The 57671-nt window shown below is 59.7% G+C and carries 49 protein-coding genes and 1 pseudogene (1 of these 50 cut by a window edge); 17 read left to right on the forward strand and 33 right to left on the reverse strand.

What is annotated here, in order from left to right:
• The 3 genes from FUU19_RS21675 to FUU19_RS21685 all read right to left on the reverse strand — a co-directional run.
• A partial coding sequence (locus FUU19_RS21675; protein WP_230507353.1) for a non-ribosomal peptide synthetase occupies positions 1-5667 on the reverse strand: 5667 nt, incomplete at its 3' end.
• Between the two features lie 597 nt (positions 5668-6264).
• Positions 6265-6954, reverse strand: coding sequence for an LrgB family protein (locus FUU19_RS21680; protein ID WP_004936833.1), 690 nt, complete (start codon positions 6952-6954; stop codon positions 6265-6267).
• Positions 6947-7369, reverse strand: coding sequence for a CidA/LrgA family protein (locus FUU19_RS21685; RefSeq protein ID WP_004936830.1), 423 nt, complete (start codon positions 7367-7369; stop codon positions 6947-6949). Before FUU19_RS21685 ends, FUU19_RS21680 begins: the two co-directional genes overlap by 8 nt.
• 140 nt (positions 7370-7509) lie before the next feature.
• Between FUU19_RS21685 and FUU19_RS21690 the strand changes: the two genes are divergently transcribed.
• Positions 7510-8397: a LysR family transcriptional regulator gene (locus FUU19_RS21690; RefSeq protein WP_141972318.1), complete on the forward strand. Its 888-nt coding sequence runs from the start codon at positions 7510-7512 to the stop codon at positions 8395-8397.
• A gap of 76 nt (positions 8398-8473) precedes the next feature.
• On the opposite strand, the gene FUU19_RS21695 is transcribed toward FUU19_RS21690, so the two are convergent.
• The 5 genes from FUU19_RS21695 to FUU19_RS21715 form a co-directional block, all read right to left on the reverse strand.
• Entirely contained in the window at positions 8474-10123 is a 1650-nt protein-coding gene (locus FUU19_RS21695) for a Na+/H+ antiporter (RefSeq protein WP_141972316.1), read from the reverse strand.
• A 197-nt stretch (positions 10124-10320) separates the two neighbouring features.
• On the reverse strand, positions 10321-11682 hold the full coding sequence (locus tag FUU19_RS21700) for an NCS2 family permease (RefSeq protein ID WP_025304431.1): 1362 nt from the start codon (positions 11680-11682) through the stop codon (positions 10321-10323).
• A 317-nt stretch (positions 11683-11999) separates the two neighbouring features.
• Positions 12000-12407 carry a VOC family protein gene (locus tag FUU19_RS21705; RefSeq protein WP_230489683.1) on the reverse strand — a complete coding sequence of 136 codons (408 nt, stop codon included), beginning with the start codon at positions 12405-12407 and terminating at the stop codon, positions 12000-12002.
• A 47-nt stretch (positions 12408-12454) separates the two neighbouring features.
• Entirely contained in the window at positions 12455-13123 is a 669-nt protein-coding gene (locus FUU19_RS21710; protein WP_049201475.1) for a glutathione S-transferase family protein, read from the reverse strand.
• The gene (locus tag FUU19_RS21715; RefSeq protein ID WP_230489684.1) at positions 13120-13563 is read right to left on the reverse strand and encodes a lipocalin-like domain-containing protein; all 444 of its coding nucleotides are present in this window, start codon (positions 13561-13563) and stop codon (positions 13120-13122) included. Before FUU19_RS21715 ends, FUU19_RS21710 begins: the two co-directional genes overlap by 4 nt.
• A gap of 196 nt (positions 13564-13759) precedes the next feature.
• On the opposite strand from FUU19_RS21715, the gene bhsA reads away from it, so the two are divergent.
• Entirely contained in the window at positions 13760-14020 is a 261-nt protein-coding gene (bhsA, locus tag FUU19_RS21720; protein WP_025304435.1) for a multiple stress resistance protein BhsA, read from the forward strand.
• 149 nt (positions 14021-14169) lie between these two features.
• Positions 14170-14919 (forward strand): 3-oxoacyl-ACP reductase family protein, encoded by a 750-nt coding sequence (locus tag FUU19_RS21725; protein ID WP_141972312.1) that lies wholly within the window; start codon positions 14170-14172, stop codon positions 14917-14919.
• 266 nt (positions 14920-15185) lie between these two features.
• On the opposite strand, the gene FUU19_RS21730 is transcribed toward FUU19_RS21725, so the two are convergent.
• The 3 genes from FUU19_RS21730 to ssb1 form a co-directional block, all read right to left on the reverse strand.
• The gene (locus FUU19_RS21730) at positions 15186-16796 is read right to left on the reverse strand and encodes an ORC-CDC6 family AAA ATPase (RefSeq protein ID WP_230489685.1); all 1611 of its coding nucleotides are present in this window, start codon (positions 16794-16796) and stop codon (positions 15186-15188) included.
• Between the two features lie 2 nt (positions 16797-16798).
• Positions 16799-17518: a hypothetical protein gene (locus FUU19_RS21735; protein ID WP_230489686.1), complete on the reverse strand. Its 720-nt coding sequence runs from the start codon at positions 17516-17518 to the stop codon at positions 16799-16801.
• A 337-nt stretch (positions 17519-17855) separates the two neighbouring features.
• Positions 17856-18389 (reverse strand): single-stranded DNA-binding protein SSB1, encoded by a 534-nt coding sequence (gene ssb1 / locus FUU19_RS21740; RefSeq protein WP_063988542.1) that lies wholly within the window; start codon positions 18387-18389, stop codon positions 17856-17858.
• 277 nt (positions 18390-18666) lie between these two features.
• On the opposite strand from ssb1, the gene uvrA reads away from it, so the two are divergent.
• The 3 genes from uvrA (at position 18667) to FUU19_RS21755 (ending at position 23664) form a co-directional block, all read left to right on the forward strand.
• On the forward strand, positions 18667-21495 hold the full coding sequence (gene uvrA, locus FUU19_RS21745) for an excinuclease ABC subunit UvrA (RefSeq protein WP_197834601.1): 2829 nt from the start codon (positions 18667-18669) through the stop codon (positions 21493-21495).
• Between the two features lie 328 nt (positions 21496-21823).
• A complete protein-coding gene (locus FUU19_RS21750) occupies positions 21824-22630 on the forward strand; it encodes a MipA/OmpV family protein (RefSeq protein WP_230489688.1) in 807 nt (268 codons plus the stop codon).
• A 350-nt stretch (positions 22631-22980) separates the two neighbouring features.
• Entirely contained in the window at positions 22981-23664 is a 684-nt protein-coding gene (locus FUU19_RS21755; protein WP_230489689.1) for a M48 family metallopeptidase, read from the forward strand.
• A 15-nt stretch (positions 23665-23679) separates the two neighbouring features.
• Here FUU19_RS21755 and maa read toward each other — a convergent pair whose 3' ends face one another.
• The 5 genes from maa to FUU19_RS21780 all read right to left on the reverse strand — a co-directional run bounded on the left by maa (position 23680) and on the right by FUU19_RS21780 (position 27038).
• Complete coding sequence (gene maa / locus FUU19_RS21760) at positions 23680-24237, reverse strand: maltose O-acetyltransferase (RefSeq protein ID WP_197834599.1); 558 nt, start codon at positions 24235-24237, stop codon at positions 23680-23682.
• Between the two features lie 152 nt (positions 24238-24389).
• Positions 24390-24743 carry an MmcQ/YjbR family DNA-binding protein gene (locus tag FUU19_RS21765; RefSeq protein WP_038874311.1) on the reverse strand — a complete coding sequence of 118 codons (354 nt, stop codon included), beginning with the start codon at positions 24741-24743 and terminating at the stop codon, positions 24390-24392.
• A gap of 4 nt (positions 24744-24747) precedes the next feature.
• Positions 24748-25164 carry a secondary thiamine-phosphate synthase enzyme YjbQ gene (locus tag FUU19_RS21770; RefSeq protein ID WP_004936779.1) on the reverse strand — a complete coding sequence of 139 codons (417 nt, stop codon included), beginning with the start codon at positions 25162-25164 and terminating at the stop codon, positions 24748-24750.
• A gap of 126 nt (positions 25165-25290) precedes the next feature.
• Positions 25291-26484, reverse strand: coding sequence for an amino acid aminotransferase (locus FUU19_RS21775; protein ID WP_049195296.1), 1194 nt, complete (start codon positions 26482-26484; stop codon positions 25291-25293).
• 80 nt (positions 26485-26564) lie between these two features.
• A complete protein-coding gene (locus FUU19_RS21780; RefSeq protein ID WP_049201491.1) occupies positions 26565-27038 on the reverse strand; it encodes an Lrp/AsnC family transcriptional regulator in 474 nt (157 codons plus the stop codon).
• A gap of 215 nt (positions 27039-27253) precedes the next feature.
• On the opposite strand from FUU19_RS21780, the gene FUU19_RS21785 reads away from it, so the two are divergent.
• The gene (locus FUU19_RS21785; RefSeq protein WP_038874315.1) at positions 27254-28021 is read left to right on the forward strand and encodes a transporter substrate-binding domain-containing protein; all 768 of its coding nucleotides are present in this window, start codon (positions 27254-27256) and stop codon (positions 28019-28021) included.
• A gap of 44 nt (positions 28022-28065) precedes the next feature.
• Here the strand turns inward: FUU19_RS21785 and alr are convergent, their stop codons facing one another.
• Both alr and dnaB read right to left on the reverse strand, forming a co-directional pair.
• Positions 28066-29145, reverse strand: coding sequence for an alanine racemase (gene alr / locus FUU19_RS21790; RefSeq protein ID WP_230489690.1), 1080 nt, complete (start codon positions 29143-29145; stop codon positions 28066-28068).
• A gap of 17 nt (positions 29146-29162) precedes the next feature.
• Positions 29163-30587 carry a replicative DNA helicase gene (gene dnaB / locus FUU19_RS21795; protein WP_025160134.1) on the reverse strand — a complete coding sequence of 475 codons (1425 nt, stop codon included), beginning with the start codon at positions 30585-30587 and terminating at the stop codon, positions 29163-29165.
• A gap of 167 nt (positions 30588-30754) precedes the next feature.
• Between dnaB and FUU19_RS21800 the strand changes: the two genes are divergently transcribed.
• Positions 30755-31738: a quinone oxidoreductase gene (locus FUU19_RS21800; protein ID WP_202670564.1), complete on the forward strand. Its 984-nt coding sequence runs from the start codon at positions 30755-30757 to the stop codon at positions 31736-31738.
• Between the two features lie 300 nt (positions 31739-32038).
• Here the strand turns inward: FUU19_RS21800 and pspG are convergent, their stop codons facing one another.
• From pspG to FUU19_RS21815, 3 genes are all read right to left on the reverse strand, one after another.
• Positions 32039-32257: an envelope stress response protein PspG gene (pspG, locus tag FUU19_RS21805; protein WP_230489691.1), complete on the reverse strand. Its 219-nt coding sequence runs from the start codon at positions 32255-32257 to the stop codon at positions 32039-32041.
• 157 nt (positions 32258-32414) lie between these two features.
• Complete coding sequence (gene dusA, locus FUU19_RS21810; RefSeq protein WP_141972288.1) at positions 32415-33425, reverse strand: tRNA dihydrouridine(20/20a) synthase DusA; 1011 nt, start codon at positions 33423-33425, stop codon at positions 32415-32417.
• 112 nt (positions 33426-33537) lie between these two features.
• Positions 33538-34110, reverse strand: a complete 573-nt coding sequence (locus FUU19_RS21815; protein ID WP_230489708.1) for a sugar O-acetyltransferase — start codon at positions 34108-34110, stop codon at positions 33538-33540.
• A gap of 244 nt (positions 34111-34354) precedes the next feature.
• Here FUU19_RS21815 and zur point away from each other — a divergent pair, with 244 nt between their 5' ends.
• A complete protein-coding gene (gene zur / locus FUU19_RS21820) occupies positions 34355-34867 on the forward strand; it encodes a zinc uptake transcriptional repressor Zur (RefSeq protein WP_015379223.1) in 513 nt (170 codons plus the stop codon).
• Between the two features lie 102 nt (positions 34868-34969).
• Here zur and FUU19_RS21825 read toward each other — a convergent pair whose 3' ends face one another.
• The 4 genes and pseudogenes from FUU19_RS21825 to FUU19_RS21840 form a co-directional block, all read right to left on the reverse strand.
• A complete protein-coding gene (locus tag FUU19_RS21825) occupies positions 34970-35179 on the reverse strand; it encodes a CsbD family protein (protein ID WP_004936743.1) in 210 nt (69 codons plus the stop codon).
• 315 nt (positions 35180-35494) lie between these two features.
• Positions 35495-36832 (reverse strand): annotated as a pseudogene (gene dinF / locus FUU19_RS21830) (MATE family efflux transporter DinF).
• A gap of 101 nt (positions 36833-36933) precedes the next feature.
• The gene (gene lexA / locus FUU19_RS21835; RefSeq protein ID WP_025160136.1) at positions 36934-37542 is read right to left on the reverse strand and encodes a transcriptional repressor LexA; all 609 of its coding nucleotides are present in this window, start codon (positions 37540-37542) and stop codon (positions 36934-36936) included.
• Between the two features lie 102 nt (positions 37543-37644).
• Complete coding sequence (locus tag FUU19_RS21840) at positions 37645-38013, reverse strand: diacylglycerol kinase (RefSeq protein ID WP_015379225.1); 369 nt, start codon at positions 38011-38013, stop codon at positions 37645-37647.
• 149 nt (positions 38014-38162) lie between these two features.
• Between FUU19_RS21840 and plsB the strand changes: the two genes are divergently transcribed.
• Positions 38163-40628 (forward strand): glycerol-3-phosphate 1-O-acyltransferase PlsB, encoded by a 2466-nt coding sequence (plsB, locus tag FUU19_RS21845; RefSeq protein ID WP_230489693.1) that lies wholly within the window; start codon positions 38163-38165, stop codon positions 40626-40628.
• A 66-nt stretch (positions 40629-40694) separates the two neighbouring features.
• On the opposite strand, the gene ubiA is transcribed toward plsB, so the two are convergent.
• A complete protein-coding gene (ubiA, locus tag FUU19_RS21850) occupies positions 40695-41567 on the reverse strand; it encodes a 4-hydroxybenzoate octaprenyltransferase (protein WP_047573515.1) in 873 nt (290 codons plus the stop codon).
• Between the two features lie 17 nt (positions 41568-41584).
• Positions 41585-42100 (reverse strand): chorismate lyase, encoded by a 516-nt coding sequence (ubiC, locus tag FUU19_RS21855; protein ID WP_084827467.1) that lies wholly within the window; start codon positions 42098-42100, stop codon positions 41585-41587.
• A 392-nt stretch (positions 42101-42492) separates the two neighbouring features.
• On the opposite strand from ubiC, the gene FUU19_RS21860 reads away from it, so the two are divergent.
• Genes FUU19_RS21860 through FUU19_RS21870 form a run of 3 tightly spaced genes read left to right on the forward strand, consistent with a single transcriptional unit; the run spans position 42493 to position 45906 of the window.
• Complete coding sequence (locus tag FUU19_RS21860; protein WP_230489694.1) at positions 42493-43875, forward strand: MFS transporter; 1383 nt, start codon at positions 42493-42495, stop codon at positions 43873-43875.
• 24 nt (positions 43876-43899) lie between these two features.
• Entirely contained in the window at positions 43900-44901 is a 1002-nt protein-coding gene (locus tag FUU19_RS21865; protein WP_141972280.1) for a LacI family DNA-binding transcriptional regulator, read from the forward strand.
• Between the two features lie 21 nt (positions 44902-44922).
• Positions 44923-45906, forward strand: a complete 984-nt coding sequence (locus FUU19_RS21870) for a nucleoside hydrolase (RefSeq protein ID WP_230489695.1) — start codon at positions 44923-44925, stop codon at positions 45904-45906.
• A 55-nt stretch (positions 45907-45961) separates the two neighbouring features.
• Here FUU19_RS21870 and malM read toward each other — a convergent pair whose 3' ends face one another.
• The 4 genes from malM to FUU19_RS24710 all read right to left on the reverse strand — a co-directional run bounded on the left by malM (position 45962) and on the right by FUU19_RS24710 (position 50363).
• The gene (gene malM, locus FUU19_RS21875) at positions 45962-46867 is read right to left on the reverse strand and encodes a maltose operon protein MalM (RefSeq protein WP_197811466.1); all 906 of its coding nucleotides are present in this window, start codon (positions 46865-46867) and stop codon (positions 45962-45964) included.
• Between the two features lie 100 nt (positions 46868-46967).
• Positions 46968-48260, reverse strand: coding sequence for a maltoporin (locus FUU19_RS21880; protein ID WP_049288181.1), 1293 nt, complete (start codon positions 48258-48260; stop codon positions 46968-46970).
• A gap of 29 nt (positions 48261-48289) precedes the next feature.
• Positions 48290-49399, reverse strand: coding sequence for a maltose/maltodextrin ABC transporter ATP-binding protein MalK (gene malK, locus FUU19_RS21885; protein WP_038874339.1), 1110 nt, complete (start codon positions 49397-49399; stop codon positions 48290-48292).
• Entirely contained in the window at positions 49392-50363 is a 972-nt protein-coding gene (locus tag FUU19_RS24710; protein WP_141972274.1) for an alpha-amylase family glycosyl hydrolase, read from the reverse strand. Before FUU19_RS24710 ends, malK begins: the two co-directional genes overlap by 8 nt.
• Positions 50364-50721: 358 nt before the next feature.
• Between FUU19_RS24710 and malE the strand changes: the two genes are divergently transcribed.
• From malE to malG, 3 genes are read left to right on the forward strand one after another with little or no spacing between them, the layout of a single operon-like run.
• On the forward strand, positions 50722-51915 hold the full coding sequence (malE, locus tag FUU19_RS21900; protein ID WP_019453233.1) for a maltose/maltodextrin ABC transporter substrate-binding protein MalE: 1194 nt from the start codon (positions 50722-50724) through the stop codon (positions 51913-51915).
• Between the two features lie 57 nt (positions 51916-51972).
• On the forward strand, positions 51973-53550 hold the full coding sequence (gene malF / locus FUU19_RS21905; protein ID WP_230489696.1) for a maltose ABC transporter permease MalF: 1578 nt from the start codon (positions 51973-51975) through the stop codon (positions 53548-53550).
• 11 nt (positions 53551-53561) lie between these two features.
• Entirely contained in the window at positions 53562-54452 is an 891-nt protein-coding gene (gene malG / locus FUU19_RS21910) for a maltose ABC transporter permease MalG (protein ID WP_049273304.1), read from the forward strand.
• 155 nt (positions 54453-54607) lie between these two features.
• Here the strand turns inward: malG and psiE are convergent, their stop codons facing one another.
• Positions 54608-55015, reverse strand: coding sequence for a phosphate-starvation-inducible protein PsiE (psiE, locus tag FUU19_RS21915; protein WP_202670572.1), 408 nt, complete (start codon positions 55013-55015; stop codon positions 54608-54610).
• 225 nt (positions 55016-55240) lie between these two features.
• Between psiE and FUU19_RS21920 the strand changes: the two genes are divergently transcribed.
• The gene (locus FUU19_RS21920; protein WP_141972270.1) at positions 55241-56677 is read left to right on the forward strand and encodes a capsule assembly Wzi family protein; all 1437 of its coding nucleotides are present in this window, start codon (positions 55241-55243) and stop codon (positions 56675-56677) included.
• A gap of 61 nt (positions 56678-56738) precedes the next feature.
• Here the strand turns inward: FUU19_RS21920 and pgi are convergent, their stop codons facing one another.
• On the reverse strand, positions 56739-57671 hold the 3' portion of the coding sequence (pgi, locus tag FUU19_RS21925; protein WP_033639258.1) for a glucose-6-phosphate isomerase. It continues 714 nt past the right edge of the window; only the last 933 of its 1647 coding nucleotides appear in the window; its start codon lies beyond the right edge, outside the window; its stop codon occupies positions 56739-56741.

Consider the following 57671-nt stretch of genomic DNA (forward strand, 5'->3'; position numbering starts at 1 on the left):
ATAGTCACGCTCGGTACGGTTCCAGCCATGCAGCAGATGCTCCCGTTCGGCGAGCGGCAGCAAATCGATATGGGATACCGACCGAGCGTTATTCAGCGTCATCGCCCGCAGCGCCTGAATCAGGTAAACGCCGTAGCGTTCAGCGGTGGCGCGATCGAACAACGCCGTGGCGAAGTTCAGCGTGCCGCTGATGCCTTCGCCGGTATCGGCCAAGTCGAGCGTCAGATCAAACTTCGCCGCGCTGTATTCCAGCCCGGCCAGCTCGGCCTGCAGCCCAGGCAGCGGAATATCGCGCACCGAGCCGTCCTGCCAGGCCAGCATCACCTGGAACAGCGGGGTATAGCCCAGATGGCGCGGCGGATTGACCAGCTCCACCACCTGCTCGAACGGCAGATCGCGATTTTCCTGCGCCGTCAGCACCGTGTGACGGATCCGCGCGATCAGCGTCGGCAGATCCGGATCGTCACGAAGATCGATGCGCAGCGCCAGCGTACTGACGAAGAAGCCGACCAACGATTCGGTTTCCAACCGGCCACGGTTGGCCTCCGGCGTGCCGATCACCAACTCCTGCTGCCCGGCCATGCGCGCCAGCACCAGGCTCCAGGCTGCCAGCACCGTCATGAACAGCGTGCCGCCATGCTGCCGGCTGAACTGCCGCAGCGCCTGCGTCAGCTCGGCGTCTATCGCGATCGGCACCTCCCCGCCGCTGAAAGACTGCACCGTCGGACGCGGCCGGTCGGTTGGCAGCGTCAGCAGCGCCGGCGCATCGCTCAGCGTTTCGCGCCAGTATTGCGCCTGCGCCGCCAACCGCTCTGGCGTCAGATAGCGACGCTGCCAGGCGGCGTAATCCGGGTATTGCAGCGTCAACGGCGGCAGCGGATCGCCATCGCCGCGGCGGAAAGCACCGTACAACGCCCCCAACTCACGCAGCAGAATACCGGTCGACCAACCGTCGGAGATGATGTGATGACAGGTGAGCAGGAACAGGTGCTCCTCATCAGCCAGGCGGATCAGTGCGGTACGCACCAGCGGCCCCTGCGTCAAATCGAACGCCTGAGTGGCCGCCTGGCGGCAAAGCGTTTCGGCTTGCGCGGGGTGATGTCGCAGATCGTGGAACGCGAGCGGTAAGCCGTTAGCCGGCAAAATCTGTACCTGCGGCCGATCTTCCCGGGTGATGAACCGACTACGCAGCGATTCATGGCGCGCATAGAGCGCGTCCAGGCTGTGTTGCAGCGCCTGCCGGTCCAACCGACCGCGCAGCCGCAACGCCAGGGGGATATGGTAGGTTTCGCTCATCCCCTCCAACTGGGTCAGGAACCACAGCCGTTGCTGGGCGAACGACAACGGCAATTCCCCATCGCGCGCCACCGGCAGTATCGGCAGCGGTTCCTGAGTCGGCGCAACCTCCAGCGCCTGCGCCAGCACGTGCAGTACCGGGCTGGCGAACAGCGCCTGCAACGGTAACTGCCATCCGGCTTGTTGCACGCGGTTAGCCAGGCGCACCGCCATCAGTGAATGCCCGCCCAGTTCGAAGAAGTGGTCATAGCGACCGATGCGCTCTACGCCCAACAGCTCGCGCCAGATAGCCGCCAGCAGGTTTTCCGCCTCGCCCTGCGGTGGCGCATAGGCTTCGCGCACATAGGCATCGACCTGCGGCACCGGCAGCGCCCGCTTGTCCAATTTGCCGTTGCCGGTCAGCGGCAACGCTTCCAGCCAAACGTAAGCCGCCGGCACCACATAATCCGGCAACCGCGCCTGCAGATGCTGGCGCAATCCGGTCGCCAGCGTAGCGCGTTCGGCCTCCGGCGCCGGCACCACCCACGCCACCAGTCGCTTACCCCCGTCGCCATCGTCAATCGCGTCCACGGCTACGCTGCGCACGCGCGGCTCGGTACTCAGCTGCGCTTCCACCTCGCCGCATTCGATGCGGAAACCGCGGATTTTTACCTGCTGGTCATTGCGCCCCAGATATTCGATATCGCCACCCGGCAGATAGCGCGCCAGATCGCCGGTACGGTACATGCGCGCACCCGGCGCCCGGTTGAAAGGATCATCGAGGAAACGTTCCGCCGTTAATTCGGGCCGGTTCAGATAACCCCGCGCCACCCCTTCACCGCCGACGTACAATTCGCCGATTGCCCCCATCGGCACCGGTTCACCGTCGGCACCCAGCAGATACAAGCGCAAATCCGGGATGCGGCTGCCGATCGGACTGGTGGTAATCGCCGTATCCTGCGCAGACAGCGGCCGATAAGTCACGTGCACCGTGGTCTCGGTGATGCCGTACATATTGACCAATCGGGTCTGCCGGTTCTCTGGACGAGCAAACCACGGCGCGAGATCGGACGGCTTCAGCATTTCGCCACCGAACACGATCTCGCGTAGCTGCTGGCGCGCTTCGCTGTGCGCCTGAGCCTGGATAAAGGCCTTGAAGGCGCTCGGTGTCTGGTTCAATACCGTGATGCCGCTGCGGCAGACGAAATGATAAAAATCCGGTGCCGAACGGGCGATCGCCTGCGGTACGACGAACAGCTGGCCACCATACAACCAGGCGCCCCAGATCTCCCAAACCGAGAAGTCGAAGGCGAATGAATGGAACAGGCACCATTTGTCGGCAGCGCTAAAGTTGAACCAGGCGTTCGTCGCGCTGAACAGCCGCGCGACCTGTCGGTGCTCCACCATCACCCCTTTGGGTTTGCCGGTCGAGCCGGAAGTATAAATCACATACGCCAGGTGCGACGGGCGTACCCCGACGTCCTGCAGATCGCCGTTTTCCCCCGTCAACGGCTGTTCCAGCGCCAGTACCGGCACCTCGCAGTCGCCCAGCGCTTGTCGGCCAAGTTCATCCGCCAACAGCAGCACCGGCGCTGAGTCCGCCAGGATGTACTGTAGCCGCTCGCCGCTATAGGCAGGATCCAGCGGCACATAGGCGCCGCCGGCTTTGAGGATCCCCAGCAGCCCGACCAGCATCGGCAGACCTCGTCCGGCGCACAGCGCCACCAGGCTGTCCGGCTGCACGCCAAGCGCTACCAGCCGATGGGCCCAACGGTTCGCCCGGGTATTCAATTCCGCGTAGGTCAGGCTGTCATCGCCGTACGTCACCGCGATCGCCTCCGGCGTGCGTTTGACCTGCGCTTCGAACAGCCGGTGCAGACAAGCCGCCGGCGAATGTGAAGCGACGGTGTGATTGAGGCCCTGCAGCAACTGCGCGCGTTCTTCCTCGGAAACCAGATTGAGTTCGCCGACAGTACGACGATGAGCACCCGCTCTCACTGCATCGTTGAGCAACATCAGCAAATGTTGTGTCGCACGCAACATCTGTTCGTCAGCCACGGAGGCGGCGTCGTATACGCAGCGGAAGGCACCGTCAGCCTTACAGATTTGCAACACCGCGCGCGAGCCGGAGTCTATAATGGCGGCAACGCCCTCGTCTTCCGGCTGCACCCCCTGCGCCGAGCGCCGGCTGACGATCGATACCGCCGTCGGCCAAACCTGAGACGCTCGCAGATCCGCATCGCGCGTCAGCAATGCGGGGTGATAATCGGCATGAGCGCGCAACTGGCCGTATTCCTGCTCCAGCGCGGCCAATGCCTGCTGGAAATTACCGGCGGAATCAACAGAGACCTGCAGCGGCAGCACGCGCGCGCTCAGGTGAGCCCAACGTCCCCAATCCCGATCGTCCGAGGTGATCCACCCCAGCTGAAAATCGGTTTCATTGCACATGCGCGCCAGATACAGGGTTGCTGCCGTCAGCACCTGCTCGCCGGAAATCTTCTCCAGGCGCTGCCAGGCCGTCGCCTGCCAGCGTGCGGGAAGGCCCGCCTGGCGGCCAGGTCCCGGCGGGAACGGCGCCGGATAGAAGCGCGTCAGACGTGGTTGCCAGAAAGCGGCGCTATCGGCGCTGGCGCCATACGCCGCGCCTAACCGCGAGGCTTCGGCCGCGTTAATCGTCGGCAAGACCGAGCCGACAGACAGGCCGCAGGCCTGCGCCAGCACATCGCCTGGCTGAACAGATCCGTCGGCGCGCAAGAACGGCCCGACGCGCACCACGCCGGGGTTCGCGGCGATCGCCCAGCCGTCGGCCTCGATGTGCAACAGGGTACCGGGTTCGGCCTGCCGTTCATCGCTCACCGCCTGCAGCGCCGTCACGCCCAGCACACGCTCCGCCAGCAGGATCTTCGTCGCGCATCCCGCGCCATGGCTCAGCGAGCTCACCAGGCGCTGCAGCGCCTCAGCCGGGCGATCCCAACGAATGATGCCGCCGGCAGGCGGTTGCCGACGGTTGGTGTAAAAGCTGCCGCCGGCCTCGGCATCCGCCAACGTTGCCACCTGCCGATCCAACGCTTCGATCGTTCCCGTCGTTGAAGCGTTCAGCGCCCGTAAAACAAACTGGAAACGGCGCTGTAGAACATCCAGATCGCCTAATGAATTCGCATAAGCGGCATCAGAAAAAGTGACATCCAGCTCATTGGCCTGCTGGTCTTCGTACAGCATAATCTGTAGATCGCCGGACGGAATATTCCCACCATAATACCAACGGGTGCGGCACCCCCAGAAAGGATCGCCGTGGTCGAAAGAAACAATGTTAATTGAAGGGCCAAACCAGGCGGAATCCGTCGCGCCATTATCACGCCGAATGTCCTCTCCCCGATATAACTGGTGGCGAACCACTTTCGCTATTTCAGCCGCCACTTTCTGGATAAATTCAGCCAGGCTCAGCTGGGGTTCAACCTTGATAATCAAAGGGACAACGTTGGAGGTCATACCAATACTGTTTCGTTCTCTTGTCCCGGTCACCGGCATGCTGAAATTAAGATATTCACTGCCGGTCAAACTGTAGAAACATAATGCTACGGCGGTGGCCAATATATGTGCGCGGTGTACGCCGATATTATCGGCTTGTTGTTGCAGCTGATCCAATGCGTCTTTTTCCAGCAGCTGCGTATTGCGGTGCATCGCGGCGTCCGGGGTCAATATCGCTCTGCGTGACAAACTCTGCGGTGCGGCGGCGGTATATTCCCGCCAAAAAGCCTGATCGGAAGAAAAGCGTGAGGAGTCGCGGTATTTGATGTCGTTTTCATAAAGCAGAGAGAAATTGCAGTTGGCGAACTCAGGGATGACGCCACCGGACGCCAGCGCATTATAGTAAGCCGCGATGCGCCGCATCACTTCCTCGGCGCTGCGGCCGTCGGTGATCATATGGTGGAAACGCCGATAGAGGACATAGCGCTGCGGAGCGAGCGTAATCACATAAAAACTAAAAGGTTCCTCTCCTGTGGCGCGGCGCGGCAGCGCCGCATCCGCCACCATCCAGCGTCTGGCCGCTTGCAGAGGGTCAGGTTCTTTACTGAAATCGAGTGTGAACAGCGGCTCATGTGTACGTGGCGCGCGGTATTGATAAAGCTCACCGTCTTTTTCCACAAAATGCGCTTGCAGAGCCGGCGTTTCTTCGACGATGGCATCGATGGCTTGCCGCAGGAGCTTAACGTCGAGAGGCCCGTCAACCTGCCCATAGCCCCAGATATTGAACGACAACTCTTTGGAGATGTTCTCCCCCAGCCAGAGTTCACGCTGCGCGGTCGTTATTTCGTGCAGTTCGACTTTCTCCGCCGCGGCCTGAGCACCCGTACGGAATTCCCCACTCTTCACATCAGTTTGTTTGTTCATAATATTCTCTAGCACGTTTTCATTACGTTAATGAAAGGGACCGTCCGGATTTAGGCAAAGCCTGGCCGTCCGACAGTTCAAGTCAGAATAAAAAACCGTAGAAAAGCTGGGTCTCCCCCAACTAAGAAAGAATGAAATGGTTAATCCAGAGGTTCCCCCCTGTGCCTCAATTTGTAGAGCTGTGAAGTATAGGAGAGGATATTTTTTTTGGCGAAATGTGCGAAAGGGAATAAATGACCATTTTATTTCCCCGATATTACTCAGGGATGACGAGCGAATTCCTCCTGTATTAATCCGATATAATTAGAGAGAAATTCATATTCTTTTGTATTATTCACCACAGTTAATGTGCAACAATACTTACGATAAGAGCCTCTCCATATCAATAAGTTATACTTTATTGTTTCAATAAAAATAATTTACCTATTAATTAATTCATTGCCATTTAAAATGGGCGGCGATTTTGCCTGCGGCGCATCTATCGTTTTTTGTTATAACGATGGGAAAAATTATGCTGAAAAATTTCTTCGTTTTTTCTGGCGTCCATCAACGGCACCGTTCCCAAAAATGGGGCGGCAGAGCCCGCCCCGAGAGGTCTTACCACATCAGCCGACCGATCAACGGCGCGGCCACCACCGTGATAATGCCGGCCAGCATCATCACCAGGCTCGACACCACGCCTTCCTGTGGCCCCAACTCATAAGCGCGAGCGGTGCCGGCGCCGTGCGACGATGCGCCAAACCCGGCTCCCTTGGCCAGGCGGCTACGCACCGCCAACCGCAGAAACAGAATATCGCCTACCGCCATACCGAACACCCCGGTGATCACCACGAACAGCGCCACCAGATCCGGCTGCCCGCCCATCTGTTTGGCGGCCTCCAGCGCGAACGGCGTAGTGATCGAACGCACCGCCAGGCTGCGCTGCACCTCTTCCGGCAGCGTCAGCAGGCGCGCCAGCCACACCGAACTGTACACCGCCACCAGCACCGCCGTCGTTACCCCGGCGGTCAGCGACAGCCAGTGGCGGCGGATGATATGCAGGTTCTCATACACCGGCACCGCGAAAGCGATGGTTGCCGGCCCCAGCAGCCACAGCAGCCAGTGGGTTTCACCGATATAGTCCTGATAGGAGATGTGGGTGACCACCAGCAGCAGCACCAGGATCATCGGCGTCAGTACCAACGGCATCAGCAGTAACGTGCGGCGGCGGCGATACAGCTTCTTGTTGGCGAAGTACAGCGCCAGCGTCGCCAGAAAACAGGCCAGGCTAAGGATAAAATCATTCATGGCGCTGCTTCCGTCGCTGCAGCCAAATCTCCAGCCGATACACCCTGTCCACCACCAGTCCGGTGGCGCCCAGCGTCAGCATGGTGCTGACCGCGATCACCAGAAAGATCTTCCAGCCCTCGACCATCAGCAGCTGGGCATAGTTGACCACCGCCACCACCGCCGGCACGAAGAACAGCAGCATTTCCGCCAGCAGCCAGCGGGAGCCGGCCTTGACCCAGCTCAGCGGCAGAATGCGCAGCAGGATCAGCGCCAGCAGCATCAGCATGCCGACGATATTGGCGGGGAGCGGCAGGTGGAATTGTTGCACCAGACGATCGGCGATCAGGAACAGCGCCGCATACAACGCCACCTGAATCGGCACCTGCAGGCGGGTCAGCAGGGAGGGGGCAACGCGGCGTAACGCCAGAGACATGAAAGATGACCTCAAACAATAAATTAACGGCCTACAGTATACGCAGCCGGGAAACCACGCCTGAAATGAATTAAAATTATCTACATCATGCCGTCCGGGAATAGTTTCCCGCCGGTAGCGTCCCCAAGGAGAACCCTAACGTGGATGTCCGCACCCTGCGCTACTTCGTTGAAGTGGTGCGCCAGCAAAGCTTCACCCGCGCCGCGGAAAAACTGTTCGTCACCCAGCCCACCATCAGCAAGATGCTGCGGCATCTGGAGGAGGAGCTGGAGTGCACGCTGCTGATCCGCGAAGGCCGCAAGCTGCGCCTGACCGACAGCGGCCAGGCGGTGTATCAGCGCGGCCTGACGATCCTCGACGAATTCCGGCAACTGGAGGCGGAGCTGGAAGACATCAGCTCGGTGAAAAAGGGCGTGCTGCGGCTGGGCATTCCGCCCATGGTGGGCAGACAGATCGCCGATCTGATCCGCCGCTTTCGCCAAACCTACCCCGGTATCGAATTGAAGATTTCCGAGCTGGGCGGGCTGTCGGTCGAACAGGCAGTGATGTCCGGCGAACTGGATCTGGCGATGACGGTGTTACCCTTCGATTCGGAACAGCCGCTGACCTTTCTGCCGCTGCTGGGCCATCCGATGTGCGTGGTGGCACCGCGCACGCCGCAGTGGCTCAACCGCACCAGCATCAATATCACCGAATTGGCCGACAGCCCGATCCTGATTTATAACGAAGACTTTGCGCTGTACAAGATGCTGATGAAGGCGTTTCGCCAGGCCGGTTTTGAACCGCAAATCGCGGTGCGCAGCGGCCAATGGGACTTCCTCGCCTCGATGGTACAGGCCGGCGTGGGCATCGCCATGCTGCCGGAGCCGGTCTGCCGCTGGCTGGACAAGGAAAACCTGGTCTGGCTGCCGCTGGAGCCGCGCATGGAGTGGAAAATCGGGCTGATCTGGCGCCAGGGCAGCTACCTGTCGCACAGCGCGCAGGCCTGGATCGCCTGCTGCCGCGACTACTGGCCGCCGCTCAAGTAGCCAAAAAACAAGGGCCGCACAGGCGGCCCTTCAGAACAGAAATAAAGAGGAAAAACGTTAATTCCTCCTCTGAGGTTTAGCCTTCGCGCTCGATCAACAGCGCTTCGAGCAGGTCGAGATCGTGCAGCAGTTTTTGCAGCGTCTCGTTGCTGATTTTCTGCGTGGCGCGCAGATGGTACAGCTCGCCGCGCTCGGCGCGCAGCGCCGTCAGGCGGAAACGCCGCTCGAGGTTTTCCATCGCCAACGCATTCTCGATATCGTCTTTCGACGCGATGCGCCGTCGCAGCATGCCCGTCACCCGCGAGCTGACCTCTTTCAACACCTGCGGGTCGAGGTTTTCTTCGGTATCGGCAACCAGGCGCTCTTCCATTTTATTCACGCTTTCGATCGCCACCTCGGCCGCCATGGCGATCGCCATGCGCTCTTCCTGCTTGCTGGCGCTCTTGTCGGCCACCTGCACGCCACGCAGCAGCAGCGGCAACGCCAGCACGCCGACGATCAGCGACAGCAGGATCACCCCGGCGGCGATAAACACCAGCTGATAGCGCGCCGGGAAGGCGGTGCCGTCACTCAGCAACAGCGGTATCGACAGCACACCGGCCAGGGTTATCGCCCCGCGCACCCCGGCGAACGACGCTACCCACAGCTCACGCGTGCTGTAATCGCCGAACTGCAGCGGGCGCTTTTTCATAAAGCGGTTGCTGGTCTTCTTCATTATCCACAGCCAGGTGAAACGCAGCACCAGCAGCGCGGCGTAGATGGTGGCCACGTCCGCGAACAGGTACCAGGTCTGGATGGTCGGATCCAGCTCCGCCTGCAGGATAGAGGTTTCAAGAATGCCCGGCAGCTGCAGGCCCAACATGATGAACACCATGCCGTTGAACACGAACTCCAGCATCGCCCATACGCTGTTGGCGCGCAGGCGCATCGCCAGCGGCGCGTTGCGTATCACGCCGGACTGGCTGATGGTCATCCCCGCCGCCACCGCCGCCAGGATGCCGGAGACGCCGATGTGTTCGGCGATCAGGTAAGAAGCGAACGGCAGCAGCAGCAGGAACACGATCTGGGTCGCCGGATCGTCGCCGCTCCAGCGGCTCATCACCCGCAGCGATTTACTGTAGGTCCAGGTGACCGCCACGCCGGCCAGCAGGCCGCCGATCGCCACTTTGAGGAATTCGAGGGTCGCGCCGCCCACGGTGAACACCATGGTGCCCATCGCCACCGCGATGGCGAACTTGAGCGACACCAGGCCGGAGGCGTCGTTCATCAGCGCCTCACCCTCGAGCACGCCCATGATTGGCTTCGGAATGCGCCCTTTGCCGACGATGCCGGACAGCGCCACGGCATCGGTTGGCGACAGCACCGCCGCCAACGCGAAGGCCGCCACCAGCGGAATGCCCGGCACCATGGCGTAGATCAGATAGCCGACGCCGACCACGGTGATCAGCACCAGCACCAGCGCCAGGCCGAGAATTTCACGCCCATGGTGCAGGAATTCGCGCGTCGGCGTTTTCCAGCCGTCGGCAAACAGCAGCGGCGGAATGAACAGCACCAGGAACAGTTCGGGATCAAAGTCGACGTGCAGCCCGAAATGCGGCCAGGCCAACAGGGCCCCGATGGCGATTTGCATCAGCGGCAGTGGCACCTGGAACGGCAACATGCGCGTCACCACCCCGGACAGGGAGACCACCAGGATCAAAATGAGGATTGTAAAAAAGATTTCCATGCTTTCCTTAGACTCTACGATTCAGACGACATCGGCTCAGGGCCTGCGTTGGTCCCGATAGTAGATCACTTTTTTTACAGCCGTTAAAGCTTGTTGTGCCTTTCAAAACGCGGTGCAGAGCAGAAGAAGACTTATCTTAAGAAGGGAAATGCCGTGACAGGTTCCCCCGCCCGCCGGGCGAGGGAACTCTGAGGGGCTTAAATCGCCCAGCCGCCGGCGTAGAACGCCACCAGCGCCACGGCGATCAGCACGGTGCCGATGTTCAGCTTGCGCCATTCACCTGAGAAGATGCGGCCGATGACCAGCGAGCTGAAGCCCAGCATGATGCCGGTAACGATGTTACAGGTCAGCACGATGAACACCGCGCACAGCAGGCCGGCCATCGCGTCGACGAAGTCGTTGAAGTCCAGCTTGGTGACGTTGCTCAGCATCAGCAGGCCAACGTACATCAGCGCCGGTGCGGTGGCATAGACCGGCACCAGATAGGCCAGCGGCGACAGGAACAGGATCAGCAGGAACAGAATGCCGACCACGGTGGCGGTCAGGCCGGTCTTGCCGCCCGCGGCGGTGCCGGCGGCGGACTCGATGTAGACCGCGGCGGGCGCGGCGCCCACCAGGCCGGAGAAGATGCTGCTCAGGGAATCCGAGGTCAGCGCCTTGCCGCCGTTGATAATCTGCCCGTCTTTATCCAGCAGGTTGGCCTGCCCGGCCACCGCGCGGATGGTGCCGGTGGCGTCGAATACCGCGGTCATCACCAGCGCCAGCACGCTCGGCAACACCACCGGCTGCAACGCGCCCATGATATCCAGGCTGAAGATCAACGATTTGCCGTCAGCGTCCGCCAGGCTCGGCATGGCGAACAGCCCTTGGTATTTCACCGCCGGATCGACGATCAGGCCAATGATGGAAATGGCGATGATCACCAGTAGAATGCCGCCGGGCACGCGCAGTTTCTCCAGGCCGAAGATCACCGCCAGGCCAACCAGCGTCATCACCACCGGGAAAGAGGTGAACGCGCCGAGCGCCACCGGCAGACCATCCAGCGGGTTCTTCACCACCAGGCCGACACCGTTGGCGGCGATCAGCAGCAGAAACAGACCAATACCGATACCGGTGCCGTGCGCCACGCCCATCGGCAGGTTGCGCAGGATCCAGGCGCGGATGCCGGTGACCGAGATGACGGTAAACAGCACGCCCATCACGAACACCGCGCCCAGCGCCACCGGAATGCTGATGTGCTGGCCCAGCACCAGGCTGAAAGCGGTGAAAGCGGTCAATGAAATCGCACAGCCGATGGCCATCGGCAGGTTAGCCCACAGCCCCATCAGCAGCGAGCCCAGCCCGGCCACCAGGCAGGTGGAGACGAACACCGCCGCCGGCGGGAAGCCCGCTTTGCCCAGCATGCTCGGCACCACGATCACCGAGTACACCATCGCCAGGAAGGTGGTCAGCCCCGCCACCACCTCCTGACGCACGCTGCTGCCGCGTGCGGAAATTTTAAAATAGCCATCAAGCCCGCCGGTTGGTTTTGCGGCGTGGTTCGCTTGAGAGTTCGACATAGGTTACTTCCCCTGTGTTTCATGAATCGGCCCGTCGCAGCAGGCCTGTAATCTCGCCCGCGCCCGATCGTCACGTAATCGTTTACGTCACGTTCCGCTTCCTTGCCCTTCCGTCGCATCGCCAACGGCAATGCGCACCAAGGCAAACGTTTAACTCGCAGCGCGCGGTACGGGTAATTTATGGTGGTTTATTCAAGGCAAACGATTATCCTGCCTTCCATAGCGTCTAATCAACTAAAGATCGCGGCAATTTATGCAGAAAGTGGCGAGAATGGCGTCTGCACGATAAAACCGGGGCGAGGGACGCCCCGGCGAGATTACTGCACCTGTACCGCAGCGGGATCCATATACATCAATTCCCAGATATGGCCGTCCAGATCCTGAAAGCCGTGGCCGTACATCATGCCGTAGTCGCGCGGCTGATGATAAGTGTTGCCGCCGCCGGCGACCGCCTTGCGTACCAGTTCGTCCACCGCCGCCCGGCTGGGTTGCGACAGGCATACCAGCACTTCGGTGGCCTGTTTGGCGTCGCCGATCGGGTTCGGGGTAAACATCCTGAATTTGTCGTGGGTCAGCAACATCACGTAAATCGTGTCGCTGACCACCATGCACGCAGCGGTGTCGTCGGTGAATTGCGGGTTGAAAGTGAAACCCAGGTGGGTGAAGAACGCCATCGAGGCGGGCAGATCGCTGACGGGCAGGTTAACGAAGATTTGCGTAGCCATGGGCTACCTCCGATGAAGAATGACCCCATCGAGTATAGCCCATCAGGTTAGCTCAGCAGGTCGTAAGGGCCGCCCTGCTCCAACGCCCGCTGGTAGGCGGGCCGGGCATGAATACGCTGCAGAAAGCCGCGCAGTTTCGGGCAATCATCCAACGCGCCGCGCGCCGCCATCGCCTCCAGCGGGAAGCTCATCTGAATGTCCGCCGCGCTGAAGTCGTTGCCGACAAACCAGCTGCCCTTGTTCAGGTGCTGTTCGAGGAATTCGCAGTGCGGCGCGATCTGCTTGTCGAGATATTCGCGCTGCACGCCCTTGCCGATCGCGCCGGCCACCGGCCGCAGCAGCCAGGGGATCGGCGGCTGGCCGAGCCGGCTGAACACCAGTTTCATCACCAACAGCGGCATCAGCGATCCTTCGGCGTAGTGCAGCCAGTAGCGGTATTGCTGGCGCGCGTGGAAGTCGGTCGGCATGAACATCCCTTGCGCGTCATAGGCTTCCTGCAGGTATTCGATAATGGCGCCGGATTCCGCCAGCGTCAGATCGCCATCGACGATCACCGGCGATTTGCCCAGCGGGTGGATCTTTTTCAGCGCCGCCGGCGCCAGCATAGTCTGCGGATCGCGTTCGTAGCGTTGCACCTGATAGGGCACGCCCAGCTCTTCCAGAAACCACAGAATGCGCTGCGACCGTGAGTGATTGAGATGATGAACAATGATCATAAAGAAGCTCCTGTGCGCTGCCACACCAGTTCGCCCACCTGTACGCCGTTGCCGAGCTGCAAGGGCACCGTGCGCAACGTCAGCCGATCGCCGCTGAAAGCGTATAAACGCACCTGCCGGCTGCCTACCCAGTTGGGGAACGAACAGCCTTCGACCTGATGCATCACCCGCTGTTCGCTTTCCTCCACCTGATAGCGGCCGAAGTAGCAAATCATATTGATGAAGGCCGCGCGGATCTCCCGCTCGGACCCCTGCGCCAAATCGTCGGCGGCGAAGCGCGGCCGCACGGCACTGTAAAGCTGCGCTGCCATCGTGCCGTTGGCCTCATAGTGGATGCGCCCCAACACCTGCTCGCCCAGCGGGTAATTCAGCTCGCCGTCCTGGTTTTCAAATGCCGAGGACACCAGCGCCCAGCTGCCGATAAACGCGTTTACCGTCATTACGCTTCTCCGGTTAAGGATCGTCTGTAAAGGGTAGTGGCGATTTTTACCGCGCGCCAGCGGGTGAAAAAATAATCAGTTTATTTGAATGAGATACTCAAAACTCTCCGGTTTTTTATTCCAACCTGCCGCACTATTATTTAACACATCGAGAGACAACGGGCTCTCACCCAATCAATACGCTGAGGAATACATCATGAAAAACGTCAAAATTTTTGCTACCGCTGCGCTGCTGGCTACCGCTTCTTTCGCTACCTTCGCCGCTGACCTGCCTTCCAGCCAACCCGCTGCAGACGCCCAGAAAATCGGCGTAGTCTCCGTTAGCGGCGCCACCAACCTGAGCGCGTTGGAAAGCGAACTGGCCAGCAAAGCCGCCGCGTCGGGCGCCAGCTCATACCGCATCGTCGCCGCCGGCGGTCAGAACAAACTGTACGGCACCGCAGAAATCTTCAACTGATCGTCGAACAGCCAACCGACGGAAGAAAGAAGCCCCGCAAGGGGCTTTTCTCGTTGTGGGCAGGCAAAGCTCTTTGTGAACAGTGGCCGCCAGACATTTCACCGATACTGGGAATCACGCCTTACCCTCACCCACTTTGGAGAAATAACATGACCACAGCACACCCTCTGCAAGGCAAAGTCGCGTTCGTTCAGGGCGGCTCACGCGGCATCGGCGCCGCCATCGTGAAACGGTTGGCGAACGAAGGCGCCGCCGTCGCCTTTACCTACGCCGCCTCGGCCGATCGCGCCGAAGCAGTGGCGAGCGCCGTTACTGTCGCCGGCGGCAAAGCCCTCGCCATCAAGGCCGACAGCGCCGATGCCGCGGCGCTACAGCAGGCGGTGCGCCAGGCGGTCAGCCACTTCGGCAACCTGGATATTCTGGTGAACAACGCCGGGGTATTTACGCTGGGCAGCACCGAGGAGCTGGCGCTGGACGATTTGGATCGCATGCTGGCGGTCAACGTGCGCAGCGTGTTCGTCGCCAGCCAGGAAGCGGCGCGCCACATGAACGACGGCGGCCGCATCATCCACATCGGCAGCACCAACGCCGAGCGCGTGCCGTTCGGCGGCGCGGCGGTGTATGCAATGAGCAAATCGGCGCTGGTCGGCCTGACCAAGGGCATGGCGCGCGATCTCGGCCCGCGCGGCATCACCGTCAATAACGTGCAGCCCGGCCCGGTGGACACCGAAATGAACCCGGACGCCGGCGAATTCGCCGATCAACTCAAGCAGCTGATGGCGATCGGCCGCTACGGCAAAGATGAAGAGATCGCCGGCTTCGTCGCCTACCTGGCCGGCCCGCAGGCGGGTTATATCACCGGCGCCAGCCTGAGCATCGACGGCGGCTTCTCGGCGTAACGTCCCTGAAATGCAAAAAGCCCCTTTCGGGGCTTTTTTATTGGCTGCAAACAGTGAGACCGCATAGATATATTGACACAGCCAAATTTTTGAAACTACAAATATACATAATCATATGTTTAGTATCTAGCTCGCTTTCAATATGATCATCAATATCTTTCGTTGACTCTCTAGCTTTATGAACAGCATTCAAGGTAAATAGGCAGCCTAACTCTACGTTAGAAAAACTGCCAAATATTAAAAAAAAAACCAGAACACCTTCAAAACTAGCCTGAAAGATACTCTAGTACAGCTGCAACTGCGGCATTACGCATTCTACGAGCTCTTATATCACCGATATAGTTTGCTTCTTTAAGCTTTGCTTCCGTTGCATTTAATACATCGCCAACAGAATTTAAGCCAAGTTCAGAAAGTTTGTCCAACTGCCATGTAGTCAAATCTAGTACATGGGCGGGCCTCTCCAACTGAATATTTAGAGCCAATGTCATTACCTCATCTGTAATTAACTCAGCCTGTTCAGTAAGTCTTCTATAAGATGGGTGATTTGAACCATATTCAGTCATCCGCTTTGGAGTTAACTCCTTCGCAACTTCAAATGAAGTACTAGTTGGCGTAGACTCTAAGGCAAAAAGGCAGCCAAGGTTAATTAAATACCGCTTACCAATCTCAGCACGAGTTGCTTTAATTCCAACAGCATGCTCAACCACAATACCTGTATATGCAAGTACACGTAGCGCTTCTTTTACTAGTTCAGGTGCATCCCGGTGAATCCAAAAGAATGCAGACGTTGCCTTATCAGACAAAAGATATTGATCATTTTTATTTTTTATATCAGGGATAACTTGAGACTCGATAAAATCCCTTCCCCAATCAATTAATGCTCTGTGCCCAACATACTTTTCAGATAAGGTAGAATGCTCCGCCCAAATATCAGTTCTATAGAACTCCCTAATGGTTTCATTAACCTGTTGAGAGTTTATTTTCGGGCACTGAGCTATTGTTTTTAATAACAACCGTGGATTACCCGTCGCAGCATAAGCCAATGTTGAAAAATTCTTTCCATTTTGAGCAATCTGAGTAAGAATATTGCTATCCGCTTGTTTTTGGACTATTTCCCTCATATTCTCAACATAATCAGTAGAGAGTATATCCCGATCTATTGTAAGCATCGTCGCATCATGTACTGGCTGGAAAGTCTCTCCAAATGTTGTCACACCAGGATAAACAGCAGCATTACAAGTAATGCAATGTGAACGTAAATCCCTAAACATCGTGAAAAATTGGCGTTGCTGTTCAGGTAAGAAAATATGTGCAGCTTCATCAAAAAGGAAAGCAAATCTGGAAATATTCAATTCATCAGCCAGATCCTCTAAAGCCTCTTTGAAATCATCAATGCTTGGAAGCCCTTCAACATCCACAGCAACTTGTGGTGTTTTCCAAGAAATCTCGTAAGAGTCAGCGATTTCCTCAACTTTCGTACGCTCTAATGTTGTGGAAATTTTGCCACCAGCAAGTAATCCAATACTCCTTGGTACACCACCGAGTAAACCAGCCTTTGTTAAACTTCTCATTACAGTTGAGCAAATTCGAGCAAGCATCCAATGCTTAAACTGATCTGGATCCGATGATTGAAGCAAAGAACTTCTCACAAAGCTAATATAGACAGGAAAAACACGTTCTTTTTCAATTGAATCTATGAGTTCCTTCTGCGCTACACGAAGAAGAAATGACTTACCTACACCTCGACTTCCTACCAATACAACAGGGTTTCTATTTTTCAGCGCATCGACAACCTGACGATCTTTTGAAGTTTCTACAAAATAATTAAGAACTTCATCGGGACGTATATCTTCTGTACGAAAGAAAAAATCTGCCATAATTACTTAGCTCCCAATGGGGTTGCAAATAATTCCTGAACTGGTGCCAAATCTCCGATAGTTTCCAAAACTATAGGTTCCAAACGTTCCACAGTTTCTTTACTAACATAATTCAGATAGCGAGCTGAAAAAGTAAAAATAATAGCCAACCTAATGATTTTCGCCTTATCATGCCAAGAGCAAAAAACATCATTCTGAAAATTCATATCAGCCGGTAGAAGCACATGAGTCCTAGCATTCCCATGAACGAACTCAGAACATTCGCGATAAACAGTTTCTGCAATCGCGGAGTACTGCTTTCCATAATCAGAAAAGCCGGGATTAAATGCTCGAATAAAATTGGTAGAAAACACACCTGTTTGCGGATCTTTTAAAGCACTCCAGTTTATATCTTTTGAATCTTTAGCCCATAATCGATAATCTATCTCATGAGCAGAAAACTGCACTGTTGCAAGCATAAGCTCAAAGAAAAGCCGCAAACCACCAAAAGCGTGCCTATATTGGCCAGAAACCAAGGCAAAAAGAGCAAACTGATACTCCCTCACAGCGGAGTCAAGAACAGCAGCTTCTGGACGACCTGAAATAGCCAACTTTAGCACATCATAGTCTAATAAATAATTATGAGAAACAGTCAAAGCCTCAGTTCCTGAGGCTTCGACCATTGCTCCCATAACGGTATTGGAATTTTGTATAAGTGACTGATAATAATGAATAACATCCATGAGTTTATTCCTATCGCAAGCTATGTATTATTAAATTATCATATTGCAGTTCTGTCGTACGAATGAGGTAACACGTAAATTTAATGAAGGTATTCTAGCATCGTTATTACCATGCAGTTTCCACCGACATATAATTAGTGAAGAATAATACAGAATACAATATTACTCAATGAAAAATATCGAAAACTTCATAATTAAGCCATGCCACTTTCATTAATTTAATTTACAATTATTCTCATTGCATTCACTCTCATATAATTCTTTAACGACTCCCCCTAATAAATAAACCCCCGCAATGCGGGGGTTAGGCTTAACATACTATAAAATTTCTATATTTTTAGAACGGGATATCGTCGTCGAAATCCATTGGTGGTTCGTTGCTGCTGGCCGCCGGAGCGCTGTTCTGCGCCGGGCGAGACTGCTGCTGGCCGCCGCTGAACTGGTTGCCGCCCTGTGGCTGCTGAGGCTGGCCCCAACCGCCCTGGCCGCCGGCAGATTGACCGGCCGGTGCGCCGCCGCCCTGACGGCCGCCCAGCATCTGCATGGTACCGCCAACGTTAACCACCACTTCGGTGGTGTATTTTTCCACGCCGGATTGATCGGTCCATTTACGCGTCTGCAGGGAGCCTTCGATGTAGACCTGAGAGCCTTTACGCAGGTATTCGCCCGCCACTTCGGCCAGTTTGCCGAACAGCACGACGCGGTGCCACTCGGTCTTCTCTTTCTGTTCGCCGGTCGCCTTGTCACGCCAGCTTTCGGAGGTCGCCAGGGTAATGTTGGCCACTGCGCCGCCGTTCGGCATGTAACGGACTTCTGGATCCTGACCCAGATTCCCGACCAGAATTACTTTGTTTACGCCTCTGCTGGCCATGAGCACTTCTCCCGATGATTGATTTCTACACAGTATAAACGCGTCAGTTTACCACGCTGAGTGCGAAACCACACCCGTGTTGATAAGTGCGAATTGCATTCCAGAATTGTCTTTTCGATCGACCTTGTTGCATTCGCATACTGGATATTCATTCAGGTTTTTTTGTGTCATAATTATGCGTTTCGACCAGGCTGTGCCGGTTTTTTGCGAGATCCATCACAAAATCCCCCGCAAAAATCGCGACAGGCGCGGTGTATCATCAAGACGGGAAGTGTAAATGGACAATATCGAAGTTCGTGGTGCTCGAACCCATAATCTGAAAAACATCAACCTGATCATCCCGCGTGACAAACTGATCGTCGTCACCGGCCTGTCCGGTTCCGGTAAGTCATCGCTGGCTTTCGATACGCTGTATGCCGAAGGGCAGCGGCGCTACGTCGAATCGCTCTCCGCCTATGCGCGCCAGTTCCTGTCGCTGATGGAAAAACCGGACGTCGATCATATCGAAGGCCTGTCGCCGGCGATCTCCATCGAGCAGAAGTCCACCTCGCACAACCCGCGATCCACGGTCGGCACCATCACCGAGATCCACGACTACCTGCGCCTGCTGTTCGCCCGCGTCGGCGAGCCGCGCTGCCCGGATCACCATGTGCCGCTGGCGGCGCAAACCGTCAGCCAAATGGTCGATAACGTGCTGAGCCAGCCGGAAGGCAAGCGCCTGATGCTGCTGGCGCCGGTGGTGAAAGACCGCAAGGGCGAGCACACCAAAACGCTGGAAAACCTGGCCGCCCAGGGCTATATCCGCGCGCGCATCGACGGTGAAGTGTGCGATCTGTCCGATCCGCCGAAGCTGGAGCTGCAGAAGAAACACACCATCGAAGTGGTGGTCGATCGCTTCAAAGTGCGCGACGACATGGCGCAACGCCTGGCCGAATCGTTCGAAACTGCGCTGGAACTGTCCGGCGGCACCGCGGTGGTGGCGGACATGGACGACGAAAAAGCGGACGAGCTGCTGTTCTCCGCCAACTTCGCCTGCCCGATCTGCGGCTACAGCATGCGCGAGCTGGAACCGCGCCTGTTTTCCTTCAACAACCCGGCCGGCGCCTGCCCGACCTGCGACGGCCTGGGCGTGCAGCAGTTCTTCGATCCGGATCGCGTGGTGCAAAACCCCGAGCTATCGCTGGCCGGCGGCGCGATCCGCGGCTGGGATCGCCGCAACTTCTATTACTTCCAGATGCTGCGTTCGCTGGCGGAGCACTATGAGTTCGACGTCGAGGCGCCGTTCAACACCCTGAGTGCCGACGTACAGAAGGCGGTGCTGAGCGGCTCCGGCAAAGAGTCGATCGAATTCAAATACATCAACGATCGCGGTGACACCACCGTGCGCCGCCATCCGTTCGAAGGCGTGCTGCACAACATGGAGCGCCGCTACAAAGAGACCGAATCCAGCGCGGTGCGCGAAGAGCTGGCGAAATTCATCAGCAACCGCCCTTGCGCCTCGTGCCACGGCACCCGCCTGCGCGAAGAAGCGCGCAACGTATTCGTCGAAGACACTACGCTGCCGGAGATCTCCGATCTGAGCATCGGCCATGCGATGACCTTCTTCCAGAACATGAAGCTCAGCGGCCAACGCGCCAAGATCGCCGAAAAAGTGCTGAAAGAGATTGGCGATCGCCTGAAATTCCTGGTGAACGTCGGCCTGAATTACCTGTCACTGTCCCGTTCGGCGGAGACGCTCTCCGGCGGCGAAGCGCAGCGTATTCGTTTGGCCAGCCAGATCGGCGCCGGCCTGGTGGGCGTGATGTACGTGCTGGATGAGCCGTCGATCGGCCTGCACCAGCGCGATAACGAGCGCCTGCTGGAAACGCTGATCCACCTGCGCAACCTCGGCAACACGGTAATCGTGGTGGAGCATGACGAAGACGCCATCCGCGCCGCCGACCACGTGATCGACATTGGCCCCGGCGCCGGCGTGCACGGCGGCCAAGTGGTGGCGGAAGGCACCGTCGACGACATCATGGCGCAGCCGGAGTCGCTGACCGGCCAGTTCCTCAGCGGCAAGCGCGAGATCGCCATCCCCGCGCAGCGCGTGCCGGCCGATCCGACCAAGGTGTTGAAGCTGAGCGGCGCGCGCGGCAACAACCTGAAGGACGTGACGCTGACGCTGCCGGTCGGTCTGTTTACCTGCATCACCGGCGTTTCCGGCTCCGGCAAATCGACGCTGATCAACGATACGCTGTTCCCGATCGCCCAGCGCCAGCTTAACGGCGCCACCATCGCCGAACCGGCGCCGTTCCGCGAAGTGACCGGCCTGGAACATTTCGACAAGGTGATCGACATCGATCAGAGCCCGATCGGCCGTACGCCACGCTCCAACCCGGCCACCTACACCGGCATCTTCACCCCGGTGCGCGAGCTGTTCGCCGGCGTGCCGGAATCGCGCAGCCGCGGTTATACGCCGGGCCGCTTCAGTTTCAACGTCAAGGGTGGGCGCTGTGAAGCCTGCCAGGGTGACGGGGTGATCAAGGTCGAGATGCACTTCCTGCCGGATATCTACGTGCCGTGCGACCAGTGCAAGGGCAAACGCTATAACCGCGAAACGCTGGAAGTGAAGTACAAGGGCAAAAGCATCCACGAAGTGCTGGAGATGACCATCGAAGAAGCGCGTGAGTTCTTCGACGCGGTGCCGGCGCTGGCGCGCAAGCTGCAGACCCTGATGGATGTCGGCCTGTCGTACATCCGCCTCGGCCAGTCGGCCACCACGCTCTCCGGCGGTGAGGCGCAGCGCGTCAAGCTGGCGCGCGAGCTGTCGAAGCGCGGCACCGGCCAGACGCTGTATATCCTCGACGAACCGACCACCGGTCTGCACTTCGCCGATATCCAACAGCTGTTGGCGGTGCTGCACCAATTGCGCGATCAGGGCAACACTATCGTGGTCATCGAGCATAACCTGGACGTGATCAAGACCGCCGACTGGATCGTCGATCTGGGGCCGGAAGGCGGCAGCGGCGGCGGCGAGATCCTGGTCGCCGGCACGCCGGAAACCGTGGCCGAGTGTGAAAAATCGCACACCGCACGCTTCCTGAAACCGCTGCTGGAAAAATAACGGCGGGTTATCCCTCTCAATGAGGCGGAATAGGCCGCCTCGTTGAGCGTTACCCCCTCACCACCCGAGTAACGGCAAATCCTCTTCTCTGCATCATTCCTTTAAAAACAGGCAGTTTCTTCCCGGCCAATAATAAACTTCTCTCATCATGCCGCTCGTTTGGCTGTTGTTTATTCCTCATGCGTTTCACTGTTGCGGTGAAATAACGCCAATGACGCGCCGTCGTCTGCCAATTAATCAATATAAACCTGGCGTTTATAAATAAGCTGTAATTAATCGCCGGCCTGCAGGCCGTATATTCAATGGGATGATATAAAAGGTGTTTAACGTGGATAATAAACTGGCTACCTCTGCCACCGCGCTGTTCTTTCTGTTTCCTCTCGCCGCTCAGGCTCAGGACGGCGAGGCCTCTTTAACGCTCGCCGGCGGCCTCGCCGTCGCCCCCGCCTATGAAGGCTCTTCTTTTTACAGCATTGAACCCTTGTATCAGGTGAACGCCGGCTATCAAAACGCCAGCTGGGGAGAGTTCAGCGCAGGCAGCGAAGGTGCACGCTGGCAATTCCCTCTCGCCGGCCCCGTCGGCATCGCGTTATTGCTCAACTATGACGTCGGCCGTGACGAGGAAATCAGAACCTTGCGCGGGCGCAACACCCGACTCAAAGGCATGGGCAAGCTGGGTGGCGCACTGGAGGCCGGCGCCGAACTGAGCTACCAACTCGATCCTTTTCGCGCCTACGTAAAAGGCATGCAGGCGACGCGCAAGCGCAGCTACGGCGGGGAAGAACTGGGCCACACGGCCTATGTGGAAACCGGGCTCACCGGGCAATATCCGCTCAGCGAACGGCTGACGCTTATCGGCAACCTTTCCACCACCTGGGCCAACAGCGGCTATCAGCGCGGCTATTTCGGCGTGACGTCACAACAGGCACAGCGCAGCGCTTTCAGCACTTATCGGCCGGGCAGCGGTTTCAAGGACGCGACCCTCACCGCCGCCCTCAATTACCAATGGCGACCAAACGTGGCCTTCCAGGCCGGGGTTGGCGTGACCCGCCTACTGGGCGACGCGGCCGACAGCCCTATCGTCGAAAAAACCACGTCGGGTATGGCCTTCACCAGCGCCAGCTACAGCTTCTGATGCTTTACCCAATGAGAGCGAGCGCGTACGCCAGACAGATAACGCAATAACGCGACGGCGAAAAAATAAACTATAGTTTAACGAATTGTGAGGTAAACAGGCGGATAATTAAGCCATGTCATATTTACCTGACAATATCTGGCGTTACTCGCCCTTATTAAGGATATTTTATGTGCCAACATCATTCGACAGAAAGTCGGAACTTCACGGCATTTCGCCACCGCTGGGAAATGCCCATGATCTGGCTATCGGCGATAATAACGCTTCTCGGTTTTTTATTTGGCATCGCCGCTATTGTCGCGTCCTCGGACGAGACGATTCGGGGCTTAGGCACGGAAGCCAAGGAAACATTGGATACGCTCAGCCTGTTCGCCTTATTACCGCTGATCCCCATCGCTTTCTATATTTATCGTTTCTATCTCGCCGCCCAGGCGAAATCCAACGCCTTGCGCGTCGGGCCGGCGCAATTTCCCGAGCTGTTCGCGCTGTATCAGGATATTGGCCGCCGCCTGGAGCTCAAGGCGCTGCCGAAGCTCTACCTGACCAACGGCAACGGCGTGGTCAACGCCTTTGCGCTGGAATGCAACCGCCGTCAGCGCTATGTGGTGATCCACGCTGAAATCGCCATGCTGATGCCCACCGCGCCGGAGATCGTGGAGTTCGTGCTGGCGCACGAGCTGGCCCACCACAAGCTGTGCCACGTGTCGCTGTGGCGCCTGGCGATCGGCGTCGTACCGCAGTCGCTGGTGCTGCCCGGCCTGGCGACCACCCGCGCGCAGGAGTATTCCGCAGACCGCGTGGCGCTCGCCGTATGCCCAAATTACGCCGACACGGTGCGGCTGCTGGCCGTCGGCCCCTGGATGCAGCACGGCGTGAATCCGCAGGCCTGGCTGGAACAGTGCGAAGAAGAGAATAAGGAGCTGTTTGTCCGCATCAGCAACCTGCTGTCGGATCATGCGGTGATGGTCAAACGCTTCAAGGCGCTCAAAGACATTGAGATGTACGGCTTCGAGCGCCACGGCAGCATGTTTTAATCCTCCCCACCGGGCCTACAGCGTTTTCAGCACGCGCGCGGGGTTGCCGCCCACCACGCAGTTGGCCGGCACGTCTTTGGTGACCACCGCGCCGGAGGCCACGACCGCATTATCGCCGATGGTCACGCCCGGATTGATCACCGCGCGCCCGCCGATCCACACGTTATCGCCAATCCTGACCGGCTTACCGAACTCCGCGCCGCCGACGCGGGTCTCGGCGTCCAGCGGATGGGTCGCGGTGTAGATATGCACGCCCGGCGCCAGCAGGCAGTTGTCGCCGATATGCACCTCGCACACGTCGAGGATCACGCAGTCGAAATTGGCATAGAAGTTCTTGCCGAGATAAATGTTATAGCCGTAGTCGCAGCGGAACGTCGGCTCGATGGTGCCGCCCTGATAGCCGCCCAGCAGCTCGTCCAGCCACTGTTTGCGCAGCTCGCCCTCTTCCGGCGAGGAGTGGTTATAGCGATGCGTCAACTGGCGCGCGCGCCGACGTTCGCTGCGCAGCAGGTCGTCGCCGGCGTCGTACAGCTCCCCGGCGATCATCTTGCGCTTTTCTTCGCTGATGGCCATGTCGGCCTCCTTAATTTTATCCGCGTATCTTGAATGCCCAAGCGTAGCCGCTTTTACCTGACGACAAAAAGGGAACGTTCCCAATTTAAAATCACGATCACGCTTTGACACGAAAAAACAGGAGAAAAACGGGCGGCGCCGCCGCCCGGCAGTCAGGCGCGCAGTTCCTGGCGCACGTGTTCGGGCAGGCCTTCCACCACCAACTGATAGGAGCTGTCGATCAGCGTGTAAAACTGCGAGTTCGGCAGGTTGCCGTCGAGAAACACCGTATTCCAGTGCGCCTTGTTCAGGCCGGCGCAGGCGACGATCTCCGGGTGGTGTTCGCGCAGGCTTTCCGCCAGCTCCGGGCTGGACTTGACCGCCAGCGCCGGCCGCCCTTCGACCTCGCACACCATGGCGAACATCACGTCGCCCACCTTGATCTGGCTGGCCTGCCACTGGTTCTGGTCGCTTTGTTCCGCGCCCGGCTTCGCCATGCAGTACTCCAGCAATGCGCTGTTATTCATTGGGTTATTCCCCCTGTAAAGTGGCCACAATACGGCGTGCTCCGCCGTGGATGCGGTGCTCCCCCAGCCAGATGCCCTGCCATGTGCCCAACATCAGCCGCCCGTGCCTGACGGGCAGCGTCAAGGAAGCGCCCAACAGCGAGGATTTGATGTGCGCCGGCATGTCGTCCGGCCCTTCGTAGTCATGCTGATAGGGTGCGTTTTCCGGCACCTGGCGCAGGAAATGCTGCTCCATATCGGCTCGCACCGTGGGATCGCAGTTCTCGTTGAGCGTCAGCGAGGCCGAGGTATGCTGCAGCAACAGATGCAGCAGGCCGGTTTGCAGGCGGTGTAAGTGGGTTAACTGGTTGACGATCTCGTCGGTAACCAGATGAAAGCCACGCGCTTTTGCGCTGAGGATTAGCGTTTGCTGATGCCACATGAGTGAGCGCCCCTCAATCAGTATATTCTCTCTCCGGTTTGCGGCAACTTCGGCAGCGCGCCGGCAATAAAAAAGGAGCGATATCGCTATCGCTCCCCGATGAACGTCCGTTCAGACTAACAGGCGTTACTGCACCGCGGCAAACGCCTCGGCCACCTGACGCACGTTGTTGTGGTTCAGGCCGGCCACGCACATGCGGCCACTGTGGATCAGGTAGACGCCGAACTCTTCACGCAAACGATCGACCTGCGCCGCGCTGAAGCCGGTGTAGCTGAACATGCCGCGCTGCGCCAGCAGGTAATCGAAGTTGCGCTGCGGCAGCGCGCTCTTCAGGGTGTCCACCAGCGCGTGACGCATCTCGAGAATGCGGGTACGCATGCTCTCCACTTCGTCCAGCCATTGGGTTTTCAACTGGGCGTCGTTCAGCACCTTGGCCACCAGCTGCGCGCCGAAATTCGGCGGGCTCGAGTAGTTGCGGCGCACGGTGGCCTTCAGCTGGCCCAGTACGCGCCCGGCCGCCTCTTCGCTTTCGCACACCACCGACAGGCCGCCGACGCGCTCGCCGTACAGCGAGAAGATCTTCGAGAACGAGTTGCTCACCAGGCACGGCAGGCCGGCCGCCGCGATGGCGCGAATGGCGTAGGCGTCCTGCTCCATGCCGCCGCCGAAGCCCTGATAGGCGATGTCGAGGAACGGAATGATTTCACGCTCGGCGATCACCTTGACCACCTCATCCCACTGGGCAGGGGTCAGGTCGGAACCGGTCGGGTTGTGGCAGCACGGGTGCAGCAGCGCGATGCTGTGCTTCGGCAGCTGTTTCAGCGCGGCGAGCATGGCGTCGAACTTCACGCCCAGGCTTTCGCTGTCGAAATACGGATAGGTATTCACCTTGAAACCGGCACCGCTGAAGATGGCGACGTGGTTTTCCCAGGTCGGATCGCTGACCCACACCTGCGAATCCGGGAAGTAGCTTTTCAGGAAGTCGGCACCCACTTTCAACGCGCCGGAACCGCCGACGGTCTGAATGGTGGCGATGCGCCCCTGCTGCAGCATCGGATGCTGCGCGCCAAACAGCAGTTGCTGGATGGCGGAGCGATAGGGTTGCAGCCCTTCCATCGGCAGGTATACCGAGGCGCCGTGCTCGACGCTGTTCAACTGCGCTTGCGCCGCAGCGACCGCCCGCATCTGCGGAATGATGCCCTGCGCATCGTAGTACAGGCCGATACTCAGGTTTACCTTGTGCGCGCGCGGGTCTTGTTTGAATTTTTCCATCAGCGACAGAATGGGATCGCCGGCATAGGCGTCAACGTTCTGGAACACGGGGTTTTTCTCCTGGTTTATTTATTGTGGTTTGGGCACAGCGTTACGTTCCTAATATAGACGGAAAACCGCATTCGGTTTTAGCTTTCTCGCGCCACCGGCAATAAACCGTTTTCCTTGATGCGATTGAGCACCACAGCCGTTTTGATATGCGCCACGCTTTTGTGCGGCGACAGCGTCTGGCTGATGAATTCGCTCAGCGCCGGCAGGTCTGCCACCGCCACTTTCAGCAGGTAATCGGCGTCGCCGGTGGTCTTGTAAGCGTCGAGGATCGCATCCACCTCCTCCAGCATCTGATGAAAGCTGTCGATCTGCTCCTGCGCGTGCGTGATCAGGCTAACCTCAATCAGCCCCACCAGCCCCAGGCCGACCGCCTCCGGCGCCAGCCGCGCGTGGTAGCCGCGGATCAGCTGCGCCTGCTCCAGGCTGATGCGCCGCCGCGAACACTGGGAGGCCGAGAGCCCGACCAGCTCGCTCAACTCCTGATTAGTCAGACGCCCGTTGGCCTGTAACAGCGTCAGGATTTTCATATCAAAATCGTCAATGTTGTACATAGCCACCTGTAAACTGTGTTAATAAATGTTGACGTTACAGCCTACCAGTTTTTTTACCGTTGCCGACGTCACACCCTGGCGCTTAAATCGCGTACAGCAGCAACGCCCGGCGTTTTCGCCGGTAAGCGGCATAAAAAACGGCTAACTCATGCAGGCAAACGACAATTAACGGCGAAGTAACGCATAAAACCACGAATGTATAAAAAGGACGCCAGATGAAAAAGCTACTCCCTCTCGCGCTGCTGCTCGCCGCCGGCAGCGCCGGCGCGCAATCCCACCTGGACAAGGTGCTGCAGCAAAAGACCCTGGAGGTCTGCACCACCGGCGACTACAAGCCCTATACCTTCCTCAAGGAAGACGGCAGCTATGAAGGCATCGACATCGACATGGCAGAATCGCTGGCCAAGAGTCTGGGCGCGAAAGTGAAGTGGGTGAAAACCAGCTGGAAAACCCTGACCCCGGACTTCGCCTCCGGCAAGTGCGACATCGCGATGGGCGGCATCTCCGTTACGCTGGAGCGGCAAAAGCAGGTGTTCTTCGCCGACAAGCTGGATACCGACGGCAAGATCCCGCTGGTGCGCTGCACCGACGTGAAGAAATACCGCACTCTCGAGCAGATCAACAAACCGTCGGTGCGTCTGTTGGAACCGGCGGGCGGCACCAATGAAGCCTTCGTGCACGCCTACCTGCCGAAGGCCAAACTGACGCTCACGCACGACAACATGAGCATTTTCCAGCAGCTGGTGGACCGCAAGGCGGACGTGATGATCACCGACGCTTCCGAGGCGCTGTACCAGCAGAAACGCTATCCGAAGCTGTGCGCGGTGAATCCGACAAAGCCGATGCAGTACGGCGAGAAGGCTTACATGCTGCCGCGCGACGATCTGAGCTGGAAACTGTATGTGGATCAGTGGCTGCACCTGGCCAAGGCGACCGGCGAGTATCAGAAGATTATCGATAAGTGGTTGGCGGTAAAGAAGTAACCCGCTGATAAACGGGGCCGACGCGCGTCGGCCCCTGCGGCGTTTCAGTCGCCGATGTATTCCATCGCCACGCGCTGCGTGAGCTTGGTGATCAGCTCGTAGGCGCTGATGCCGGTGCAGACGGCGATGCGCTCGACCGGCAGCGCCTGGCCCCACAGCACCGCTTCATCCCCCACCTTATCGGCGGCGTCCGGCCCGAGATCGACCGAAATCATGTCCATCGACACCCGGCCAACGATAGGCACTTCGCGGCCGTTGATCAGGATCGGCGTACCGGTCGGCGCGCTGCGCGGGTAGCCGTCGCCGTACCCCATCGCCACCACGCCCAGCCGGGTATCGCGCGGGCTTATCCAGGTGCCGCCGTAGCCGACCGCTTCGCCGGCTTTGTGCTCGCGCACCGCGATCAGGCTGGACTTCAGGGTCATCGCCGGCTGCAGCCCATGCTCGGCGCCGCTGCCGTTATCCAGCGGCGACACGCCGTACAGGATGATGCCGGGGCGAACCCACTCGTTGTGGGCGTCCGGCCACAGCAGCGTGCCGCCGGAGGCGGCGACCGAGCGCTGGCCCGGTTTGCCGCGCGCGAACTGCTCGAAGCAGGCGATCTGTTTCAACGTGGTGTCGGATTCCGGCTCGTCGGCACGGCTGAAGTGACTCATGATATTGACCGGCTGCGCCACGTTGCGGCAGGCGCACAGGCGCTGATAAAACGCCTCAGCGTGTTCGGGGCGCACCCCCAGCCGATGCATGCCGGTATCGAGCTTCATCCACACCGGCACCGGGCGCGCCAGCTCGGCCTGCTCCAGCGCTTCGAGCTGTTCGATGCTGTGCACCGCGGTTTCGATGTTGTTCGCCACCAGCACCGGCAGATCTTCGGCACTGAAGAAGCCTTCCAGCAGCAGGATCGGTTTGACGATGCCGCCGGAACGCAGCATCAGCGCCTCGTCGATGCGCGCCACGCCGTAGCAATCGGCGTCTTGCAGGGTGTGTGCTGTTTCCAGCAGGCCATGTCCATAAGCGTTTGCTTTCACAACGGCAATCAGGCGGCTTTGCGGCGCCTGGCGGCGCACCTGTTGCAGATTATGTCGCAGAGCGCGGCGGTCGATTACAGCGGTTGCCGCTTTCATTTCAGTTCCTTAGCTGATTATTCGTCATCGTATTGTGGCCCCGCGTAGTTGTCGAAACGCGACCACTGGCCGTTAAAGGTAAGGCGCACGGTGCCGATCGGGCCGTTACGCTGCTTACCGATAATAATTTCCGCGATCCCTTTCAGATCGCTGTTCTCGTGATACACCTCATCACGATAGATGAACATAATCAGGTCGGCGTCCTGCTCGATAGAGCCCGATTCACGCAGGTCGGAGTTGACCGGACGTTTGTCGGCACGCTGCTCCAGGCTACGGTTCAGCTGCGACAGCGCCACCACCGGCACCTGCAACTCTTTCGCCAGCGCCTTCAGCGAGCGCGAAATCTCGGCGATCTCCAGCGTACGGTTGTCGGACAAGGCCGGCACGCGCATCAGCTGCAGGTAGTCGATCATGATCAGGCTAAGCCCGTCGTGCTCGCGGAAAATGCGCCGCGCGCGCGAGCGCACTTCGGTCGGCGTCAGGCCGGAGGAGTCGTCGATGTACATGTTGCGCTTCTCCAGCAGAATGCCCATGGTGCTGGAAATGCGCGCCCAGTCCTCGTCGTCGAGCTGGCCGGTACGGATGCGCGTCTGATCCACGCGCGACAGCGACGCCAGCATACGCATCATGATCTGCTCGCCGGGCATCTCCAGGCTGAAGATCAGCACCGGTTTTTCCTGGGTCATCGCGGCGTTTTCGCACAGGTTCATGGCGAAGGTGGTTTTCCCCATCGAAGGACGGGCGGCGACGATGATCAGATCGGACTTTTGCATGCCCGCGGTTTTCTTGTTGAGGTCCTGATAGCCGGTATCGACCCCGGTCACACCGTCGTGCGGCTGTTGATACAGCTGCTCGATGCGCGATACCGTGTCTTCCAGGATGCGCTCGATGCCCTTCGGGCCTTCGTCTTTGCTGGCGCGGTTCTCGGCGATTTGGAATACGCGAGATTCTGCCAGGTCGAGCAGGTCTTCGCTGCTGCGCCCCTGCGGATCGTAGCCGGCGTCGGCGATCTCGTTAGCCACCGAGATCATCTCGCGCACCACCGCGCGCTCGCGCACGATGTCGGCGTAAGCGCCGATGTTGGCGGCGCTCGGGGTGTTTTTCGACAGCTCAGCCAGGTAGGCGAAGCCGCCGACCGAGTCCAGCTCGCCCTTCTGCTCCAGCGATTCGGACAGGGTGATGAGGTCGATAGGCTTGCTCATCTCCAGCAGACGCTGCATCTCGGTAAAGATCAGGCGATGCGGGCGGCTGAAGAAGTCGTTGGCGACCACGCGCTCCGCCACGTTGTCCCAGCGCTCGTTATCCAGCATCAAACCGCCCAACACCGACTGCTCGGCCTCCAGCGAGTGCGGCGGCATCTTCAGCCCTTCCATCTGACGATCTCTGGAACGCTCTCTGGTTTCGTCCGCGTTTGTTTTGTTGGTTGGTTTTTTTCCTGCCATGAAACGTAGTCTTTATCCGGTTGCGAATGAAGGATCTTGACGCGAGAGTATACGTGATTTTTGCGTCATAACCGATGCAAAAAAGGTATTGAATCCCGCACGGGTGAACTGGATCTCCGATACTAAAAAGAATAGGGTGAAATCAGACACCCAAACGAGGTAACGATATGGCCAAGCGCATTCAATTCTCCGCCACCGGCGGGCCGGAAGTCTTGCAATACGTTGATTTTACTCCGCTCGATCCCGCCGCCGGCGAAGTGCAGATCGAGAACAAAGCGATCGGCATCAACTACATCGACACCTATGTGCGCAGCGGGCTGTACGCGCCGGCGAGCCTGCCGAGCGGCCTCGGCACCGAGGCGGCCGGCGTGGTGGTCAAGGTTGGCGCCGGCGTCAGCGCGATCAAACCGGGCGACCGGGTGGTGTATGCGCAGTCGTCGCTCGGCGCCTACAGCGAGATCCACAACGTGCCGGAAGAAAAAGTGGCGCTGCTGCCGCATAACCTCAGCTTTGAGCAGGGTGCCGCCTCTTTTCTCAAAGGGCTGACGGTACACTACCTGCTGCGCCAGACCCACGACGTGCAGCCGGGTGAAGTGTTCCTGTTCCATGCCGCCGCCGGTGGGGTTGGGCTTATCGCCTGCCAATGGGCCAAAGCGCTGGGCGCGCGCCTGATCGGCAGCGTCGGCTCCGACGAAAAGGCCGCGCTGGCGAAACAGGCCGGTGCCTGGGCCACCATCAACTACCACAAAGAGGATATCGCCCAGCGGGTGGCAGAACTGACGCACGGCGAGAAGGTCGGCGTGGTGTACGATTCGGTGGGGCAAAGCACCTGGCAGGCCTCGCTCAACAGCCTGAAACGGCGCGGCCTGATGGTCAGCTTCGGCAACGCCTCCGGCCCGGTGACCGGCGTCGATCTGGCGCTGCTGAATCAGAAGGGCTCGCTGTACGTCACCCGCCCTTCCCTCAACGGCTACATCACCAACCGCGCCGAGCTGCAGTACGCCAGCAACGAGCTGTTCTCGCTGATCGGCAGCGGCGCCATTCGGGTGGAGGTGAAAGACGAGCAGAAATTCGCGCTGGCCGACGCCCAGCGGGCACACCAGGTGCTGGAAAGCCGCAGCACCAGTGGCTCCAGCCTGCTGATCCCCTGATAGCGGCAAAAGAAAAGGGCTCCTTACGGAGCCCTTTCTGTTACTGCGTTTTGTAGGGGTAGAGCAGAGTCCGCCAGAGACAGGGGGTTGCTTCAGCAACACGAATTTTGATTGTCTCTCACGGTGATGAAATCGGTCGCATCACTGCATCGACCCACATCCTAACAGCCCCGTCCGGCAAAAAACACGCTTTATGTGCCACATCGCGCGGTAAAACTGCCAAGCTGTGATCGCTGCCGCATTAGCGGGGCGGGCAGTTATGCAATTTTCATCGCGACTGACTGATTATTCAGCAAAAAATCAGTAACGCCTGATCTGTGGTTTCTGCATCGACCGGTAAATCCATACCCCGACGACCGCCAAAATCAGCCACGGCAGCAGCTTGATGACCACCGCGAACAACCCGCCCAACAGCATGAACGCCGCCGCCACCAACAGCGCAGCGAAGATCCCCAGCAGCGAGATGCCGGTCACCATCAGCATCATCACAAAGCCAATGAGAAAGAAGATTTCCAACATGATTGCTCCTTTGCAACTCAACGTATCTGCAGAGTGGATTACAAGAAGCGTGCCAGAACGGCGAAAGGGCTAACCTATTGAAAAAACGGGGCAGGCATCCGGCAATGCGCCGAATGCCTGGCGAAAAAGACTAACTGTTGGTCAAATTTTTGGTGGGTTACGCCATTTCGACACGCGGCTGACGCACCAGCGCCAGCGCCTGCTCCACCACCCGCGCATCGGCGCCCGGCTTGTGGGCGTTCTCGCTCAGGTGGCGACGCCACTGGCGCGCGCCCGGCACGCCCTGGAACAAACCGAGGATGTGGCGGGTGATGTGGCCGAGATAGGTGCCGTTGGACAACTCGCGCTCAATATACGGATACAGCGCTTCGACGATCGCCACGCTGTCCGGCACCGCGGTCTGCGCGCCGAACAGTTCGCCGTCGACCCGCGCCAGGATGCCCGGGTTCTGGTACGCCTCGCGCCCCATCATCACGCCGTCCAGATGCTGCAGGTGCTGCTGCGCCTCTTCCAGCGTTTTCACCCCGCCGTTGATGGCGATGGTCAGCGCCGGGAAATCCCGCTTCAACTGATAAACGCGCGGGTAGTCCAGCGGCGGCACTTCGCGGTTCTCTTTCGGGCTGAGGCCGGAGAGCCAGGCCTTGCGCGCGTGGATGGTGAACATATCGCACTCGCCGCGCCCGGCGACGGTCTGGATAAAGTCGCACAGGAAGGCGTAGCTGTCCTGATCGTCGATGCCGATGCGGGTCTTCACCGTCACCGGGATCGACACCACGTCGCGCATCGCCTTGATGCAGTCGGCGACCAGCGTCGCCTGCCCCATCAAACAGGCGCCGAACATGCCGTTTTGCACGCGATCGGACGGGCAGCCGACGTTGAGGTTAATCTCGTCGTAACCGCGCTGCTCCGCCAGCTTGGCGCAGTGCGCCAGCGCGGCCGGATCGCTGCCGCCCAGCTGCAGCGCCACCGGATGCTCTTCTTCGCTGTAGGCCAGGTAATCGCCCTTGCCGTGGATGATCGCGCCGGTGGTCACCATTTCGGTGTACAGCAGCGTTTCCTTGGTCAGGAGGCGGTGGAAGTAACGGCAATGACGATCGGTCCAGTCGAGCATCGGCGCGATGGAGAAACGATGGGCGGCGTAGGTTGGGGCGTGGTTGTCTTTCGTCATGCTGAGTTACTGGCTACCTGAGTCTGTCTGGGTTCAACGAACGGCGCGCGGCCGCAAACGGCTATTATAACGACAATCGGCGCCGTTGGGAAAACCCGCCTTCGCTTCCCCCCTATTCCAACGCGCGGATAACCCGGCACGGCTGCCCCAGCGCCAGCACATTGGCCGGGATGTCGCCGGTCACGATGCTGCCCGCGCCGATAGTCGTGCCGTCGCCGATGGTCACTCCCGGCAGGATCACCACGTTACCACCGATCCACACGTTGTTGCCGATGGACACCGGCTGTGCCGAAGTGCGGAAAGGAAAGGCCGGGTCGCCGGTAAAGCGTTCGCCAGCCTTCAGCGGGTGGCTCGGCGTGTAGATTTGCACGTTGGGGCCGATCAGCGTGTTGTCGCCGATGGTGATGGTATTGCAATCGAGGAACACCGCATTGACATTGATAAAACAGTTCTTGCCGATACGAACATGCTGCCCATAGTCGCACCAGAATGGCGTTTCAATCCAGCTCGCCTCGCCCCAGGCGCCGAACAGCTCACCGAGCAGGCGGTTTTTTTCGTCCGCCTGATGCGAATCCAGCTCGCCCAGGCTTTTGGTTAACGCTCTGGCCCGATGGTACATAGCAATCAGTTCTTCATCGCGGCTGTTGTACTCCAGGCCGCTTAACAGCTTCTCTCTTTCCGTCATCACACAAGGCTCCTGCTCATAGCGGGGTGAAACGCGTTATACCGCCCTCGCCCGCCGCTCTCCAGCGCTAAAACCGGCAATGTTGATTTGCCGCCCGGCGGAGGGGAAAAGTTGTGATGCATCTCTCTTTTAGCGACCTCGACGCGCTTTTCCCTGCGCTATCCTCAGGGGAAAAGGGGGCAACTCTCGGCGATTCGCCGTAATCATGGTAAAATCGGCTTTTTTACGTACCGGGATATTTGCGATGAACTCAACCACCCAGGAAAAGCTGTTGGCACAGGCGGAACGCCTCTGCCAGCAACGCAATGTGCGATTGACGCCGCAACGGCTGGAAGTGCTGCGTCTGATGACTCAGCAACCCGGTGCAATCAGCGCTTATGACCTGCTCGATCTGCTGCGCGTCGCCGAACCGCAGGCCAAGCCGCCGACGGTATACCGCGCGCTGGATTTTCTGCTGGAGCAAGGGTTTATCCATCGAGTGGAATCGGCCAACAGTTACGTGCTGTGCCACCATTTCGAACAGCCGATGCACACGTCCGCACTGTTTATCTGCGACCGCTGCGGCCAGGTGACCGAACGCACGACAGAAGGCGTAGAGGAAACGCTGCAGAAACTGGCGCAGGAAGCCGGATTTGCGCTGCGGCACAGCGTGGTGGAAGCACACGGTCTGTGCGCCGGCTGCGTGGAGGTTGAGGCGTGCGACAGCAAGCATGACTGCGCCGAACACGATCACAGCATCGCCATCAAGAAGAAGTAATACGAAGTCAGGTACCTCCCTGTACCTGCGGCCGGGGCGCCAGAGGATGAGAGCGACGCCGGCCTGCGCTGGGTAAGCCGCCTTCAATGGCGGCCCTGCAGATTACCAGCGGTGTTTGGTGTGATCTTCCCAGGCTTTCACCTCTTTCTCGGCCGCCTCTTTCTGGTAACCGTAGCGCTCCTGGATTTTGCCGACCAGCTGTTCGCGTTTCCCTTCGATGACCGTCAGATCGTCATCGGTCAGCTTGCCCCATTTTTCCTTCACTTTGCCTTTAAGCTGCTTCCAGTTACCGTCGGCTTGATCTTTATTCATAGTCTCTCCGTTAACCTGTGGTGAATCAGTGATCCCTGTCGCCGGCCGGGGTTAACCAGAAATTTTTCTGACCGATACCCCCTTCACCTTAAGGAATACCGTTCCCCTTTATTCTCCAGCCACATGATTCATTCTAGTTGAACATGGAAATAAAAAAGCCAAACATCAGAATAAAAAACCATTAAAAAACAAAATAAAAATAAAAAACGCCAACAAACAACGAACTAAGCCGGGAAAAACCAGGCTGAAAACATGTAAGCAAACATGAACCAAAACATAAGGGAAATTAATAATTAACCCAGCAAAGCGTCCGGTTTAGCGAGCGGCAAACCAGCTGCCGCGCACCTGATGGCGGTGCCAAATCCAACCCAGCGCCACGCCGCGCAACGTCAGAAACACCGCCAGCGCCAGCCAAAGCCCGTGGTTGCCAAGCAGCGGCACGCTGAACAGCGCCACGCCATATCCTGCCGCGGCCACCGCCATGCTGTTACGCATCTCGGCGCCGCGCGTGGCGCCGATAAACATGCCGTCCAGCAAATAGCACCACACCCCGACCAGCGGCAGAATGACCTGCCACGGTAAATAGTGGGCGGCCAACGCACGCAGCTCCGGTAAGGAGGTCAACGCCGCCACGATCTGCTGGCCTGGTGTATGCCATCACCGGCCGAAGGCCAACGCGACCAACCCCGCCTGCCTGCAGGCCGCGTGCCACACCTTACGCAGTTGGCTGTCGTCCCGGGCACCGTAGGCGTGGCCCGAATGGGCCTCCACCGCATAAGCGAAGCCGTCGAGCGCATAGGCGGTAAACGTCAGCAGGTTCATCAACACCGCGTTAACCGCCACCACGTCGCTCCCCAGGCGAGCGCCGAAAATGGTCAGCGATGCGAAGCACAGTTGCAGCAACAGTGAACGCAACATGATGTCGCGGTTAAGCGCCAGCAGCCGACGCAGATCGCCACGCCAGGCCTGACGCAGCATCGGCAGGGTGATACCGCGCAGGCGCATTACCCGCCACGCCAGCCACAGGCCAAGCAAGAACGTGGCATATTCGGCGATGGCGGTTGCCGCCGCCGCCCCTCGCACGTTCCAGCCCAGGCCCATCACCAGCCAGATATCCAGCACGATGTTCAGCAGGTTGCCGACGATCAGCAGGATCACCGGCGCCCGCACGTACTGCACGCCGAGCAGCCAGCCCAGCAGCACCAGATTAGCCAGCGCCGCCGGCGCACTCAGCCAGCGGATTTCAAGAAAACGCCGCGCCTGTTCCAGCACCTCGCCATTACCACCGACGATCCGCAGCGCCAGTTCGATCAGCGGGTAGCGCAGCAGGACGATCGCCGCCCCGGCCAGCAGCGCCAGCAGCAGCGGCTGCATAAAGGCGCGCGCCAGCGCCTGCGGGTTCTGTGCCCCCAGCGCCTGCGCCGCCAGGCCGGTGGTGCTCATGCGCAGGAACAACAGCAGCATGAACAGGAAGCTGGTCGCCACCGCGCCGATCGCGACGCCCCCCAGATAGATCGGGCTGTCGAGGTGGCCGATCACCGCGGTGTCCACCAGCCCGAGCAGCGGTACGGTGATATTGGAGAAAATCATCGGCAAAGCCAGGCGCCACAGGGCTTTATCGGTGTCGCTGGTGAAGACGGAAATCAAGCGCATGATGAAATGTTCCCGTAGCAGTGGCGAAGGACAAGGTCAGAAACAAAAACGCCCCAGAACAGGGGCGATTGATACAAGGGGTGGCACTGAGGGTGCGGCGATTAGATCCAGTCGCCGTTGCGTATCACGCCGACCGCCAGCCCTTCGATAGTGAAATTCTGCTGGCGCAGATCGACCACGATCGGTTGGAATTCGTTGTTCTCCGGCAGCAACTCGACCACGTTGCCGTGTTTTTTCAGGCGTTTGACCGTCACTTCGTCTTCGATGCGTGCCACCACGACCTGGCCGTTGCGCACGTCTTGCGTTTTGTGCACCGCCAGCAGATCGCCGTCCAGAATGCCGATGTCGCGCATCGACATGCCGTTCACCCGCAGCAGGAAATCGGCGCTCGGCTTAAACAGGGAAGGATCCACCTGGTAGTGCCCTTCGATGTGCTGCTGCGCCAACAGCGGCTCGCCGGCGGCGACGCGGCCGATCAGCGGCAGCCCCTCTTCTTCTTCCATCAGCAGGCGGATACCGCGCGACGCACCGGAGACGATTTCGATCACGCCTTTGCGTGCCAGCGCCTTCAGGTGCTCTTCGGCGGCGTTAGGCGAACGGAACCCCAGACGCATCGCGATCTCGGCACGCGTTGGCGGCATGCCCGTTTGCGAAATATGATCGCGAATCAGATCGTAGACCTCTTGCTGTCTGGTAGTTAGTGCTTTCATTCCGCCCCCTGTTTGTTTATACAGTCTTGCTGTGAGTATATACAGGTAAGCGCGGATTGGGAACCGAAGAATAAATAAAAATCAGTCAGTAGGCGCCTTTCGTCAGCCAAAATGCTGCCACAAGACCGTGCCCCAAACGAACAGCGCCAGTACGATCGCCAGCGACACCGCCGCCGACCCCATGTCCTTGGCCCGTCCGGACAGCTCATGGTGTTCGCTGCCGATGCGATCCACCACCGCCTCGATCGCGCTGTTCAGGATCTCGACGATCATCACCAGCGCTACCGATCCGATCAATAAAATGCGCGCTATCGCACCCACATCCAGCCAGACTGCCAGTATGATAGCCAAGAGGGTGACCACCAGTTCCTGTCGGAACGCCGCCTCGTGTTGCCAGGCGGCGGAAAGCCCTTTATAGGAATAGCCGGCGGCCTTGATGATGCGGGTCAGTCCGGTTGCTTGGTTTGCCATGTTTTCGTGCCTTTCTCAGAGGTCGGTCATAATAACAAGAGTCTAGAACAGTCCGCGCTGACGGCTCTCGGTTTTCGAACACCACAGATCTGCTACCCGGTTTCTGGTATGCTTGCGGCGCATTGCTAACAAGAGGCTTCACGTTGTTTATGTCAGGTTGGCGTAAAATTTATTATAAAATATTGAATTTACCACTTAAATTGTTGGTAAGAAGTAAGGTCATCCCTTCAGATCCGGTTACCGAGCTAGGGTTGGATCCCTCACGGCCGATTTTGTATGTTTTACCTTACAATTCCAAGGCGGATTTGCTGACGCTGCGCACCCAGTGCCTGGCGCAGGATCTGCCCGATCCGCTCAACTCGCTGGAGATCGACGGCACCGTGCTGCCGAGCTACGTGTTCATTCACGACGGCCCGCGCGTGTTCCGCTACTACACCCCGAAAGAAGAGTCGGTAAAGCTGTTCCACGACTATCTGGATCTGCATCGCAGCAATCCGGATCTCGACATTCAGATGCTTCCGGTTTCGGTCATGTTCGGCCGCTCGCCGGGCCGCGAAGGCCACGGCACGCCGCACCTGCGTCTGTTGAACGGCGTGCAGAAATTCTTCGCCGTGCTGTGGCTCGGCCGCGACAGCTTCGTGCGTTTCTCCAACACCGTTTCGCTGCGCCGCATGGCGACCGAACACGGCACGGATAAAACCATCGCGCAGAAACTGGCGCGCGTGGCACGCATGCACTTCTCGCGTCAGCGCCTGGCCGCGGTAGGCCCGAGCCTGCCGGCCCGTCAGGATCTGTTCAACAAGCTGTTGGCGTCCAAAGCGATCGAAAAAGCGGTCGAGGACGAAGCGCGCAGCAAGAAGATCTCGCACGAGAAGGCCCAACAGAACGCCATCGCGCTGATGGAAGAGATCGCCGCCGATTTCTCCTACGAAACCGTGCGCCTGTCCGACCGCGTGCTGAGCTGGACCTGGAACCGGCTGTATCAGGGCATCAACGTCACCAACGCCGAACGCGTGCGCCAGCTGGCGCAGGACGGCCACGAGATCGTCTACGTGCCCTGCCACCGCAGCCACATGGATTATCTGCTGCTGTCCTACGTGCTGTATCACCAGGGCCTGGTGCCGCCGCACATCGCCGCCGGCATCAACCTCAACTTCTGGCCGGCGGGTCCGATCTTCCGCCGCCTGGGCGCGTTCTTCATCCGCCGCACCTTCAAGGGCAACAAGCTGTACTCGACGGTGTTCCGCGAATACCTCGGCGAGCTGTTCACCCGCGGTTACTCGGTGGAATACTTCGTGGAAGGCGGCCGTTCCCGCACCGGGCGTCTGCTGGAGCCGAAGACCGGCACCCTGTCGATGACCATTCAGGCGATGCTGCGCGGCGGTGCCCGTCCGATCACGCTGGTGCCGATCTACATCGGCTACGAGCACGTGATGGAAGTGGGCACCTATGCCAAAGAGCTGCGTGGCGCCACCAAGGAAAAAGAGAGCCTGCTGCAGATGCTGCGCGGCCTGCGCAAGCTGCGCAATCTGGGCCAGGGTTATGTCAACTTTGGCGAGCCGCTGCCGTTGACCGCTTACCTCAACCAGCACGTGCCGCAGTGGCGCGAGTCTATCGATCCGATCGAGGCTCAGCGCCCAAGCTGGCTGACGCCGACGGTCAACGATCTGGCCGGCCAGATCATGGTGCGCATCAACAACGCCGCCGCGGCCAACGCCATGAACCTGTGCTCCACCGCGCTGCTGGCCTCGCGCCAGCGTTCGCTGACCCGCGAACAATTGCTCGAGCAGCTCGAGTGCTACCTGCAGCTGATGCGCAATGCGCCTTACGCGCATGACGTCACCGTACCGACGCAAACGCCGGACGAGCTGCTGGATCACGCGCTGAACATGAACAAGTTCGAGGTGGAAAAGGACAACATCGGCGACATCATCATTCTGCCGCGCGAGCAGGCGGTGCTGATGACCTATTACCGCAACAACATCCACCACCTGCTGGTGTTGCCGTCGCTGATCGCCAGCATTGTGATGCATCATCGCCGGGTGTCGCGCACCGAGCTGCTGCGCCAGATCGGCATGATCTACCCGATGCTGAAAGCCGAGCTGTTCCTGCATAACGATAAGGAACAGCTGTCGGAAGTGCTGCGGCCGATGATCGACGAGCTGATCCGTCAACAGCTGATCTGCGACAAAGGCGACGAGCTGGTGCTGAACCCGGCGCGCATTCGCCCGCTGCAGCTGCTGGCCGCCGGGGTGCGCGAAACCCTGCAACGCTACGCCATCACTATGTCGATCCTCAGCGCCAACCCGAGCATCAACCGCGGCGCGCTGGAGAAAGAGAGCCGCATCATGGCGCAACGTCTGTCGGTGCTGCACGGCATCAACGCGCCGGAGTTCTTCGACAAGGCGGTGTTCTCCACCCTGGTGGCGACGCTGCGCGAAGAAGGCTATATCAACGACAGCGGCGATGCGATCCGCGAACACACCCTCGAGGTGTACAACATGCTGAGCGATCTGATCACGCCGGAAATCAAGCTGACCATCGAAAGCGTCAACATGCCGGAAGAGACCAACGTTCTGCCGCAAGCCGATGCGGAAGAAGAGCAAGACGAGTGATTTCGTCCGGCGCGGAAACACAAAAGGCACCCCGAGGGGTGCCTTTTTTCTTGCTGCAGGAAACCGTTACGCCGGCAGATAGCTCAGCGCGATGCCGATAAACACCACCAGTCCGACATAGTTGTTCTGCAGGAAGGCCTTGAAGCAGGCTTCGCGCTCACGCCCGGCGATCTGTTTCTGCTGGTGAATGAACAGCGCGCCTGCCAGCAGCAGCGACCAGTAAAACGCCCCGCCGAGCTGCGCCAGATAACCGACCCACACCAGCAGCAGCAGCGTCGCGAACTGCAGCAGCCCGACGATCAGCTTGTCATAACGCCCGAACAGGATAGCGGTGGATTTGATGCCAATCTTCAGGTCATCGTCGCGGTCGACCATCGCATACAGCGTGTCGTAGGCCACCGTCCAGCAGATGTTGGCCAGCAGCAGCAGCCAGCAGCTGAGCGGCAGCGATTCGCTGACCGCCGCATAGCCCATCGGAATGCCCCAGCCAAACGCGGCGCCCAGCACGAACTGCGGCAGGTTGGTCACCCGCTTCATGAACGGATACACCCAGGCCAGCGCCAGCGCCGCCAGCGACAGCCAGATGGTCATCGCGTTCAGCGTCAATACCAGGCAGAACGAGATCAGCACCAGCACCACGAACAGCACTTTGGCCTCTTTGGCGCTCACCCGGCCGCTCGGCATCGGCCGCCCGGCGGTGCGTTTCACATAGCCGTCCACCGCGCGATCGGCGTAATCATTCACCACGCAGCCAGCGGCGCGCATCAGGAACACGCCGAGCACGAACACCAGTAAAATCGACAGCGGCGGCACGCCTTTCCCGGCCAGCCACAGCGCCCACAGCGTCGGCCACAGCAGCAACAGCGTGCCGATCGGTTTATCAATGCGCATCAAATGGCTGTAAGCCCGCCATTTACTTTGAGTCACGCTTCCCTCCAAGGTCTTGCTCTCCTCTCTTATGCAGGAACCGCTGAATACAGCGGTGAAGCCGGTAAAAACAGTTCGGTCAGCAACAGCGGTTTGCCCGCCAGCCGCAGCCGTGAACGGCGTGCCCACAGCGCGTCCTGTCGGCCGATATGGATATAGTCGCGGGTCAGATCGCCGCTGCTGAACAGGTAGCGCCCCAGCGGCAGCGTGCCCAGATCCACCAGCGCCTGGTCAGGGCCGGTCAGCGTATTTTCCGGGATCACCGTGCGCCCCAGCAGCCAGGGCTGGTCGTCACCCAGCAGCACCACTTCGCGCAGCCAGTAGCGCGGGCTGTTTGGCAAGTGCTTCGCCTCGTCGCCCAGCGCCTCGCGCGTGACGAAGCATTCGCGCTGCGGTTCGACGCGCACCTGGGCGCAATGGCGTTCAAATCGGCGGGTCATGGAGCCTAACTCCATCAGCCAATCGCTGACGGCGGCGGGCGCCGGAGGATCCTGTTCGGACAACCACTCCAGCGGCGGCAGGATGGAATCCCTGATGCCAGACATTGCTTTACTCCTCGCCTGAACCACAGCCGGTACGGCGCGCCAGACGATACAAACTGTTAACAGGCCCCCATTGTAGCGCAGAAATACGAAAGCGGCAGGCTGATTCGTGGCGAAAACGGCAGGCGCATCAGCCGGAAAAACCGGGGGGCTGTCATCTTTTTGCCATCCGCATTCTCTATCTTCATCTCCCGGCACGCTGACGATTCTGTGATCGCCCGCAAAGTTTCAGCTTCCTCGCGTTGTGTTATCTACGCGCGTAGATACTCTGACACCGCAGCGTTGAATCGCCATGCGTCCGACATGATTTGTCGGCACACCTTTGTTGCCGGCACCAGGGAAACCATCTTTAACCGCGCCCCTCCAGGCGCAGAACAAAAGAGGATAGCACTGCCATGAGCGAAACAACGCTTGCCCCTTCACAGACCGCCGACGCCGCGCTGGCGGCCGATGAACGCCTGGCGACCAAAGAGGGGCGCAGCCAATTTTGGCGCGCCACCTTCTCCTGCTGGCTCGGCACCGCGATGGAATACGTCGATTTTGCGCTGTACGGCCTGGCGGCCGGCATGGTGTTCGGCGACGTGTTCTTCCCCGAGGCCACGCCGCTGGTCGCCCTGCTGGCCAGCTTCACCACCTACTCCGTCGGCTTCGTCGCACGGCCGATCGGTGCGCTGGTGTTCGGCTGGATCGGTGACCGCAAAGGCCGCCGCGTGGTGCTGATCACCACCGTGGCGCTGATGGGCCTCTCCACCACGCTGATCGGCCTGATCCCGTCCTATGCGCAAATCGGCGTCTGGGCACCCACCTGCCTGGTGATCCTGCGCTTCGCACAGGGGTTCGGCGCCGGTGCGGAACTGTCCGGCGGCGCGGTGATGCTGGCGGAATACGCGCCGGCCAAACGGCGCGGGCTGGTGGCGTCTATCATCGCCATCGGCTCCAACAGCGGCACTCTGCTGGCGTCGCTGGTATGGCTGCTGGTGCTGCAGTTGGACAAGGAAGACCTGATGAGCTGGGGCTGGCGCATTCCGTTCCTCGCCAGCATTCTGATCGCCGGCGCGGCGCTGTACCTGCGTCGCCACGTGCGGGAAACGCCGGTCTTCGAACGCGAGCTGCAGCAAAACCACCAGCGCATGCTGGACGCCGCCCAGGCCGCGCCGGATACGCGCAGCTACCTGCAGCGCACCAAGGCGTTCTGGGTGATGCTCGGCCTGCGCATCGGCGAAAACGGCCCTTCCTACCTGTGCCAGGGCTTTATCGTCGGTTATGTGGCCAAGGTGCTGATGGTTGATAAATCGGTACCGGCGCTGGCGGTGCTGATCGCCTCGCTGTGCGGTTTTCTGGTGATCCCGCTGGCCGGCTGGCTGTCCGATCGCTTCGGCCGCCGCATCACCTACCGGTGGTTCTGCCTGCTGCTGGTGCTGTACGCCTTCCCGGCGTTCTGGTTGCTCGACAGCCGTGAACCGGCGATCGTCATCTCGGTGATCGTGGTCGGCATGTGCATCGCATCGCTGGGGATCTTCGGCGTGCAGGCGGCCTACGGCGTCGAATTGTTCGGCGTGAAGAACCGCTACTCCAAAATGGCGTTCGCCAAGGAGCTCGGCTCGATCCTCTCCGGCGGCACCGCGCCGCTGATCGCCACCGCACTGCTGTCCGGTTTCGGTCACTGGTGGCCTGTCGCCTGCTATTTTGTTGTAATGGCGGCCATCGGCTTAATCACCACCTTCTTTGCTCCCGAAACCCGCGGCCGCGATCTCAACCTGCCGCAGGATGCCGCGTAACGAGAAGGCGAACAGGATCCCAATTTGGATAATCACTCCGCGCGACGCGTTACCCGCGCCGACGTGGCCCGCGTAGCGGGCACCTCCGTCGCCGTGGTCAGCTATGTGATCAACAATGGTCCGCGCCCGGTGGCGGAAGCCACCCGGCTGCGCGTGCTGGCGGCAATCGAGCAGACCGGCTACCGGCCGAACGACATCGCGCGGGCGCTGGCTTCCGGCAGCACGCAAACCTACGGGCTGGTGGTGCCGGATATTTCCAACCCGTTCTTCGCCACGCTGGCGCGGGCGCTGCAGCAAGAGGCCTTCAGCCGCGGCCGCGTGCTGCTGCTGGGCGACGCCGGCGACGACCGGCAGCGCGAATATGAGCTGATCAACAACCTGCTGCGCCGCCAGGTCGACGGCCTGCTGTACACCAGCGTCGATCGCCACCCGTGGTTCGATCTGATCCGCGCCTCCGGCACGCCCTGCGTAATGATAGACACCATCGACAGCCAGGCCGGCGTCTGCGCCATTCGCGTCGACGAGCGCGACGCCGCCTGCCAGGCAACCCGCCACCTGCTGCAACACGGCTACCGCGATATCGGCATTTTTATCGGCCCGCTGACCATGCTCAACGCGCAGGATCGCCTGAACGGCTGGCGCGATGCGCTGCTGGAGGCGGGCATCGCGCCACGCGACGAGTGGATTTTCGAGGTGCCCTACACCCGCCAGGGCGGTTACCAGGCCACCCAGCGCCTGGTGCAAGGCCCACGCCCACGCGCCGTTTTCACCTCCAACGAACAGCAGGCGCTCGGCTGCCTGTCGGCGCTGGCGGAGCACGGGCTGCGCGCGCCGGACGATCTGGCGCTGATCTGTTTTAACGGCACGCAGCAAGCCGAATTCAGCGTGCCGCCGCTCAGCGCGGTCGAGCAGCCGATCGACGCCATGGCCAAGCGGGCCATCGCCATGCTGGCCGCCGGTGCCGCGCCCGCCGAGCTGCATGAATTCGCTTTTCAACTGCGCATCCGCCGTTCCTGCGGCTGTTAGCGGTTTTTCAGGACACCTTATATGCGTTTAATCATTGATTGCGATCCCGGCAACGGCGTTCCCGGCGCCAACGTCGACGACGGGCTGGCGCTGGCCCTGGCGCTGGCGGTCAAACCGCAGCTGCAGCTGGAGCTGATCAGCATCGTGGCCGGCAACACCCCGCGAGAAGTGGGCTTCGCCGTCGCCACCGATCTGCTGGCGCAGAGCGGCTATCAAGTCCCTGTCGCCCTCGGCGCGGCACGCGCCCTGAGCGAACCGCCGGAGCCGTGGCGCGCGCATCTGGACCGCCCGATCGCCGATCCGAAGCTGGCGGCGCTGTGGCGTGACCTGCCCGCGCCCTCGCAGGCCAACGCGCCCACACCGGACGCCGCCATCGCCATCGGCGAACTGATCTGCCGGCATCCCGGCGAGATCACGCTGGCGGCGATCGGCCCGCTGACCAACGTTGCGCACGCCATGCAGCTTTACCCGCAGATGGCGCAGGCGGTGAAAGAGATCGTGATCATGGGTGGCGTATTCAACGTCGATGGGTACATCAAGGACACCAATTTCGGTTTGGATCCGGAAGCGGCGCGGCTGGTGTTGAACAGCGGCGCCACTATCACACTGGCACCGCTGGACGTCACCACCCAGACCATGCTGACCCAGGCGGATCTGGCCACGTTGACCCAGCCGGATACCCCGCTGTGCCGCTATTTGCGCGCCACCACGCAGCCGTGGATCGACTATTCGCGCCATACGCGGCGCCTGCCGGGCTGCTGGATCCATGATGCGCTGGTGATCGCCTGGCTGTTGGAACCGCAGCTGGTCACGACCGAAATGTTCCATGTGGATGTGGCGCTGGAAGGAGCGTTGACGCGCGGTAGCTCACGCCGTTGGCGGCCGGGCGGCCTGCGCCTGACGGTCGGCATGCCGCCGCCGCAGGGCAAGCCGGTGCGCATCATGCAGCAGGTGGACAACACCCGTCTACTGGCGTTGATCGGCGCAACGCTGGCGCGCGGATGAAAAAAGGTGCGCCAAGGCGCACCAATCATCGAGCCAGCATCGGCAGCGCCGGGTGTTACCCCTTGCCTTTAACGCTGCTGATAAACGTTTTACGCGCGGTGGTCGAGCCCAGTTTCTCGGCCTCATTCATCAGTTTCAGCGCCTTGTCGATATCGCCCGCCTTCACCGCCTGCTTGATGCCATTATTGAAGTAGCTTTCGGTATCGTTGAGCATCGGCTCCGTCGGTTTCTCCGGCATCGGTGCCGGTGCCGCCATAGCAGCCGGTGCGGTCGAGCCCACCACCACCGGCGCCACGGTCGGCGCAGGCTGCAGCATGCCGATCATCACGTTGCCGGTGCCCTGTTCCGCGGTGACCTTAAGCTTCAGCGTGCCGGTCGTCGCGTGGCCGGCGATCGGATCCGGGATATCCGGCACCGCGTTGCCCACGCCCTGCGCATAGGCCTTGGCCGGGTTAGTCAGCTGCGTGGTTTTCGCCAAGTCCTGACGGGTGGTGTACACCAGCAGGTAAATCTGTTTTTGACCGAGCGCCGGCGTCAGTTTCAGCGTGCCTTCGAGGCGATCGGAGGACATCGCCCCCGGCGGCTGGTAAGGGAAGTAGCTGCTCGGGTAATACGCCGCCGGGCGCAGATGCTCGTCCAGCACCAGCACGCTCGGCGCATAAAGCGAATTGTTTTTGGCAAGGCTGCTCAGCGTCACTTCCAGCGAACCGCGATCGGCGGGCAGCGTATAGGCGGCGATCGCCCCCTGAATCTCGCCCTGATTGAGTTGCGGGCTGACGGCGTCGAGCTTCACCTCTTGCGACACCGGCGGCTGCAGCGGCTGCCACGGCAGGCTTTGCAGCGTGGCGGCGCTGATGGCCGGCGCGACGGAAACGTTGGCCGGCGTCTCGGCGTTGGCCGCCAAAGGCGCGCCGACGGTCAGCGCCAGCGACAGGCAGAGTGACAGCAGATTCTTTTTCATCGTTATATCCTCTTTCAGCGCCGCGGCGGATCAGGCAAGAGATCCGGCCGCGACGAATGCGGTTGGGGGAGAACCTGCGGCCCTCCCCGTCCTGTCGTCGTTACCACCAAATTTCCATCTGGGCGCCGAAGGTGACTTCGTCATCCTTGCCGCGGCTGAAGGTATGCATGCTGGTGTCGTTGTAAGCGGTGCCGGCGTTATACCCGGTGTCATCGCCGGTGGCGTAGCCCCACTTCTCGTCCCACTTGGCGTAGGTGGCGAACAGGCGGATGGCCGGACGCGACCAGATGCTGTTGCCGGCCTGCCACTGCTGCGCCAGGGTCACTTTATACTGGCCGTTGCGATCGCCGGTGCGCTGGGATTTAACGTTGTCATAGCCTGCTTCCAGCAGGGTGCTCATGATCGGCGTCCATTTGTACATCGGGCGCACGCCCACGGTGTACCAGGTGGTGCCGTTGTTGTTGTCGCGGTCGATGTCCTGGAACATGGCGACGTACATCAGCGCCCATTGATCGTTGAAGTCGATGGCGCCGTGATCCAGCACGCGGATCATCTTGCCGTTGTTATCGATGGTGGCGCCTTCGTTGCGGCCGTTGTTCTGCGAGGTCATCGAGTCAGTGGCGTACTGCACCACAAACTTGTTGTAACCGTTCAGGATGCTTTGGGTGTGTTCCGCGGTGAACATCCAACCGTCTTTGCTCGCGCCGTCGGCCAGGTGGTAGTGGTCCTGCGCATTGGCGCGGCCGTAGTCCACGCCCAGCTCCAGGGTGCCGCCCGGGTTCAACTCCAGCCCGGCCAAGCGCACGTCGAAGGTATCGTTGACGGTCGGACGCTGTTTCCATTCGTTATCCAGATAGCCGTAAGAGCCGCCGGACTCCGAGTTGCGGGTCACGGCAGCGGACAGCTTACCGAAGCCCAGATCGATGTTTTCCAGACCGGCGCCCGGGCCGGAGATATCCCAGTAGTAGAAGTCGATCATGTGAACATCATGACGCTGATAGAAACGCTTACCGGCCCACAGCGTGGAGCCCGGCAGCCAGTCGATCAGGTTTTTACCCTGCACGTTGACTTCGCGGAAGCCCGGCGTCACATCTTCCCAGTCGGAACGTTGCGAGACCGAATAGGCCAGGTTGGTGTCGAAATAGAAGCTTTTGTCGCCTTCTTTCCACACTTCCTGCCCCAGTTTCAGCTCGGCGTAGGTTTCGCATTCGTTGCCGAGACGGTATTTGCTCGCGGCGCCGGTGGCCTTGAAGCACTGTTGCTCACCGCCGCTGCCGGTCCAGCCGATGCCGGAACGGGCGTAACCGTGGAAATCCACGGCCAGCGCCTGGGTAGAGAGAACACCGGCGGCGACAGCCAGTGCCAGAGGAAGTTTGCGCAGAGTAGTCATCATTATTCTCCTGTTATACCGACTTTGATGCTTTAAACGCCCGGCTCCTGGTGCAGCCGTTTACATGCCGTACCGTCTTCACGGAACAGGTGGCAGCGGTGAGGCGGCAGGCCGATGGCGAATGTGGCACCTTCTTCTACCAGCACCACGTCATTCTGGCGGTACACCAGGTTTTGACGGATGGCCGGGATTTGGATGTGGATTTGCGTCTCGTTGCCGAGTTGCTCCACCACCTGTACGTCGCCGGTAAGCCGCACTTCAGAGGCTTCGCCGGGCAGCAGATGTTCAGGGCGAATGCCCAGTGACAGGTTGGCGCCGGGCTGAACGCCCGCGCCTTCCACCGGCAGCCACACCAGCTGGCGGTTGGGCAGTTCGACCTGCACCTGTTGCGGCTGCGCAGCGGTCACCTTGACCGGCAGGAAGTTCATCTTCGGCGAGCCGATAAACCCGGCGACGAAGCGGTTGGCCGGATAGTGATACAGTTCCAGCGGCTTGCCGACCTGGGCCACGCGGCCGGCGTCGAGCACCACGATCTTGTCGGCCAGCGTCATCGCCTCGACCTGATCGTGGGTGACGTAAATCATGGTGCGCTGCAGGCGCTTGTGCAGACGGGAGATCTCGATGCGCATCTGTACCCGCAGCGCGGCGTCGAGGTTGGACAGCGGTTCGTCGAGCAGGAATACGTCCGGTTCGGCCACCAGCGTGCGGCCGATCGCCACGCGCTGACGCTGCCCGCCGGACAGCGCCTTCGGCCGGCGGTCGAGCAGGTGCGCCAGCTGCAGCACCTCGGAGACCTGGTTCACCCGTTGGTTGATTTCCGCTTTCCTGGCGCCGGCCAGCTTCAGGCCGAACGACATGTTGTCCGCCACCGACAGGTGCGGATACAGCGCATAGGATTGGAACACCATGCCGATGCCGCGCTCGGAAGGCGGCACCTCATTCATACGTTTCTCGCCGATCAGCAGCTCGCCGGAGGTGATGTCCTCCAGCCCGGCGATCATGCGCAGCAGCGTCGATTTGCCGCAGCCCGACGGCCCGACAAACACCACAAACTCGCCGTCCTCGATGGTCAGATTGACGTCTTTGGAAATCACGGCCTCACCGAAGGCCTTATAAACGCTGCGCAGTGTCACGCTAGCCATGCGTTACTCCCCTGCTTTCGCAGTTAACATGTCGTGTGAAAATGGCGGAGGCAAAGCCCGCCAAAACCCATTGATGACCCTCTTGCTGCGCGCCGTGCTGCCATGCCAACGGCAAGGTCGCCTCAGACGGCGCGGCCGCCTGAGTATAAGGCTGCAGGTTTATCAGCGCTTCAAGGCATTGATCCTGATGGGTAATAAGTAAGCGCACCACGCCGTCCCGCTGGCTGACCGCGCTCAGCTCGCCGCGCTGGATGAGCGGCGAACGGCGCAGGGCCAACAGCGCCTGGCAGTAACGTAAGGTGGAGTGGCTGTCGTGCTGTTGGCGGCTGATGGCCAATGCGCGGTGTTCGATCGCCACCTGCTGATACCAGCTGATTTCCCCGGCGGTGACCTGTTCGGGGGCCTCATGCCACGGCATCGGCGTTTGCGCGCCGCGCGGATCCTGCAGGCCGGCGGCATGCGGCAGCCCCAGCTCTTCGCCCTGATACAGGCAGATCGGCGCCGGCAACATCGCCAGCAGCGTCAGAAAGGCGGCGGCGGAGCGCAGATCGCCCTGCCCCCAGCGGCTGACCACCCGGGGCTGATCGGCGTCGCCGGTGCTCCACAGGCTGTCCGCCAACGTGGCGCGGCGGGCCTGCAGCACCGCCACCAGCTTCTCCGCGCTGAACGGCATCACGTCCAGCGCCAATGCCCCCTGGACGAACCGCTGCAGCGCGGCCGCATTGCGAACGCGGTTGGCTTCATCGGCGTACCACAGCGTCAGCCCTTCGCCCGTCACCGTTGCCTCGGTCTCCGGCGCCAGCGTCTGCGGCAGCAACAGGCCGTCGATCGACAGCGCTTTCAGGTACGGCAGCGCCGCCAGCATGCCGTGCGCGTCGCCCACGCCGTCCCCGTTTCCGTCACGGAAACTGGCCGGATGGATCCGGTACAGGGTGGGCTGAGTGGCGATAGGCATTGACGACATAAATCCGGTATCCCTGCTGCGCGTGGCGTTGAAAATCAATGGGCCGATAGTGCGGGAGTCGCCGGAAAGGGTAATCATCCGTAACAAGATTTTTCATGGGGGAGGAGACGGGAGGATGAGAGAACGACCGCAGCGATGAGAAGTTCCGCGCTTAAGGCAAATCTGTGATCCGGCTGGCAAAAATTGCCCCCCTATTTTGTGCCTGACGCCACAGAATAGAGCGCAACGTTAACTGGATCACACTCCTCATCTCAGGGGCGTAGAGGGGGGGAGGATGAGAATATGTCGCGTTGTGACCCACTATTACCGCGAAACGTCTCTCCTTGATTTATGTGCCCACAAAAAGAAGGACTGGATTATGACTCGCAGCATTACCCTCGCCCGCACGCTGGCGCTCTCGGCACTGGCCACCCTGGTGCTCTCTTCTTCCGCCTTCGCCAAGATCGAGGAAGGCAAACTGGTTATCTGGATCAACGGTGACAAGGGCTATAACGGCCTGGCCGAAGTCGGCAAGAAATTCGAAAAAGACACCGGCATCAAGGTCACCGTCGAGCACCCGGACAAGCTGGAAGAAAAATACCCGCAGGTGGCCGCCACCGGCGACGGCCCTGACATCATCTTCTGGGCCCACGACCGCTTCGGCGGCTATGCGCAGTCCGGCCTGCTGGCCGAAATCCACCCGTCCAAAGCCTTCCAGGACAAGCTGTTCCCGTTCACTTGGGACGCCGTGCGCTATGACGGCAAGCTGATCGGCTACCCGATCGCCGTCGAGGCGCTATCGCTGATTTATAACAAAGACCTGGTCAAACAGCCGCCGAAGACCTGGGAAGAAATCCCGGCGCTGGACAAACAGCTGCGCGCCAGCGGCAAAAGCGCCATCATGTGGAACCTGCAGGAACCCTACTTCACCTGGCCTATCATCGCCGCCGACGGCGGTTATGCCTTCAAGTATGAAAACGGCAAATACAACATCAAGGATGTCGGCGTCGCCAATGCCGGTTCGCAGGCCGGTCTGCAGTTCATCGTCGATCTGGTGAAAAACAAGCACATCAACGCCGATACCGACTACTCAATCGCCGAAGCCGCGTTCAACAAAGGCCAGACCGCGATGACCATCAACGGGCCGTGGGCCTGGAACAACATCGAGCAGAGCAAAATCAACTACGGCGTGACGCTGCTGCCGACCTTCAAAGGCAAGCCGTCCAAGCCGTTCGTCGGCGTGCTGACCGCCGGCATCAACGCCGCCAGCCCGAATAAAGAGCTGGCGACCGAGTTCCTCGAGAACTACCTGCTGACCAACGAAGGGCTGGCGGACGTCAACAAAGACAAACCGCTGGGCGCAGTGGCGCTGAAGTCCTATCAGGAAGCGCTGGCCAAAGATCCGAAGATAGCGGCCACCATGCAGAACTCGCAAAACGGGGAAATCATGCCGAACATCCCGCAGATGAGCGCCTTCTGGTACGCCGAACGCAGCGCGGTGATCAACGCCGTCAGCGGCCGTCAGACGGTGAAAGCCGCGCTGGACGACGTGCAGACCCGTATCACCAAGTAACGACGTCGTGCGGGGTGCCACGGTGCCCCGCCGTTGCTTCACAGAAAGGAACGCCCTATGCAATTCGCTCACGCCGGGACGCCTGCGCGTAAAAAATCGAAGTGGTGGCAAAGCGACGCGCTGAAATGGCTGGTGGTCGGCCTGTTCAGCCTAGTGACCTGCTACCTGATTGTGTTGATGTATGCACAGGGTGAATACCTGTTCGCCATCCTGACGCTGATCCTGGTCAGCGCCGGGCTTTACGTCTTCGCCAACCGCCGCGCCTACGCCTGGCGCTATGTGTATCCCGGCGTCGCCGGCATGGGGCTGTTCGTCCTGTTCCCGCTGATTTGCACCATCGCCATCGCTTTCACCAACTACAGCAGCACCAACCAGCTGACTTTTGAACGCGCGCAATCGGTGCTGATGCAGCGCCAGTTCCAGAGCGGCCAAACCTTTACCTTTGGCCTCTACCCGGCGGAAAACCAGCAGTGGCGCCTGCAGCTGACGCCACCGGACAGTGAACAGCCGCTGATCTCCGAGCCTTTCCGCCTCGACGCCGCCGCGCCGCAAACCCTGAAACTGACGGCGCAGAGCGCCGCGCCGCAGGGCGAACGCGCCACGCTGCGGGTGATCACCCAGAACCGGCAGGCGCTGAGTCAGCTGGTGGCGCAACTGCCCGACGGCGGGGAATTGCGCATGAGCTCCCTGCGCCAGTTCTCCGGCACCCGCCCGCTGTATGCGCTGGACAAAGACAGCAGCACGCTGACCAACAACCAGACCCAGGTGCGCTACCGGCCAAACGGCGACATCGGCTTCTATCAGGCGATCAACGCCGACGGCGGCTGGGCGCAGGAAACCCTGAGCCCGGGCTATACCGTCACCACCGGCTGGAAAAACTTCCTGCGGGTGCTGCAGGACGAGGGCATCAAGAAACCGTTCGTGTCGATCTTCATCTGGACCATCGTGTTCTCGGTGATGACGGTGATCCTCACCGTGGCGTTCGGCATGGTGTTGGCCTGCGTGGTGCAGTGGGAGGCGCTGAAAGGCAAGGCGATCTACCGCGTGCTGCTGATCCTGCCCTATGCGGTGCCGTCATTCATCTCGATCCTGATCTTCAAAGGCTTGTTCAACCAGAGCTTCGGCGAGATCAACATGATGCTCAGCCATCTGTTCGGCATCAAACCGGCCTGGTTCAGCGATCCGCTCACCGCCAAGAGCATGATCCTGATCGTCAACACCTGGCTCGGCTACCCCTACATGATGATCCTGTGCATGGGGCTGCTGAAGGCGATCCCGGACGATCTGTACGAAGCCTCGGCGATGGACGGCGCCAACCCGTGGCAAAACTTCTTCCGCATCACCTTACCGCTGCTGATCAAGCCGCTGACGCCGCTGATGATCGCCAGCTTCGCTTTCAACTTTAACAACTTCGTGCTGATCCAGCTGCTGACCAACGGCGGCCCGGACATGATCGGCACCACCACGCCGGCCGGCTATACCGATCTGCTGGTCAGCTACACCTACCGCATCGCCTTCGAAGGCGGCGGCGGGCAAGACTTCGGGCTGGCGGCCGCCATCGCCACGCTGATCTTCCTGTTGGTGGGCGCGCTGGCGATCCTGAATTTGAAAGCCAGCAAGATGAACTTCGATTAGGGAGAATAACGATGGCCATGGTTCAACCCAAGTCCCAGCGCCTGCGCCTGTGGATCACCCATATTTTGATGCTGTGCTTTATCGCCCTGATCATGTTCCCGCTGCTGATGGTGATCGCTATCTCGCTGCGCTCCGGCAACTTCGCCACCGGCAGCCTGATACCGGAAACCCTCTCCTGGGATCACTGGCGGCTGGCGCTCGGCTTCAGCGTCACCCACGCTGACGGCAGCGTGACGCCGCCGCCGTTCCCGGTGCTGCTGTGGCTGTGGAACTCCATCAAGATCGCGGCGATCACCGCCATCGGTATCGTGACGCTGTCCACCACCTGCGCCTACGCCTTCGCCCGTATGCGTTTTCGTGGCAAGAGCACGCTGCTGAAAAGCATGCTGATCTTCCAGATGTTCCCGGCGGTGCTGTCGCTGGTGGCGCTGTACGCCCTGTTCGATCGCCTGGGCCAGTACATTCCGTTTATCGGCCTGAACACCCACGGCGGCGTGATCTTCGCCTACATGGGCGGCATCGCGCTGCACGTCTGGACCATCAAGGGCTATTTCGAAACCATCGACAATTCGCTGGAAGAGGCGGCGGCGCTGGACGGCGCCACGCCATGGCAGGCGTTCCGTCTGGTGCTGCTGCCGCTGTCGGTGCCGATTCTGGCGGTGGTGTTCATTCTGTCGTTTATCGCCGCCATCACCGAAGTGCCGGTAGCGTCGCTGCTGCTGCGCGATGTGAACAGCTACACGCTGGCGGTGGGGATGCAGCAATATCTCAACCCGCAGAACTACCTGTGGGGCGACTTCGCCGCCGCCGCGGTGCTGTCGGCGATACCGATTACCGCCGTGTTCCTGCTGGCGCAGCGCTGGCTGGTGGGCGGCCTGACGGCCGGCGGCGTGAAGGGGTAATTTGTGCCACTGCAGTGCGTTTGATGTCTTTCCTTATCTTTTACCCTATGGATTTCAAGTTACAGCGAGTGCAGTCAACAACGCTGTAGCTTGAAAGACGACGGGTAATGATATCCTGTGTCTTTGGCGGCCATTGGCCGCCATTTTTATCTCCGCTACTCCCGTTTCAGCCGATCGGTGTTGGCCAGATAGAGCGTCACCACCAGCACCAATATCGCCGCGGCGTAGATCAGGGTATCGATGGGATTCTTGTGGTCCACGATAATCAAACGAATAATCGCGGTAATGCCGATATAAATAAAATAGCGCAGCGGGAAATGATAACCCGACTCAAAATACTTGACGATCAAGGCGATAAATTCAAAGTACAAGAAATAAATCACGATGCCTTCAATCAACAGGTAAGAAGAAGACTCTTCGTTGTTGATAAATAACACCTTCGCCAGGTGGAGGGTTTCCTTGACCAGAAACACCGCCAGAATTGCCGCCAGCAGCAGCAAGCCCACGTTCAGTACCCGCTGCAGCCCTTTCGCTATCATGATCGAACGCGACGTTTTTGCCATAAAACCTCTCTCAGAATACCGCTAATATGATTCAACCGTCCCAATATAGGCATTGTCTTAAAAATTATGCCCCGCGCGAAAGCACTTTAAACCCCATTTAATTCATAAAGTTATAATAAGATGTTTCTGGCTTATAGATTTGTAGCAAATCGAAATGTCAACTATCATGGGTCACAGAGATCTTTACATAAAACTAATAACCTCGAATTAACAAGGGAATTCTTTATGCGCGCTAAACTTAACGGACTGGTCGCTGCGGGCCTGTTTACCTGTGCATTGTCCGGCCACGCCGCCGGCCTGGTAACTCCTGACAACGATCTGCGTAACGATCTCGCCTGGTTGTCTGACCGCGGCGTCATCAACGTCAGCCTGTCCACTTGGCCGCTGAGCCAGGAAGAGATCAGCTCCGTTATCGCGCAGGCCAAGCCGGTCACCAATACCGAGAAAAACGTCATCGACCGCGTGCAGCGCCGTGTCGATGCCTTGAAAGCCAACATCCGCGTCAGCGGTTACGCCTCGACGGATAAACCCGGCACCCCGCAGGGCTTCGGCCAAAATGAGTACGCCGACGATCGCCTGACCATCGGCGCCGGCGCCAACGGCGAGTTCTGGGACGTGCGTCTGCAGGGCTCGGTGGAAGGCGATCAGCGCGTCAGCGACGGCTCCAAATTCAATATGAACGGCTCCTACGGTGCGGTGAAAATCTGGAACCAGTGGCTCTCCTTCGGTGAAGTTTCCCAGTGGTGGGGCCCTGGCTACGACGGCAGCCTGATCCGCTCCGACGCCGCACGCCCGGTGGCGGGCTTTATGCTGCAGCGCGCCGACCAATCGCCGTTTGAAACCCCGTGGCTGTCGTGGATCGGCCGCTGGCAATACCAGCTGAGCGCCGGCCAACTGTCGCAGTACAGTTCAGTACCGCACACCAAACTGATCGGTGGCCGTTTCACCATGATGCCGACCGACTTCCTGGAGCTGGGCGCTTCACGCATCATGATGTGGGGTGGCGAGGGCCGACCGCAGTCGTGGAGCTCGTTCTGGGACGGTTTCACCGGTAAAGATAACGATGATTCAGGTAAAGGCAACGATCCGGGCAACCAGCTCGCCGGTTTCGATTTCAAACTGAAAATGCAGCCGCTGATCGGCCTGCCAGTTAGCCTGTATGGTCAATTGGTGGGTGAAGATGAAGCGGGCTATCTGCCATCGCAAAACACCTATCTGCTCGGACTGGAAGGCCACCCGGAATGGGGCCCGACGACCATTAACTGGTATATCGAAGGGTCAGACACCCGTTCGGATATGAGCCGCAAAAACTATGTGTACACACACTATACCTACAAAGGCGGCTACTACCAGCAGGGTTACCCGCTGGGCCATGCGATGGGCGGCGACGGCCAGATGCTGTCCGGCCGCGTAGAGCTGGTGCTGGACGACAGCCAGCGTTGGAGCACCCGCTTGGTTTACGCCAAGGTGAACCCGCTGAGCCAAAGCATCAACCAGGCGTTCCCGAAATCCGATACGCTGAAGGGCATTCAGGTCGGCTGGGGTTACACCTTCCCGTCTCAGGTTAAATTCGACACCAGCCTGTGGTACACCGACAACGATCACAGCACCGCCGATGACGTCGGCGCGGGCGTCAGCTTCGAAGTGCCGATCAACCTGTAATTTTTTGCCGACGTAAAAAAACCCGCCGCGGCGGGTTTTTTATTGGCTTCAGCTCAGGCGATTAGCGCCATTCCTTGAAGCGGTTGATCAGCGCATTGGTCGAGCTGTCGTGGCTGCTGATTTTCTCGCTGCCCGCCAGCTCAGGCAGGATGCGGTTAGCCAGCTGTTTGCCCAGCTCCACGCCCCACTGATCGAAGGTGAAGATGTTCAGGATCGCGCCCTGGGTGAAGATTTTGTGCTCGTACAGCGCAATCAGGCTGCCCAGGCTGAACGGGGTGATTTCGCGCAGCAGGATCGAGTTGGTCGGACGGTTGCCTTCAAACACTTTGAACGGCGCCACGTGCTTGACCTGCTCAGGGGTTTTACCCTGCGCCGCGAACTCGGCCTCCACCACTTCCAGCGACTTGCCGAACGCCAGCGCTTCGGTCTGGGCGAAGAAGTTGGACAGCAATTTGGCGTGGTGATCGCCCAGCGGGTTATGGCTGATGGCCGGCGCGATGAAGTCGCACGGCACCAGCTTGGTGCCCTGGTGGATCAGCTGGTAGAACGCATGTTGGCCATTGGTGCCCGGCTCACCCCAGATGATCGGGCCGGTCTGGTAATCCACCGGATTGCCGTTGCGGTCGACGTACTTGCCGTTGGATTCCATGTTGCCCTGCTGGAAGTAAGCGGCAAAACGGTGCATGTACTGATCGTACGGCAGAATGGCTTCGGTTTCGGCACCGAAGAAGTTGTTGTACCAGATACCGATCAGCGCCAGCAGCACCGGCAGGTTTTTCTCCGCCGGCGTTTCGGCGAAGTGCTTATCCATGGCATGCGCGCCGCTCAGCAGCTGCTCGAAGTTGTCATAACCGATGGACAGCGCGATCGACAGACCGATCGCCGACCACAGGGAGTAACGACCCCCTACCCAGTCCCAGAACTCGAACATGTTGTCGGTATCGATGCCGAACTCGGCCACCGCTTTGCCATTGGTGGACAGCGCGGCGAAGTG

It is taken from the genome of Serratia montpellierensis (genome assembly GCF_020858655.1).
Classification (GTDB): Bacteria; Pseudomonadota; Gammaproteobacteria; order Enterobacterales; family Enterobacteriaceae; genus Serratia; species Serratia montpellierensis.

Coding starts and splice junctions, on each gene's coding strand:
- FUU19_RS21680 (WP_004936833.1), bottom strand. CDS start 6,954: ATGAATGATTTTATCCTTAGCCTGGCCTGTTTTCTGGCGACGCTGGCG.
- FUU19_RS21685 (WP_004936830.1), bottom strand. CDS start 7,369: ATGTCTCTGGCGTTACGCCGCGTTGCCCCCTCCCTGCTGACCCGCCTG.
- FUU19_RS21695 (WP_141972316.1), bottom strand. CDS start 10,123: ATGGAAATCTTTTTTACAATCCTCATTTTGATCCTGGTGGTCTCCCTG.
- FUU19_RS21700 (WP_025304431.1), bottom strand. CDS start 11,682: ATGTCGAACTCTCAAGCGAACCACGCCGCAAAACCAACCGGCGGGCTT.
- FUU19_RS21705 (WP_230489683.1), bottom strand. CDS start 12,407: ATGGCTACGCAAATCTTCGTTAACCTGCCCGTCAGCGATCTGCCCGCC.
- FUU19_RS21710 (WP_049201475.1), bottom strand. CDS start 13,123: ATGATCATTGTTCATCATCTCAATCACTCACGGTCGCAGCGCATTCTG.
- FUU19_RS21715 (WP_230489684.1), bottom strand. CDS start 13,563: ATGACGGTAAACGCGTTTATCGGCAGCTGGGCGCTGGTGTCCTCGGCA.
- bhsA (WP_025304435.1), top strand. CDS start 13,760: ATGAAAAACGTCAAAATTTTTGCTACCGCTGCGCTGCTGGCTACCGCT.
- FUU19_RS21725 (WP_141972312.1), top strand. CDS start 14,170: ATGACCACAGCACACCCTCTGCAAGGCAAAGTCGCGTTCGTTCAGGGC.
- FUU19_RS21730 (WP_230489685.1), bottom strand. CDS start 16,796: ATGGCAGATTTTTTCTTTCGTACAGAAGATATACGTCCCGATGAAGTT.
- FUU19_RS21735 (WP_230489686.1), bottom strand. CDS start 17,518: ATGGATGTTATTCATTATTATCAGTCACTTATACAAAATTCCAATACC.
- ssb1 (WP_063988542.1), bottom strand. CDS start 18,389: ATGGCCAGCAGAGGCGTAAACAAAGTAATTCTGGTCGGGAATCTGGGT.
- uvrA (WP_197834601.1), top strand. CDS start 18,667: ATGGACAATATCGAAGTTCGTGGTGCTCGAACCCATAATCTGAAAAAC.
- maa (WP_197834599.1), bottom strand. CDS start 24,237: ATGGCCATCAGCGAAGAAAAGCGCAAGATGATCGCCGGGGAGCTGTAC.
- FUU19_RS21765 (WP_038874311.1), bottom strand. CDS start 24,743: ATGAATAACAGCGCATTGCTGGAGTACTGCATGGCGAAGCCGGGCGCG.
- FUU19_RS21770 (WP_004936779.1), bottom strand. CDS start 25,164: ATGTGGCATCAGCAAACGCTAATCCTCAGCGCAAAAGCGCGTGGCTTT.
- FUU19_RS21780 (WP_049201491.1), bottom strand. CDS start 27,038: ATGTACAACATTGACGATTTTGATATGAAAATCCTGACGCTGTTACAG.
- FUU19_RS21785 (WP_038874315.1), top strand. CDS start 27,254: ATGAAAAAGCTACTCCCTCTCGCGCTGCTGCTCGCCGCCGGCAGCGCC.
- alr (WP_230489690.1), bottom strand. CDS start 29,145: ATGAAAGCGGCAACCGCTGTAATCGACCGCCGCGCTCTGCGACATAAT.
- dnaB (WP_025160134.1), bottom strand. CDS start 30,587: ATGGCAGGAAAAAAACCAACCAACAAAACAAACGCGGACGAAACCAGA.
- FUU19_RS21800 (WP_202670564.1), top strand. CDS start 30,755: ATGGCCAAGCGCATTCAATTCTCCGCCACCGGCGGGCCGGAAGTCTTG.
- pspG (WP_230489691.1), bottom strand. CDS start 32,257: ATGTTGGAAATCTTCTTTCTCATTGGCTTTGTGATGATGCTGATGGTG.
- dusA (WP_141972288.1), bottom strand. CDS start 33,425: ATGACGAAAGACAACCACGCCCCAACCTACGCCGCCCATCGTTTCTCC.
- FUU19_RS21815 (WP_230489708.1), bottom strand. CDS start 34,110: ATGACGGAAAGAGAGAAGCTGTTAAGCGGCCTGGAGTACAACAGCCGC.
- zur (WP_015379223.1), top strand. CDS start 34,355: ATGAACTCAACCACCCAGGAAAAGCTGTTGGCACAGGCGGAACGCCTC.
- FUU19_RS21825 (WP_004936743.1), bottom strand. CDS start 35,179: ATGAATAAAGATCAAGCCGACGGTAACTGGAAGCAGCTTAAAGGCAAA.
- lexA (WP_025160136.1), bottom strand. CDS start 37,542: ATGAAAGCACTAACTACCAGACAGCAAGAGGTCTACGATCTGATTCGC.
- FUU19_RS21840 (WP_015379225.1), bottom strand. CDS start 38,013: ATGGCAAACCAAGCAACCGGACTGACCCGCATCATCAAGGCCGCCGGC.
- plsB (WP_230489693.1), top strand. CDS start 38,163: ATGTCAGGTTGGCGTAAAATTTATTATAAAATATTGAATTTACCACTT.
- ubiC (WP_084827467.1), bottom strand. CDS start 42,100: ATGTCTGGCATCAGGGATTCCATCCTGCCGCCGCTGGAGTGGTTGTCC.
- FUU19_RS21860 (WP_230489694.1), top strand. CDS start 42,493: ATGAGCGAAACAACGCTTGCCCCTTCACAGACCGCCGACGCCGCGCTG.
- FUU19_RS21870 (WP_230489695.1), top strand. CDS start 44,923: ATGCGTTTAATCATTGATTGCGATCCCGGCAACGGCGTTCCCGGCGCC.
- malM (WP_197811466.1), bottom strand. CDS start 46,867: ATGAAAAAGAATCTGCTGTCACTCTGCCTGTCGCTGGCGCTGACCGTC.
- FUU19_RS21880 (WP_049288181.1), bottom strand. CDS start 48,260: ATGATGACTACTCTGCGCAAACTTCCTCTGGCACTGGCTGTCGCCGCC.
- malK (WP_038874339.1), bottom strand. CDS start 49,399: ATGGCTAGCGTGACACTGCGCAGCGTTTATAAGGCCTTCGGTGAGGCC.
- FUU19_RS24710 (WP_141972274.1), bottom strand. CDS start 50,363: ATGTCGTCAATGCCTATCGCCACTCAGCCCACCCTGTACCGGATCCAT.
- malE (WP_019453233.1), top strand. CDS start 50,722: ATGACTCGCAGCATTACCCTCGCCCGCACGCTGGCGCTCTCGGCACTG.
- malF (WP_230489696.1), top strand. CDS start 51,973: ATGCAATTCGCTCACGCCGGGACGCCTGCGCGTAAAAAATCGAAGTGG.
- malG (WP_049273304.1), top strand. CDS start 53,562: ATGGCCATGGTTCAACCCAAGTCCCAGCGCCTGCGCCTGTGGATCACC.
- psiE (WP_202670572.1), bottom strand. CDS start 55,015: ATGGCAAAAACGTCGCGTTCGATCATGATAGCGAAAGGGCTGCAGCGG.
- FUU19_RS21920 (WP_141972270.1), top strand. CDS start 55,241: ATGCGCGCTAAACTTAACGGACTGGTCGCTGCGGGCCTGTTTACCTGT.